This window comes from Brevibacillus sp. (assembly GCF_003521185.1).
GTDB classification, from domain to species: Bacteria; Bacillota; Bacilli; order Brevibacillales; family Brevibacillaceae; genus Brevibacillus; species Brevibacillus parabrevis.
The window spans coordinates 1-55405 of record NZ_DOTK01000045.1; the positions used below are offsets into that span (position 1 = coordinate 1).

Sequence of the window (55405 nt, forward strand, 5' to 3'; positions counted from 1 at the left end):
ATTTGACGTATGTCCGAGTCGCATGTACGCCACCTCGAAAATGAGCTTGCTGAGATTCAAAAACGGAAAAAAAGTGGCAGATTAGGAGGCGAATTTTCGCCTCCTTTTATTGGGAATTAATCCCAAGCGTAACGTTGTTGAAGCCACGGATCGCCATACATGTGGTATCCATTCTTCTCCCAAAATCCCTGCCTGTCCTTCTCCATAAACTCGATGCCGCGCACCCACTTCGCGCTTTTCCAGAAGTAGAGGTGCGGGATGACGAAGCGCAGCGGCCAGCCGTGTTCGGGGGTCAGGTTCTCGCCGTTGTGTTTGTTGGCGAACAGGTTGCCTGCTTTCGTGAAGTCGGCCAAAGGCATGTTCACTGTCCAGCCGTGCTCGGCGTGCAGCATGACGTACTTGGCTTCCGGCTTTATTTTCACGAGCTTCAGCACTTCGTCTACCGGGATGCCCTGCCACTCGTTGTCCAGCTTGCTCCAGCCTGTGACGCAGTGAATGTCGTTCGTCACTTCGCCTGTCGGCAGCGCCATCATTTGTTCGTACGTCAATGTGACTTCTTCCTCGACCAAGCCGAACAGGCGGAAGCTCCACTCGGTGGACAGGTCCGTGTACTCTGGAACATCTCCGTAGTGAAGTACGGGAAAACCCGTCGTCTGCTTCTGGTTCGGGGGGATACGGTCGCGCTTGGTGTCTGTCGATGGATGGATAAACATAGGCCCACTCCTTGCTGTCTTTGTCCGCTTGTCCTGCTTTTTCTTATCATATCCAGCGAAAGCGATAACGTGCAAGAAAAAATGACGGCGAAAGTGCAACTCCTGCAAAGCGTGGGCCAGCGCCGTACCACATACCAAGTAAGCCTCCAGCGCGTTTCCCCCGAAAACCAGCCCGAACCGAACCTGCTCATGCTGCAAAAAGACCCCCGCCATGTGAGAGCGGAGGCCCTTTGCCTTTTCGCAAGGTAGTATCCTGTTGTAGCATCCCGTTGTACCAACCGTTGCAACACGAGTGTTAGCTCAGGTCATAGGGCGCATGACGATTTGACGTCATCCCCGCCTTCCAAAGAGAAGCAAAAAGAAAAAATCTTACTTGCCAACGCGCAGCAGCGCATGGTCTACCTTGATGCACATATCTTGCACGACTTCGATGCCTTCGGCGCGAACTTGGTTTGCCGCCTCTTCATTGGCAATCCCTTGCTGCATCCAGAACACTTTCGGCTTCTGTTGCATTTTCAGGGCGTCTTCTGCGACAGGCAAAATGTCTTCGCTTTTGCGGAAAACGTTGACGATGTCCACAGGCTGATCGATTTCTGCCAGGCTGGAAACGACTTTTTCGCCCAATACCGTTTCCCCGGCAATAACCGGGTTGACCGGAATGATGCGGTAGCCGACATTTTGCATGGCCTGTGCGACCATGTAACTGGTGCGATCCGGTTTGTTGGACAGTCCTACTACAGCGATCGTCTTCGCATCCTCCAACATTTGGCGGCGAACTTCGTTGCTAGGATTTTGGCTCATGTCAATGCACTCCTTTTCGTGTTTAGGATTGGCTGCGGCTTGCTACAAATTCGGCAATCGTGCGCGTCATGACGCCTGTACCGCCAGCTGGCTGCATGTCGCCCGTTGTGGCCGTGTACGCTGTGCCAGCGATGTCCAGGTGTACCCATGGTGTCTCGCCGACGAACTCCTGGAGGAAAACGCCGCCGATGATGCCGTGGCCGTAACGTCCGCCCGAGTTTTTCAGGTCGGCAAAGCGGCTCTTGTTCAGGCTGCGGTACTCCTCGAAGGTCGGGAGCTGCCACAGGCGTTCGCCAGCAACATCCGCTGCTTGCAAAAGCTCATCCATGAGCGCCTTGTCGTTCGTCATTGCCCCGGAGCAGTAATGTCCGAGCGCAACGACGATTCCGCCTGTCAGCGTGGCGGCGTCTACGATGCACGACACTCCTTGGTCTTTTGCATAAGTAATGCAATCGGCCAAAACGAGGCGGCCTTCCGCATCTGTCGTGATGATCTCGACCGTTTTTCCGCTCATGGTCGTGATCACGTCGCCAGGACGGAATGCTGTGCCCGACGGCATGTTTTCCACTGTTCCAATGACCGCGAGCACGTTTACTTCCGGCTTCATTTGGCCCAGCGATTCCAGCGCGCCGATCATGGCAGCCGCGCCGCCCATATCCGACTTCATGTCTTCCATGCCCGCTACCGGCTTGATGGAAATACCGCCCGTGTCAAAAGTAACGCCCTTTCCAACCAGGCCGATAACGTTATCCCACGTTTTTCTTCCCTGATATTTGACGGCTACGACGTACGGTTCCAGCTCGCTGCCTTTTGCGACACTGAGAACTCCGCCCATGCCCAGCTCTTCCAGCTTGGCTTTCTCCAGAACTTCCACGGTCATGCCGTAACGCTCTGCCACAGCGACAGCTGCGTCCTTCAGAGCGCGCGGCGTCAAGTAGTTGGCTGGCTCATTGACGAGCGTACGCGCCAGATTCGTACCGGAAACGAGCGCATTCCCCCGCAGCACGCCAGCCTGTACAGCGCTTACAGCATCGTCCGCTGCCAAGATTCGCACAGTGGCGATTGGCGCAAATTCCCGCTTCGCTTTTTGACGATAGCCTTCATAATTGTATTCTGCCAGACCGAACGCCTCTGTCACTGCCTGGGACAGACGCTCGGCACTCAAATGCCCGGTTGTCGGCAAATCGATTGCGATGTTTTTCGCGTTTCCTTTGGACACGACTGATTTGGCTGCCCGGCCCCATGCGTTGCGTGCAGCGACAAAGTCAAATTTGGCCGGATCGCCCATGCCGACGATGAGCAGCTTTTTCGCGGCAATCCGGTTCAAGCCATGAATGACTGTCAGCTCTTTCGCCTCGCCCGTGATTTCGCCTTCCTGCTGCAAGCCGCTGAGGCTGCCTGCAAAAGCTTCTTCCAGTTCCGGGTACACTTCGGAAAGCTGCTCCCCTTTCCAAAGCGGCACGATCAGCTCATCACATACGTAGCTCACAAGCTGTGAGCGTTTTTCTACGGTTACTTCCATATACTCTTCCCTCTTTCGCTGTGATAGGATACAATTATGGGCACATTTGTGTTTTAACACGATGTGTCTACATGCAAGCGCAAGGATGGAAACGTCATGGCTTTCGCCTCTGCATACGGAATCGCATCGCGATCCGGCAACACAGCCTCGCAGTCCTCTATGTAACGAAGCACTTCCTCTACGTCTAGCCCCCAATGCACGGGTCCGTAGCGGGACAAATACTTCCGCGCATTGCCAAACATCCAGCGAGCGCCTTTCAAGTTGCCGTATTCAAGATGGTACAACCCGACTGACAATTGCAGCATGCCTTGCAAAAATTTGTCGGTCTTGTCCTCCATCCAGATGTCTTCCAGCAGATCGTGGCATTCGTAGAACTCCCCTTCATTGAATTTTTCAATGAACTGCAAATACTGCACGGGATAGCCCATGGATGCACACCTCCGTTTTCCACCTGCTTGATGGCAAAAGCTACCTAGATAAGAAGTGCCTGCGGCTTGCAGGCTGACCCTCTAGCAGGAGCTTTCCTTATGGTACCACAGATTGGCAGCGCTTAAAATCCAAATGAAAACTTCACGGATTAAGACAACGCCCTTCTGTTACAATAATCTAGAGAAGCGCACAGTAGAAAGGAATGGATTTTCCGTGGCGGATATTTTTGAAAACTTCCCCTTATGGGCTGCACTGCTTGCCATAGGAATCGCCCAATTTATCAAAATTCCCCTCCATTTTTTCGCAACGAAAACATGGCAGTGGTCCCTGTTGCTCAGCACAGGCGGCATGCCCAGCTCCCACTCTTCTGCCGTGACAGCTCTGTCGACCGCAGTGGGACTGCGTGAAGGCTTTTCCAGCAACATGTTTGCTATCTCCGCCATTCTTGGCGTGATCGTCATGTTCGACGCTGCGGGCGTTCGCCGGCATGCCGGCATGCAAGCCGTCGTCCTCAACAAGCTGGTGGACGAATTTAACCACCTGTTGGAAGGGATGAAATCGTTAAAAGTTCGCCCGAACCAGGAAAAGGCGAAAAAGCTGAAAGAACTGCTCGGACACCAGCCGATTGAAGTGCTGATTGGCGGATGGCTGGGTATCATGATTGCATTGCTGGTGCAGCCGTTTTTTTAGGATGTTTCCACAGGGGGGAATCACATGCGCATCGTGTCCATCTGTCCGAGCAATACGGAAATCCTCTATTATTTAGGTCTGCATGAGCACGTGGTGGGGCTGGACGATCACTCCGACTGGCCTTTGGAGTGGCAGCACCTGCCGCGCGTCGGTCCCGATCTGACCATTGACATGGAACGGGTGGCTGCACTCCAGCCTGATCTGGTCGTCGCCTCGCTAAGCGTTCCCGGAATGGAAAAAAATGTGGAGGCATTGCAAGCCTTGGGGCTTTCGCATATCGTGCTGAACCCGCAAAGGATTGGCGAAATCGCCGCTGACATCCGACTGGTCGGCGAGGCGACAGGCTTTCACAAGCAAGCGGAACAGCTTGCCGCCCATTTTGACGAAAGAATAGAAAGCATCCGACAACAGACGGCTTCCTGTACGCAGCGTCCCAAGCTGTATTGGGAATGGTGGCCGAACCCGATCTATACGCCCGGACAAACGAACTGGCTGACCGATGTCAGCGAGATAGCCGGTGCTGTCAACGTATTCTCCGACTTCCCGGTCGCCAATGTAAAAGCGACCAGAGAGATGGTGCAAGAGCGCGATCCTGATCATATTTGCGTCGTCTGGTGCGGCATCGAACTGAAGCGCATCAAGCGGGAAACGATCACGAGCCGTCCAGAGTGGAGCCAGATGACAGCTATTCAAAAAGACCAGGTTCACCTGCTGGAGGAAGGGCTTTATTGCCGCCCGTCTCCGCGCATACTCGATGGCCTGGAACAGCTCGTGAAGCTGATTCATACATAAATCACGGCATGAAAAAACGTTCAAAGCACATCGCCTTGAACGTTTTTTTGTCTTCCATTGTCTCGCAGCAAACCTCTAGTTTGCCACTTCAGCCATTGCCGCGATGCCCTTCTGGTTCAGATTGTTGAGAAAGGCTTCTGTCAGCTTCCCTTCCCCGCGTCTTACGATATATACATCGAGTGATTTTTTGCCCCATTGGGTGAACACATCCTGCTTGGTCTCGAAGTACAGGTCGATCTTGTGGCCACGAATGGCACCGCCTTTGTCCGCTACAACCCCGTATCCGTAGCCCGGTATGTACAGGACCGTTCCCAGCGGAAAAATGCGCAGATCGGCTGCAATCGTCGAGTAATCGTCCCGGCGAACCTTTACGCCCGAATACGTAATCCCGTAGGACGGATCAGACGGGTTCTTTCCGGTCGATTCAAACCCGGCATAGTATCCGGTTGCGACGACGCGAACTTTCGGATATTGGTCGAGGAATACATCCGCTTTATCAATGACTTGAGTGAGTGAGCTGGCCGAAACTGTCCGTTTTTTTACGACCCGTTGCCCCTCTTTGGTTTCCTTGATTCCGAATGTGGATGAAAGATTATGGTCTCCTACCACGTTGTAGCCGTATCCGTCGCTTGCAAATGCCGTCAAAACGAGGACGAACAATGCGAGGATACTTACAAACTGCTTCCCATTCATTTCTTGGTAAACCTCCTCTCGGTTCTAGTCATGTCCCGAAGAGGAGGAAACTATACACAAATTTTGGATGATTTCAGAAACATTCTGTATGTTCCCGCTTTGGCAAACGACGAAAAAAAGAAAAACAGGCCCCTGAATCAAGACCTGTTTTCCGCCTGTTAAAACATTCGGTATCCTTTTTTGCGCAGGGTGGCAATCGTCCAGCCGCTGCCCACTGTGCCTGCCATTCCACAGCCGAGAATGATCGCGTCCCAGACACCCGGAACGATTTTTTGATAAACGAGGGCGCCAACGACCACGCCGACCGCGATCACAACCGGAAGCCACGTCGTTTTCAAAATCATGTTTAAAATAAACCCAATGCCAAAACCGAGCACGGTGAACAAAACGATGGAAACCATAAATTGCAATAAGCTCATCGACCGCCAAACCTCCTGCCATCGCCTCCGGCTTTTGCCAAGGCTGGTTGGCAAATCAAGGGAGGACGGGCTATTTTCGCTATTTAGTGTAGCAAAAATGGCAGATACAGGTCAATATGTGCAGCCTTGCGAAGCGCAGACGAAAAGAGCCGCCAGCTCTCTGACGGCTCTTGCTCTATGCAACGGCAAGTATCGGCTATTTGTTTGCGGATGCGGACTCCTGATGAGCGTCTTTTCCTACGCCCTCACAGTTCGGGCAATTTTCCGTGCCACCCAGGAGCAGCTGGAAATACCCTTGACCATTGCAGTACGGGCATTGTTCTTGGTTATGTCTCATGATGAGCTCCCCTTTCTCCATACATGCTCCTTTGTTAATTGCATGTATTTTCAGATTATTTTGATGTATCTAACTATATCAGATCACTGCCTTTTTTCACAACACAGTTTTTCTCCGATATAACAGAAAAAACCGCGATGTAAGCGGAAACATCGCGGCTTAGCTATTTCATTCTCAGCTTTGCTTGAAGATTTTATAGGAAGTGTACTGAAAGACAGGATCAATCTCATAGGATTGCCCTTCCATCCCTTTTTCCCGTTTTGTGTAGTCTGGCAGGATGATTTTCAAGTATGTAGAAGACAGCGGATCTTCCATCAGCTCAGGAATCGGCAAAAATCGGGCTTCGACGATTTCCCCCTCCTGCGGGCGCGGTTCGCCGCTTACATAGTCCATCCAGAACACAACCATGTTGTCGCTGATCGACCCGCGAATGACCCCGGAACGAATACCCGCTACTTGCCGCACGGCTGCTTCAATCCCGGTTTCCTCCAAAACCTCGCGCACGGCTGCCTCGTCTACCGTCTCGCCCTGCTGTACGAATCCGGCCGGAAACGACCACTGCCCTTTCAACCCGCTGTACGCCTTTTTGACGACCAGCGCCTCCTCGCCGCGGATGACGATTCCGCAGGCGCCAAGCCACACTTTCCCTTCCCGCATTCGCTCGCTTCCTTTCGCTTTGTCCTTCCTGACCGTATGTACACGAAACCCCCGGCGTTTCGCTCACCGGGGGTAGCTATTACTCATCATCGTCGTCCAAAAGTCCGTTGTCAATCATGTAGCGCAGATTTTCCCGATCCCTCTCGCGGCCTTTTTCCTTCAGCCGATCGATGGCAGGCAGGATGAGAATATCAATTTCACGCTGGACATGCCAAGCCAGGTCGTGCCGCCCTTGCTCTTCCAAAAAGGCGCCCACTTCCATCATGGCATTGTACCGCTCCATTTCGTCGCGGGTCATAAGCCCTCTGACCTGAATACTCGCGTGGCGCATCGCTTACAGCTTTACCTTTTTCAAGGCGAGGCCGACCCCGCCGATTTTGTACAGATAGCGCAGATCGCTTGCCTTTTTCATCATCGCCGCTGTGCTGCCAAACAGCTTTTTCGAACCGACCTGGCCGATTCCCTCGCCTTTTCCGAGAGAAGCCAGCGTTCCTTGCAGATGAGGGACAAACTTCTGTGGTAGCTCGCCACGGATCAGCGCGGCGAGGTTTTCTCCGAGCGTCTCGCCTTCCTGAACCGCGATTTGCGCTGTCGGAGGGTACGGACGGCCTTCTGCGTTGAAAATCAGGGCGCAATCTCCGACAACGAACACATTTTCATAGCCCGGCGCGCGCAAATATTCATCTACCTTGACGCGGCCGCGCATGACTTCGAAGCCAGCTTTTTCGACGATGCTGTTGCCGCGCACACCTGCTGCCCAGACAACCGTTTTCGACTTGATTTCTTCCCCGGTTGCCAAAAGGACGCCGTCTGGTGTGCACTGCTTGATCGGCGTGCCGATTTTGAACTCGATGCCTTTGCGCTCCAGCACATCCATGGCGTACTGCACCAGCTCGGGATCAAAGCCCGGCAAAGCAGATGGAGCCGCTTCGATGCAATATACTTTGACCAGCTCCGGGTCCACGTCAAACTCCTGGCACAGCTCCGGCAGACGGTCGCCCAGCTCCCCGCAAAACTCGATTCCCGTAAAGCCCGCTCCCCCGACAACGAAAGTCAGGTAGTCCGTACGATGCGGCTCGTTTTTGTATTTGGAAAACATGTACTCGATATGTTCGCGAATATGGCGGACAGCGTTGATGCTGCGAATGCTGAACGCATGCTCTTTCAATCCTTCGATGCCGAACGTCTCCGGTTCGCTGCCCAATCCGATCACGAGATAATCGTAGGTCAGCACTTCGCCGCTATCGAGTGTGACATGTTGCTCCTGCGGATCGATCGCCTGAACCGTTCCTTTGATGAACTGGACTTTGTCCTGGTTCAAGATTCCTTCCAGACTCACCCGCGCATGGTCGGCAGAAGCCGTGCCAGCAGCAGGCTCATGCAGCCAGGTCGTGATGTAGTGATAGTTGTGCTTGTTCACCAGCGTGATTTCCGCTTCGTTGTAATTCAGCTTTTTTTGCAGCTGCAACGTGGTCAGCAAGCCGCCGTATCCCGCTCCAAGAATGAGGATTTTGGGTGCACTCATCGGTATCCCTTCCATTCATTGTTAATGGTAACCAGAGGAAGATTGTGCGAAATTTCACGTAGGCTGTTACCAAGTAAGATGCCCAAGTGAATAAAAAATGACGTATCGGAATAATTGCCTGTTATGTCATATGTTCCAACCTGTGAAAAAAAGCACAAACTTAGAAACAAACAAATGTGACAATTTCTTTACAGTCACCCTCATCTTATCGATTGCCACCATGATTTGCAAGGGTTTTTTGCCTATCGAGGCGTTTTTTTCCCTGCTTTTTTTTCTTTCCTTTGTTGGGTTATAATGGGTGAGGAGTTCGGTTTTTCGAATATTCGGAGGTGCTTTCGATTGAATTTTCTGCAAAAGGACGAGCAAATCTACGACATTACGATCATTGGCGGAGGCCCTGCCGGACTGTTCACTGCATTTTACGGTGGCATGAGGCAGGCAAGTGTGAAAATTATTGAGAGCATGCCCCAGCTTGGCGGGCAACTGTCAGCTCTCTATCCGGAAAAATACATTTACGATGTAGCCGGGTTCCCAAAGATATTGGCTCAAGATTTGATCAATAACCTGAAGGAGCAGCTTTCACGTTTTCAGCAAACCGTTTGTCTGGAAGAAAAAGTGGAAAACGTAGAGAAAAAAGCGGACGACGTTTTTGAAATCACTACGGACAAAGGCGTACACTACGCAAAATCTGTCATCATCACGGCAGGCGTAGGTGCGTTCGAACCCCGCAGACTGGAACACCCAGATGCCGTCAAATACGAAAAATCCAATCTGCACTATTTCGTCACCGACCTGAACTCCTTCAAAGGGCAGCGCGTCGCCGTCATTGGCGGCGGAGATTCCGCACTGGACTGGTCTTTGATGCTCGAACCGATCGCCAAAGAAGTCCATCTCATCCACCGCAGAGACAAGTTCCGTGCGCATGAGCACAGCGTAGAGATGCTCATGTCGTCCAAGGTAAACGTCACGACACCTTATGAAATATCCGCTCTTCACGGAGAAGAAAAAATTGAACGCCTGACTCTGACGAATTGCACCACGAAAGAAGAACTCAACCTGGAAGTCGATGCCGTCATCGTCAACTTCGGCTTCATCTCCTCGCTCGGTCCGATCAAAAACTGGGGATTGGAGCTGGAAAAAGGTTCGATTGTCGTAAACACGCGCATGGAATCGAACATTCCCGGCATTTTTGCGGCGGGAGACATCGCGACTTATCCGGGCAAAGTCAAGCTGATTGCTGTCGGCTTCGGGGAAGCGCCAACGGCCGTCAACAATGCGGTAGGCTACTTCAACCCGGATGCCAAATTGCAGCCAGGGCATTCCTCCAGCATGGACAACTTCAAAGCTTGATTCAACAATCAGCAAGCATTCAATCCTTGTGCCGCTTTTCTTTTGCGGTGCAAGGATTTTTTCGTGACGGCGAAGCTTTCGGGCAGGATGCATAGCGGCTTTCCTTCTGACGCAGAGTAGAGAAAACGACAACCAGCGTTTACGTTTTTGGAGGGAAAACCATGGATTATCTTTGTCCGGTTTGCAATGGGCTCGCTTCTCTCTCGCAAGCTTGCCCACAATGCTACACGCCACTTGCGGATGCAGGCCGTCTGTACGACTTTTACGGCGACTACAGCCCTTACCGGGAGATCGATGACGCCAAATGGGACAACGGCTACCCCGATCGCGAGAAGCACCTGTGCTTGCATACCGGCTGGTGCAGCACTTGCCAGCTGGCACAAACGGTAGCCATTCAAGAATGGACACCCGACATGCTGTAAGCAATCCCGCTATCGCCCACGGCAGAGGCGGGATTTTTTTCTTCCCTTTTTGCAAAAACACGCTATACTATAAGGAATTATTTGTTAAAGGACGGAAAAATCATGTAATCGGTTAAATTGTCGACCCCCTGCACTCGTCTATTGGAACCACTTTTTGAGGGGAGCGTCATTTTATGAATAAATTCATCATGATGGTGGGCATTCCCGGAAGCGGCAAAACCCGCGCAGCCGGGCTGATCGCCAAAAAAGAACGGGCGACACTCGTGTCCACGGATGCCGTTCGGTTAGAGCTGTTCGGGGATGAAGCCAAGCGCCGGAAAAATCCGCTCGTTTTCCACGAGGTTTACACCCGTATCGAGCAAGCGTTGGCTGCAGGAAGCGACGTTGTCTTCGACGCCACCAATGTCGATCGGGACAAGCGGATGAGCGTACTGAAGCGATTCCCGCACGCGACGGCGGAATGCTACTACGTGAGCACTCCGTTTGAAATTTGCCTGCAACGAAATCAGGCGAGAAAACGCAAGCTGGATGAGCTGGTTCTCGCCAAATACCATAAAAACTTGCATATTCCTTTGCACCAGGAAGGCTTTGCCGCCATCCACCTGCTGCATGAGCCTGTGCCGTACCCGATGACTAAAGAGGCGTTTATCGCCCTTTTACAAAGCGAACCCGGCTACGACGAGCTGTTTGCCGCCTTGTCCGGAATCGCTTATTTTCAGCAAATGAAAGATTTTCAGCAAGACAACCCGCACCATCAGCACACGCTGTGCAAGCATACGTACCACGTCCTCGATTACGTCAATACTTTTTACGAAGAGGACGACAAGCTGCTGATGCAAATTGTCGCGCTGTTTCACGACGTGGGAAAATTGTATACAAAAGTTTTCAAGCAAGCCAAAGGCCACAGCAGCTACTACGGGCACGAATACGTGTCGAGCCAGATTGCCGTTCATTTCCTGAAAGAGCTGGGATTTGCCGACGAGCTTGTCTTCCGGGCCGCCGCTCTGATCGAAATGCACATGAAAATTGCCTACGGCGGCGATGAAGGCGCGTCGGAGATTTACCATCTGGTCGGGGCAGACATGCTGACGAAGCTATACTTTTTCAAAGAGGCGGATCACTATGGAAAATAAGTCGACGAGCCACTATCAAAAGTATCCGCGCACCTTTCACCTGCCCTGGTCCCGGAGCAAAACCGACGACGATCGGATTTTGCGAGATACCCGGCATTTTGTTGGAAAAGAAATTGTCGTGACAGAAAAGCTGGACGGAGAAAACACCAGCTTGTACCGCGACTACTTGCACGCCCGTTCGATCGACAGCCGCGACCATCCGTCCCGCCACTGGATCAAAATGCTGCACGGCTCGATTGCCCACCACCTTCCACCCGGCTATCGCATTTGCGGGGAGAACGTGTTTGCCAAGCATTCGATTTTTTATGAGGAGTTGTCGAGCTACTTCTACCTGTTTTCCGTCTGGGATGACCGCAACGTCTGCCTCAGTTGGGACGATACATTGGAATGGGCAGAGCTTCTTGGTTTGCAGACTCCGCCTGTGCTCTATCGCGGCCCATGGGACGAGGAAAAGGTGCGGGCCTGCTATACGCGGCAATCCGTGTTTGGCGGCGAGCAGGAAGGCTATGTCGTCCGGCTCACCGCTTCCTTCGCCTACGCTGACTTCAAATACAGCGCAGCGAAGTTCGTCCGCAAAAATCACGTCCAAACCGATCAGCACTGGATGGCGAAGGCTGTTGAGCCGAATCAGTTAAAAGCGGAGTAACACAGAATAGGCTAACTTGACCGTTCTTGCTCTCGTTTGCTATAAGCAGTCAGTAGCCTGTCATTGTCCTCGCTAAAATGTCTCGCAGCAAAAAGGCGTGTTCGAACCATTGTCCTGGTTCACACGCCTTTGCTCGTTCATCCGCTTATTTCTTCTTCTGCTCCAGCCGCTGGGCCATCGCCGTATTTTTTGCCTTCATCTGCTCCAGCATTTGCGGCAGCACTTGCTTGATTTTCGCCGCATCCCCCGATTCAATCGCGGCTTCAAACGCTTCGTGCGTCGCTTTCATCTTTTCCATCCGGGCTTTTCTGGCTTCGCGATCTTCCTTCATGCCCGGCATGCCCATGTTTTTCTCTCTCCAGTCTTTCAACTGCTGCTCCATTTGCTCACTGGTAATCTCGCCTTTTTTCACCTGCTCATTCAGCTTGCTGACAAGCTGCCTGCGCTCCTCGCGCTTCGCCTTCCATTTCGGGTCTTCCCCCAGAGTCGCAAATTCGTTCATCAGGCGTTCCCGTTCCTTGAACACTCCTTGCCACTCGGCCACACTATCTGGCGTATATTTTTCCGCCAAAAGCAGCATGTACATTTTTTGGTGGGCGCTGCCGTGCATCCCGTGCCGAACCTTGATGTCCACCCGCTCATGATCGCCGTGGCTGTGTGCTGTTCGACTGGCTGTCGTCATCCCTGTCGTTGCGAGAGTTGTTTCCTCTGCCAGTGCAAGACCAGGCAATACCAGTCCCGCTGCGATTGCGGCTACTACCATGCTGTTTGTCCACTTTTTCATGCTGTTCTCTCCTTTTCGCTCGTTTTGCGCCTTCGCCTTGCTTGACTCATGGCGCTCGCCTCAAGGCATCACTCGTTTTTTGGCCTTGTTCGTCGTCATTGTTCCCAGCGGTTGTGGCAAGCTTGTCGGATAAATATGTAAAAATGTGTAATTTCTCAAGCAGGCTGATTACAGCGGCCGGATTCCCGCTCTCTCGAAACCGAACAGCTTCACAAGCCCCATTTGCTCCAAATCTTGCTTCGTTTTTGCCGTACCGTGCTGGTAGATCAACCGATAAATTTCCCGCAAGTTGTCATCGTACTCGTCATTGTCCCGATCCGGCATGTCCGACCAGAGTGTATGCCCGTGCATCCACATCATGAAGTCGCCGTGAATACAGTTGTTGAACAGATCGCGCATCATGCCGACCTCCACGTCTGTTACCTCGATCTCAAAATCATAGGTGGAGGAGCCTTTTTCATCGCGAATTTCCGCAACCGTCGTTCCCGCTTGCATGGTGACGTAGTACGTCTTTCTTTCCAAAGCTGTCATCTCCATTCGTGAAAGCAAGCTTGAAAACTTTTCCTCCTTAATCTGTGCCAAAAGGCGGGAAAACATGTGTCATCGCCCTGTAAAGCAAAGTGGATCGGCAAAATAAAAAACACCCCAACCCGCTAATGCGAGCCAGAGTGTTTGGGTTTGGCATTTATTTGACTACCAGTTTCGCGATCATGTTGCCGTGCTCCGGTCCGCAGATCACGTTGCAGAAAATTTTGTACTCGCCAGCTTTATCCACTTTCAGTGTTTTGCTGCCGTCTTTTTGAATATCGACGTCCAAGCCCTCAATTCCGATTCCATGGAAGCCTTCCGTGGACTTGAAATTGATTGTAAACTCTTCGCCTGCTTTTACTTCATAAACATCTTGGTTGAACTTCCAGTTGCTAGCTTCGATGTTGATTCCATTGCCATCCGTCGCTGCCGCCGGAGCCTCTGTAGAATTGGTGTTTGCCGCTTGCTCCTTGCCGCCGCATGCTGTCATCAGCATCGCCGAAAAAGCAACTGCCGAAACCAACAGAGTCCACTTCTTGTTCACAATGACCCCTTCTTTCTACTTGATTCTACACTTCCATCTTACTGGAAAGTAGCCGTCCAAAATCTGGGAATCTGTGACTGAATCGTGACGAAATTGCTACCAATTATTGAACGGTCTATTATTTCGGACCGTCCTCTTCCGCCGGCAACTCGATTTGGTACACCTTTGTCGGGCGCCCCCGCAGCTTTTCTTGCTTTTTGTACAAAATTTTGGCGACCCCTTTTTCCTCCAGGCGATTCAGGATGCGATTGGCGCTGCGCACCGTAAGTCCGAGGTGATACGCCAGCTCGTCCGCCGTCAGCTCGTTGCTTTCCGTCTTCGCGAGTACCGCCAATATTTTTTGCAACTGCAAGGTAGACAAGTCTGTCTCTTCGCTCAACCGCTGAATGTAGTCGTTGATCTGGTTGCGGTATTGCAAGCATGTTTCCTCGCCCAACGGCCCGATGACCTGGTCGCTGTCTGTTACGACGTACGTGCCAGATGTTTTGCCTGCTGTAGACATGCTGTTCGCTGATTGGGCGTTCATCCTTGCTTTGTACATGCTGTTGCCCACCCCCCAGCCGACGTGGACGGGAAACGGCAACGTCTTTTCCAAATAGGCGAGTAACAGACAGTGCGTGAGGTTGTCCGTCAGCATTTTCAAATCTTTGAATGAACTGATGATCTCAAAGCTGGCAGCCGATTTCTGGATGATGAACGGCACTTTTTTCTCGGCACTGAACTCCAAAAGTGACTTGTGCAGAAGCATTTGCCGCAGCTCCCATTCGTTGAGATTCTCCTTTTGCCCCTCGACATCCCCGATTGTGATATGCCCGATCGCAATCCGGCTCTCCGCCAGCTTGATCGCCGCCAGTTCGGCAGCCATCTGTTCAAACTGCGCTGCGGCCGATTCCGGCGAAGGAAACACATACTGATGCGGCACTCCGTGGTCCGTCAAATCTTGCACGATGTTGCTCATCCGCGTCATGGAAAAGTCGATTTTGCCTGCTTTCCACAAGCGGAGATGCTCATCCAGCACCGCCTCGTAAATCTGGTCGTTCACTTCCACCGGAGACAACGTGTACGGCATGGCGTCTGCCCCGACTACTTCTTTCAATCCGAGGTACTGATTCGCCTCAAAAATAAAGTCGATGTACACTCTGGAAAAATCGAGATCGCGTTTGCGCAGGCTGAGCTGAAACAGCTTTTTGTAAAACTCTTGCTCGCTGATCGAAAGCGTATATGTCGGAATCGGGAAGCTTCCCCATTCTTGCAGCAAATAGGCATACGCAAGCTCTGTCAGGACAAAACCGTCTACTTTTTGCTGATTTTGCCTGTAGATTGTCGGTGTTTCATGCAGACGATGATAGGGCAGCATGACCAGCTCGCAGCTGTCCTGAACCCGCATGGGGACAGATGCCAGTTCTTTTTGCGAGTGCTGGGCAAGGATAGCACCCAAACGGATCATAAAGATTCCCCCTTTACTCTTTTGTCATTATAGGAGATTTGCGCCTCTTTGAAAATATTTTGAAAAGACTTGCAATGTTCAAAACAATGCCGTAAAGTTGTTTTTAGAAATCGTCTTTATAGTGTCCAAAAATAGTTTTTAAAGGAGTGTGCTGCCTTCCGACTTGCTCGCCGATGTTTTTTTTGCACCATTCGCATCCAACCATGAAAACGCTAACAAGGAGGCCTTACGATGAACACAAGCGCAGTAGCGAACAGCAAGAACAAGTACCTGGTCCTCGGACTTCTCTGTCTCGGCTGGATTATCAACTATTTTGACAAGGTTGCCATCAACGTTGCCGTGATCCCGATTTCCCAGGAATTTGGCCTGACCGAAACCCAGGTCGGACTGATTTTGAGCAGCTTTTTTCTGAGCTATGCGATCATGCAGCCGATCGGGGGCAGTCTCGCCGACAAATTCGGCTCGCGAAAAGTCATTCTCGTTTCCGTCGTCGTCTGGTCTCTTTTTACGATCCTCACAGGTACTGCCTGGTCGTTCCTCTCGCTCATCGTCATCCGCTTTCTGTTCGGAATCGGCGAGGGAAGCTATCCTTCCGCCAGCTCTGTTGCGGTAGCGGAAAGCTTTTCGCAGCATGAACGCGCCCGGGCCAAGTCCATCTTGACCTCTGCCACCACCATCGGGTCTGTACTCGCCACGCTTGTAGCCGCCAGCTTGTCCCAACACTTCGGCTGGCAAATCATGTTCGTCATCCTCGGTGTTCTCGGCTTGTTTTTAGCGCTTTTGTACGCCAAATTTTTACACCCAACCAAAGCAGCAGAAAGTATGGCAACAACGAAAAAGGATAAGCTGCCCCTCCGCTCGCTCTTGAAAATCTCCATGCTCTGGAAGCTGATGGCCATATACTTCGGCATCTCCATGGTAACGTGGGGCATGATGTCCTGGATGCCTTCCTACATGGTCAAGGTTCGCCATCTCGATATGGTATCCATGGGGGCATTGGCTGCGATTCCAGCCGTTCTGTCTTTTGTGACGGTTCTCATCACTGGCTGGCTGTTGGACAAACGAATGGTAGGCCGCGAAAAATTATTGATTGTCATCGGTTCTTTCATCGGCATCATAGCGCTTTATCTCTTGTCGAAAGCTCCTACCGTCGCTCTGGTTGTCTTTTATCAGGCCATTGCCAATATCGGTCTCGCCGCAGCTGTTACCACTACGTTGACGATGCCGCTCAAATACATAGACGCGTCTTCTGTCGGTGCCGCTTCCGGCTTGATCTATCTCGGCGGGCAGCTCGCAGGAGTGATCGCGCCGACAGCCATGGGCTTCATGATCCAGCAGTTCAACGGCTCCTATGATGCAGCATTTTGGCTTTTGATCATCGCTGTCGCCATTCCGTTTTTTATCGGGATGACGATTCGCACAGTACCGCCAGCCACGAGCGAACCTGCCAGCTCGGTTCCCGTCGGCAACTAGCGTCAGACTGTACGCGCGGCGCAAGCCAGCATGCAAAAAAAGAATGGAACAATGAGGTGTTATTATGTCCTATCATCAACGCATTTCTGAAATCATCGAGCAAAAAAAGGAATGGTTCACGCATGTGAGCGACCGGATCTGGGAGTTTGCCGAAACACGCTTTGAAGAATTTCGCTCCGCAGAGCTTTTATGCGAGGCATTGGAAAACGAAGGCTTCACAGTAGAAAAAGGCGTGGCGGGAATCGAGACGGCTTTTGTCGGAAGCTACGGGAGCGGTGCTCCGGTGATCGCTATTTTGGGCGAGTACGACGCTCTCTCCGGGCTTAGTCAGGAACGCGGAACAGCCGCCCACACCCCGATCCAGCCAGGCGGAAACGGTCACGGCTGCGGCCACAATTTGCTCGGAACAGGATCGTTGGCTGCCGCAGTCGCCATTCGCCATTATATGGAAGAAAACCAATTGGCAGGGACCGTGCGCTACTACGGTTGTCCGGCAGAAGAGGGCGGCTCCGGCAAAGCGTACATGGCTCGCGAAGGCTTGTTCGACGATGCGGACTACGCGATTTGCTGGCATCCGCAAACGTTTAACACGCTCATGTCGATCAGCAGCCTCGCCAACTATCAGGTGTACTTCAAGTTCAAAGGCAAGGCTGCTCACGCCGCGGCTGCACCGCACCTTGGCCGCAGCGCCCTCGATGCCGCCGAGCTGATGAATATCGGGGTCAACTACTTGCGCGAGCACATCATCCCGGAAGCCCGCGTGCACTATGCGATTACCAACTCGGGAGGCTTTTCGCCAAATGTCGTGCAGGCGGAAGCGGACGTGCTCTATTTGATCCGCGCTCCCCAAACGAAGCAAGTCGAAGAAATTTATCAACGGATCAGAAAGATTGCCCAAGGAGCGGCCATGATGACGGAGACGGCCGTGGACATCATTTTTGACAAAGCATGCTCCAACCTGATTCCGAACCAGACGCTGGAGCGCGTCATGTACGACAATTTCAAACAGTTGGGCACTCCTGCTTTTACCGAGGAAGAGCAGAACTTCGCCCGCCAAATTCGCGAGACGATTCCCGAGTCGGACAAAAGCAGCGATCTGAACATGATTGCCAAAGTCATGGGGGCATCCGGTAAAAAGCTGACAGAGCAGTTGGGCAGCGAGGAGCTTTCCACTGTACTCCTGCCTCTGCTTCCGCAAGCAAGACTCATGTCGGGCTCGACTGATGTGGGCGATGTCAGTTGGATCGTTCCGACTGTCCAATGCTCAACGACGTGCTTTGCGATGGGCACCCAGTTGCATTCGTGGCAAGCCGTAGCCCAAGGCGGCATGTCGATCGGCCACAAAGGAATGCTGCACGCAGGCAAAGTCATGGCCGCAACCGCCATCGACGTCCTGCTTCACCCGGAAAAAATCGCGGAGGCCAAAGCCGAGCTGCGAGAAAAGCTGGACGGCACCTCCTACGTCTGCCCAATCCCGGCCGACATCAAGCCAGCCGCTCGGCGCTAATAGGATAAACCTGCTGTATCGTATAAAAGCCCTTGCTTCGCTCTTTTTTTCAGAGCGGCAAAGGCTTTTTGGGCACAACTGGAACACTCTCCCTCTTCCCTCGTCAAATAAATACCGGGGGTGATTTTCCATGCTGTTTCGCGCCATACCATACTGGCTATTCGCTGTCGCCGTCATCGTTACCTCTTTGCTCAGCCCAAGTCCGGCAGCGGCTTGCAGTTGTGCTCCTGCTCCCGATCCGGTGACAGCGCTGGGGCAATCTGCTGCCGTCTTCAGCGGAAAAGTGCTTCGCGTCGAGGAGCCTGTGAGAATGCCTTTTTCGTCTACCCCGGCAAGAATCGGCTTCGATGTTACGTTTGAAGTGCAGACTGTCTGGAAAGGGGCCTTGCAATCACAGGTGCTCGTCGTCACGAGTGGCTTGGGCGGCGGATGCGGCATTCCTTTTCAGCCGGGAGACGAATACCTTGTCTACGCCTCGTACTGGGAACACAGCGATCTGGAGACAAACATTTGCACCCGCACCACCCTGCTCGCCGATGCGACAGAAGACTTGCAAGCCTTGGGAACCGGAAGCGCTCCGCTCCCTCCGCCCCCTTCGTCTGCAAGCGACTGGACGCTTCCCGCTTTCGCTGGCGCAGTTGCGGTCGTCTTTTGTGTCATCGCCTTGTTCTTTTTCTATCGCCAAAAAAGCAAGCGGAGACGATAGCTGCCCCTCGTCTCCGCTTTGCTTTTTGGTTAGGGAAGGTACTGCTTCGCCCTGTACTTCGACCAGTTGAACGACTGCCAGCTCGACTCTCCGCGCAGTTCCGCCCATTTGTTTTCCAGCTCATACGTCACAACTGCTTTCAACGATTCGTCCGCTTTCAATTCCTGCAAATACGGCACCACATCGTACGAAAGCCTGCCCAAATATTCGACGTCAATATTTCCCGTTGCCCGATAGCGCTCTAGGTTATTTTGGGCGATGATGACGTCCATGTTGATGTAGTTGATAAGCACGTAGCTCGCGAGCGTCACGAGCGCGTAATATTTGAGCAACGAAAAGCTGTCTCGCCAAATTTTCCACAAGGCGATCGCAAACAGGATCAGCAGAAAAATCATGAACAGATGCGCGAGCAAACGGGTATGCGTGTAGCCATAAGCTGCTTCGTACAGCGACAGCCGATAGCACGCCGAAAAGAGCATAAAGCTGGTACAGACCGTAAGCAGCGTGAGCAACACTTGTACAGAGCGATACAACAGCCGATTTTTGCGCGATACGAGATACAGTGTGGCAAGCAAGATGATGAAATTGATGACCGTCACTGTCAGCAGCTCGTTGAAGCCGTTTTTGGCATACTCGGCGTACGTCAGTCCTTCCGGGAGAGCTGCTTTCGCTCCGCTGAACAAATACGAAATCTGGATGTATGTAAAAGCAGCGTACACGGCATCAATAATCGTCAGGATCGTCACCAAAATAATCCCGTCCCAGACGATCTTTTCCTGCTCTTGCGGCTGCGGAAGCTCCACCGTGTCTGCCCGTTTGCCAAACAGGGAGTACATGTAGCCAAACACTACTAGCGTTACAAGTCCGATCACAAACAGGCGAAACATGCCTTCGACTGAATCTACCTCAATCAGCATATCGGGAATTTCATTCAGAAAATGGCCAAACACGCGGTCCGCTTGTGACAACAAGGTCAGCACGACGAGCAAAATCGGCAAGGAGATCAAGAGTCCGGTCATGATTTTTTTCAACACGCCGTAGTTTCGCTGGTTCATCCGGCCTTTGACCGATCCTTTGATCATGATGAACGGCAGCCGTGTATGCTTCGGCGTATAGTAAACCAATATCTCCAACAGCTCTCCCACAAACATGATCTCATGCCATTTCGCTTTATGGCGCCCGGTGAAAAGCATCGTTTGCAGCACAAACAGCATCGGCACCAGCACGAAGTTGAACAAGTGAAAGTAGCCATTGGAAAAGAGCGCAAACGTAAGCGACAACATGCCGATCGGCACACACAGAAGCCAGATGTATTTGTTTTCCCTTGAAAAGCTCAGTCTCTGATGCAGCTTGGCTTGCCATACGAACAACGCATACATTCCTATAAAAAACAGCGGGTACGATACGCCATAATTTTTGCCGTAAAACAGCAAATCGCCAAAACAGCCGATTCCGAAAGCCCCCAGCAGCAACCACTGGTAAGCTTTTTGTTCCTGTGACCGTTCCGCCACGTCCTTCACTCCTTGTGATTTTCCTCTTCTGAAAGGAACAGAGATCGCAGCTATGCGGCAGCTGCTTGTAGTTAGTACGCGCGGGCTTGGTCATTTGTTACAAATGCTGGAAGCAATAAATATTTTACGATAAGAAAACCGCCCCATGGAAGAGGCGGCTTATTGGGCTATCGTACCCGTTAGTAAAGTTCATGCATCACGACTAAACGCCCCTTATTTATTGCCGAGCTGTTCCGCCAAACCGATCAGCAGTCCTTCAACTCCACGAATGTAGCAGAGCCGGTACGAGTCCTTGTACTGAACCACTTCGCCAACGAGCTGAGCACCATGCTTAGTGAGTCTGGATACCATTTCGTCAATGTCTTCAACCGCGAACATGACGCGTAGATAACCGAGGGAATTTACAGGAGCAGTTCGGTGGTCTGATATAGTGGGTGGGGTGAGAAAGCGCGAAAGTTCAAGTCGGCTGTGGCCATCCGGAGTAACCATCATAGCAATCTCTACACACTGCGAACCCAGTCCGGTTACGCGACCAGCCCATTCGCCTTCGACAGTAGCTCGCCCTTCGAGCCTCAAGCCAATCTCCTCGAAAAAAGCGATTGCGTCATCAAGGGATTCTACAACGATGCCAACATTGTCCATTCTTAGCAATTTGTTTTTGTCCATAGTTTTATCTCCTTATGTGTACAGATAAATCACAGTATAGTAAACTACGAAAAATTCTAATATTTTTGTAATTTAACAATTCGGAGTTACGCCATTATCTCCTGCATATTATTTTTAATCATTAAACGAAACTGCCCTTTTCGGAGAACAAGAAATACGTTTCGTCCATTTCCACGGTTCCTTGTACGGCGTTTTAACATAGCCACAAATAAAAAACCCCCTTCGGTTCGTGCATTCGATCCACACGAACCAAAGAGGTTTTCCCCATACAGTCTAGCCCAAATTTAATCGTCACATTTTTCCTCTTTGCCTTTTGCAAGCGCGGTCTTGAAGGACGACCCACAGCCGCAAGAAGCGATGGCATTCGGATTCTCGATGGAAAAGCCGCCGCCCATCATCGATTCCTTGTAATCAATCTCGGTACCTTTAATGTATAGATAGCTGTCCTTGTCGACAACAATCTTCACGCCGTGTTGTTCGAAGGTTTCGTCGCCTTCCTTCATTTCCTGATCCCAGCCCATCCCATACGTAAAGCCGCTGCAACCGCCAGGTCGAACACCTACCCGCAAAAACATCCCGGGCTTGTTTTCTGCCGCCAACATCTCTTTTACTTTCAAGCTGGCTTTTTCTGTCAATGTAATCATGCTTGACTCCCTCCTTTGCAGGCTAACTTTACCCTTTCTATATGTTCAGTATACAAAAGATGCAACCCTTCTCACAAGGTTCCCCTGCACTTCGGGCGGTCATACTGCTGGAAAAAGGCAAACAAAAAAGAAGGGCTCCCCCTCCTTATGCAAAAAAGGCATTGTTCTCGGTTAAATAAAAACGATACGTCTTCTTTCGGCCTACCTTAGACAGATTATGATCTATCTGGTTCAGTTCGTTGTGTAGTTGATCAATTTGCATACTGTATTCTAGGACTTCTGGATGATCCAACCCAACCTCTAACCCCATAATTACCATACGCTGTCGAAGGAGTTCGATTTTTTCGAGCAAAACGTCCCGCATTATGAAGCTCCTCCTAATAGTAGATCAGGCTTTCTTACTATATTTTACAAGAACGGCCATCATTTCGCAAACAAAATTTCCCACATTCCCCCAAAAATGCAACAAAAATATGACGATAAATGTTAGAATTTTACAGCAAACAGTTGGAGAACTTATCTTATTGTTCGTACATACTAACAGGTTTATAATATAGATGCCTTGTTGCCCGAGATTTTCCCTTTTTATTGAGCTTTCTCCACCCCCAAGGAACGTTTCTGATTGGGCATGGCCTGGACGAACAGCTCTTATCCCTTACCACTCGACCTAGAAAGGAAGTGTTTGGAATGGCGCTTGAAACCATTGCCATCCAAGACAAATCGCTCGCCGGAATCGCGGAAAAAGTCATGCACGGCGAACGCCTCACTTTGGAAGACGGCGTTACTCTCTTTAACTCCAACGATCTTTTGACGATCGGACAATTGGCAAATGTCGTCAATTACCGCAAAAACGAAGATAAAGTCTACTTTTTGCAAAACATGTACATCAATCCGACAAACGTTTGCGAAGCTCACTGTAGATTTTGCGGATTCCGTCGTGATGAAGGCGACGAGGGCGCATACACAATGAGCAAAGAAGAATTGCTTCATTATGTTGAAACCCGCTTTCATCCAGGGATTCGTGAATTTCACATCGTGGGCGGCCACAATCAGCACAAGCCGTTTGAATACTATCTCGACAACGTGCGCATCCTGAAGCAAGCTTACCCGGATGTCACCATGAAAGCCTACACAGGTGCAGAGATCGAGTTTTTCTCCCGCATCTCCGGTCTGTCCATTCGCGAAGTTTTGCTCGAACTGAAAAAAGCAGGTCTGGAAACGCTGACTGGCGGCGGCGCCGAAATTTTGACAGAGCGCTACCGGATGAAAATGAGCCCGGAAAAAGCGAGCACAGACATGTACCTGCAAGTTCACCGCACCGCTCATGAGCTTGGCTTCCGGACACATACAACCATGCTGTACGGCTCCATTGAAACTTTGGAGGAGCGCGTCATTCACATGCTGCGCCTCCGCGAGCTGCAAGACGATACAAACGGCTTCATGGTATTCATCCCGCTCGCTGTTCAGCCGATCAAGGCAACTGCCGGCATCAAACGCCGCAACTCTGCCATCGACGACCTGAAAACAATGGCAATCAGCCGCCTCATGCTGGACAATTTCCAGCACATCAAAGCTTACTTCATTAATATCGGTACACAGCTGACGCAACTGTCGCTGACTATGGGTATTTCCGATGCGCACGGCACTTTGATTGAAGAGCGCATCAGCCACTCGGCCGGAGCACTCACCCAGCAAGCCTTGACGGTTGACGAGCTCGTCTGGCTGATCAAAGGCGCTGGCAAACGCGCCCTGGAACGCGATACGTTCTACAACGTCATCAAAGAACACTAAAAACGGCAAGAAGCTGATGCCCGACCGTCGCGTCGTGGGACATCAGCTTCTTTTTTATTTCCGTACACACGCGTTTTTTCGCGGGCTTCAATGAACATCCTAAGAAAACAGCTTATAGAGGAAAGTCTGCATTCAGCAGCTCTTCTTCCTCCCGCAAGTAGTTCTTGATTTTTACAAGCAATTCATCGGCCGACGGAGCTTGCAAAAGCGTTCCGTTTACCAGGGCAAACGGCTCCATGTAGCACTCTCCGCAATAGCCGAGACAGCCGTATTCAAGAACATCGACGTCCAGCTCGGGGTCGTTTTCCAGAGCGTCCACGACAGGCTGTGTGTAGGAAGATACGTTGCTCGCGCAAAATTCTACCAAAGGTTTCATCTATCTTCACCTACCGATTATTCCAACATCGTCACGTACTTTATTGTACCGCGACTTTTGCAAAAATCCAGCGGAGAAAACGGGAAAAAGATTCTGCTTGCATTTTTACGGAAAGAGACTAAAAATAGAATGGGTGCTGTAAAAAACGGACAGAAGAAAGGACTAGACCTTCTATGAAACGACTTGTGATCCTTGGTGGAGGATACGGGGGTCTTCGTATTATCGAGCGAGTCCTGTCCCCTGATTTACCAGACGACGTGTTTATTACCCTCGTAGACCGTATGCCGTTTCACGGCTTGAAAACGGAGTACTACGCTCTGGCAGCAGGTACTACGCCAGAATCTCACTTGCGAGTTAATTTTCCAAACGATCCGCGCCTGACTGTCAAATACGGCGAAGTCAGCGAAGTGGATTTGGACGAGCAGGTCGTCAATTTTGCAAACGGGGACGCCCTCTCGTACGATTGGCTCGTCATCGGATTGGGCTGTGAGGATCGCTACCATGACATACCTGGTGCAGAGCAGTTTACTTGCTCGATCCAATCCATGGGAGCTACCCGCAACACATACATGGCAATCAATAATGTGAATCCATATGGTACGGTTACCGTTGTGGGTGGTGGACTTTCCGGTGTGGAAATGGCAGCAGAACTGCGCGAAAGCCGTCCCGACCTGAACGTGCGCATCATCGACCGCGGCCCAAGCATTTTGAGCCCATTCCCGAAAAAATTGCAGGAATACGCTTCCCAATGGTTTATCGAGCATGAGGTTCAGCTTGTCTCCATGGCTTGTGTAACAGGAATCGAACCGGGAGTGGTGTACAACCACAACCAGCCGGTTCAAAGCGATGTCATCGTGTGGACAGCCGGTATTCAGGCCAATCGCATCATTCGCTCCCTGCCGATTGAGACAGACAACATCGGACGCGCCAAGTTAAATCAGTATCACCAGATTCCTACCCATACAAACGTTTACGTCGTAGGCGACTGTGCGAGCACGATCATTGCGCCGAGCGCCCAGACAGCCGAGATTCAAGGTGACCAAATCGCCATGATGCTGAAAAAAGACATCAAGGGCGAAGAATACCCTGCCTCGCTGCCAGCGCTCAAGCACAAGGGCTTCCTCGGCTCCCTCGGCAAAAAAGAGGGCTTTGCCAGCATGGGGAAAATGTCTCTGGTCGGCCAGATGGCACGCGTCATCAAAAGCGGTCAGCTCTGGATGTACAAAAAACATATGGGATAACATGCAAGCCTGTTGGCCAGTTGGTCAAACAGGTTTTCTTTTTGTGTCATGCATGCTGAAAAGGCGTGAATGTTCAAATGAATGAACGTATCCAAACGATGTGTCCGCCTGATTGGTCAAGAAACATTGATTACGGTGGGTTGTGGGGCTATGATCGAGGATAGGCAGGGGATTTCGGATGCCGTATTCGTGCTGCTTACATAGTCGTCTCCGTCCGCCCAGCCTCTCGCTCCTGCGCCCTTTTCCACTCTTCATGCTTCGCGCACACTTTTTGCCAAATCGCGTCCCGTTCCAGACTGTTGTAATGAACGAGATGCTCGCCAAAGATGTCTCCCAGCAATTCGAGCCACATGGCTTTCGATTCGATCTCCGTCTTGCGGATGCCGTCTTTGTCATGCTTTCGCCAGATGCACCCCCGCAGCTCGTTGGACGCCTGCTCGCTCCGGTTTCGGATGAGAAACAGGTTGATCCACGGAGAATCAGCGGAATGACAGTAATGCTCGTGATTGGGCTGGAATACACGAATGTCCTCGACAACTTCGGGAGCAAAGTCTACTCCGGCAAAATTGGCCTCGGGGTCGTGATCCAGACGCCATCCCCCAGCCGCAACACTCGACGGCAGGAGCTTGTGGGTGTACGGAGTTTGCTCATAGACGCCAAAGCGCATCGGCAACGGTTCCACAGGCATGTCTCCGAGGCCGACATCGACCAGCCAGTTTTCCTCTTCTCCCGCATCATTTGTGAGTTGGACAGTCAAACCGAGGTGGAACGAGTTGACCCGCGGCGATTCTCCCAGCGGCTGAACACCTGCCCGATGCATGGAAACTTTATATCCCAACGAACGAAGCAACGCAGCAAACGCCCCGTTTAGATGAAAGCAATAACCGCTCCGGCCTGCTATCACCATCTGGACGGTTTCACGCGGATCGATAGTGGTTGGCTTTCCCGCAAAAATATCGAGCGTCTGCCAGGGCAGCTTGTGTACATGCGCTTTTTGCAATTCAAACAAGTACGATTTGGTCGGAGCTGAAATATCCGCTATGCCCAGACGTTTTACATACGCTTTTTGTTCTTCTCTCGTCAATATCATCGGTCATCCTCCGCTCCAGCTTTCTTCCTCCCTTTTTTGTTGAAGGGAATCCTCCCTCAATTTATACTAGAACTGCCCCTGCAAAAAGAGACAGTTTCGAAGTATTTTTTAAAGACAGATGCGAAAGGAGCTTGTCGTCAGATGCTTTCTCTTTCCATCAACAGTCACGCTCCCGAGCCACAGTACATACAGGTGTACACGCAAATACGCGACCAGATTAAAAACGGCGATTTGCCGTACGGCTCCCGCTTGCCTTCGATCCGATCGCTTCAGCAGCATATGCACATCAGTAAAACGACGGTCGAAACCGCCTACCAGATGCTGGTGACAGAAGGCTATGTGATCAGCAGGCCCCGCTCCGGTCTGTATGTAGCCAGTCCGTTCCAGTTAGAGCCGCCCCAGACACAAACGAGACAGATGGTTGACCAAAAAGACCTGTCATCGCTGCCTTTCGCGCCCGGAGTTGCTTCCGCCCTGATCGATTTTCGCCCTTCAGCCATTCATGAACAGACCTTCCCTTTTCGCCTTTGGCGAAAGATGCTGCACCATGCGCTGGATCATGCCCAACACAAAATTTGCAGTTATGGCGATCCACAGGGCGAGCTTTCGTTTCGTACCGTTCTCGCGTCCTATTTGCGCCATTCAAGAGGGGTTCGCTGCATCCCTGAACAAATTGTCGTAAGCTCCGGGATTCAATACAGCATCGCCATTTTGATCAAGCTCCTGCAAGGTGTGAATCATATCGCGTTTGAGGAGCCTGGCTATGCCCCTGTTCGCGACCATTTTTTGCAAAGCGGCTATCGGGTCACACCGATCGGCGTCGATGAAAAAGGGATCTCTCTGGACGAAGTCGCTCGTTCCCAGGCACAAGTCGTCTATATTACCCCTTCTCATCAATTTCCCACGGGGAGCATCATCCCGTACCCGGAGCGGGAACGTTTGCTGCAATGGGCGCGCACCAGCGAAGCCTTCATCATCGAGGATGACTACGACGGCGAATTTCGCTATGTCGGCAAGCCTATCCCTTCCCTGCAAGGGCTGGATCACGCCGGAAGGGTCGTCTATCTGGGCACTTTTTCCAAAGTATTCTCTCCTGCGCTTCGCATGAGCTACATGGTGCTGCCCGCTGAGCTTGCCCGCAAACTTCCAAGCATTCAATATTTGTATCAGGGGCCTTCAAGGATCGATCAATGGGCCATGCAAGCTTTCATGGAACAAGGCCACTGGTACCGTCATATTCGCCGGATCAGGCGTACATATGCAAAAGCGCATCATCGGTTCATCGAGCTGCTTCACGCTCATTTGGGCGAGCTCGTCACCATTTCCGGCCACAATGCAGGTCTGCATGTCCAGTTGACGGTGAAAACGCGCGAGCCAGCTTCGTCTCTTGTAAAACGGGCAGCGGAAAACGGTGTGCAGGTGTACGATGTCAGCGAGCTGTGGATGACTCCGCCTGCGTCAGAGTATCCGCGTATTTATATGGGGTTTGCCGGGATGGATGAGAGCAAAATGGAGGAGGGCATCAAACGGTTGAGCCAGGCGTGGAAAGGAATCAGCGAGCTGTCCCGCTAGGCGCAAAGCCTCCGGAACAGCTCGTTTTCAGCGTTTTACAAAACAAAAAACAAAAAGCGCAACACTTCCATGTAGTCGTCCGCCGCAAATTCGACGGTCTTGGCGCCCGTCTGCTTGGCTCCTGGATAAAAAGAGCCGCGATAAGCCAAATAATGCTCGCGGAAAGCGATCTCGACATGAAACGTTTCCGGCAGTTGCACCTTGTATTTGGACAAGTCATCGGCAAGTACAGCTTGAACCTGTTCCTTGATTTGTCGCAAAGCGACATTCGGATGAATCGAGATAGCCGCGTTGCCGATGCCTTCATTGACGGGAACGGTCTTGATGTGCGGGTTGATCGTCTGCGCTTCTTCGCAAATCATTTTGTCTCCGGTGACCAGCAACGCAGGCACACCCATGGAAGCGGCAATGTAGACGTTGATCAGCAGCTCGCTGGCGATTTCTCCGTTGATTTTGACATACTCGTTTTGCATGTTCATGGTATGCGCCAGCGGGTTGCCGTTCGCCCCCGCCGCCGCGTGGTAGCCGATAAACAAAACGCCGTCGAAGCTCTCGTCCAGCCCTGCCATCATCGAATACGGATCGCGCGTCCAGCCCCGCAAAATTTTCACCTGCTCAGGCAGTTTGGACGGATCGAGGTTGCGCGCTGTGCTGTGCGCGTCTTTTACGAGAATGTCCGTTGCCCCCGCCGCAATCGCCGCTTCACAGGCTGCATTCACTTCTTTCGTCATCTGTTCGGTAAAGTATTTGGAAAACGAGCTTTCGATGTCGGCTTCCGTCCAGTTGACGATGCCTGCTACTCCTTCCAAATCCGCGCTGATAAACAGTTTCATGCCGATACCTCCTTTTGTTTGTGGACAAGCGATGCTTGAATAAACGCAGAAAACAGCTTCAGAAACATCGGGTGTCGTTTGGTCATGCATTCCGGGTGCCATTGAACCCCCAGCAAAAACCGCTCTTCCGTGCTTTCGAGCGCCTCCACGATCCCATCCTCGGAAAATGCCGTCGCGACCAGGTTTTTTCCCAGTTGTTTGACCGATTGGTGATGGAAAGAATTGGTGAAAATTCGCTCTTCTCCAAAGATATCATACAGTTGCGTATGTTTGCTGATTTGAATGGAATGGTACAGTTCATCGGAGGCTGTTTGCGTCGGCGAGTGCCCCAAAGCGCCGGGAATTTGGCTGTAGATGTCCTGATAGAGACTGCCTCCCAGCGCGACATTGATCAGTTGAATGCCCCGGCATATCCCGAAAATCGGCACGTTTTTCTCATACGCCTTGCGAAAAAGCGAGAGTTCGTATTCGTCGCGGATCGAGGACATCGAGTGCAGCTCTTTCAGCGGATTTTCGCCAAAATAGTACGGCGCGATATCGTTGCCGCCCGTGAACAAAATGCCGTCTACCAAGTCTATGTACTCGCTGTAATCTGTCTTGTCCTCTACGATCGGAATCGTGATCGGCACGCCTCCCGCAGCGTAAATCGAGTCGACGTAGTTTCGGCTTACCGTACTGTACTTCGACTGTTCGGACAAAAATGTGGTCAAACCGATAATCGGCTTCATCTTCATGGCTCCCTCTTGAGGCAGGGCCGACAAGCTTCCACTTACCGGCCCTTTCCCCGTTGAAATGTTATTCTACATGCGCATATTCAAAAATGGTGTGGCCGATGTAGTTTTTCAGCACGCCTTTGACATTCGGCTTCGCCAGGAACTGATCTTCAAAGAAGCGAATCGGCATCAGCGGCATTTCGTCGGCCAAGATTTTTTCCGCCTTCGCGAAGTTTTCCATCCGTTTTGCCTGATCGGAGATTTTGCGGTTTTCTTCCAGCAAACGGTCGTATTCGGCGCTGTTCCATCTCAGGTCGTCGGCTGTATTCACGCCTTCAAAGATGTCGAGGTTCGTCATCGGGTCCGGGTAGTCTCCTGTCCAACCGTCAGAAGCGATGTGGAAATTGCCGTTTTCAATCTCGTCCCAATACACTTTCGATTCAAACGTCTGGATGTTGACATCTACTCCCAAATTTTGCTTCCACATGCTTTGCAGCGCTTGGGCGATGTCTTTGTCCGACTGGCTCGCCATGACGATCATCGTAATTTCCGGGATGCCTTGCCCGTTCGGATACCCTGCTTCGGCGAGCAGTTTTTTCGCCTCGTCGACGTTTTCGCTGAATACGTTGCCGACGACATCGCGGTATTCCTTGTCTTTTTGCACCCCATCCGGGATTCCGTACGGCACCATGCCGAAAGCAGGCTTCTCTACAGACTGCACAATATTTTTGATGATCTGGTCGCGATTGATCGAGATGCTGAATGCTTTGCGGACTTTCGCGTCATCAAACGGCTTTTTGGATGCGTTGAAATCAAAATATTGCATGCCGATCCGGGGAACAGAGAAAAAATCAGGCGTGCTTTGATACTGCTTCATGCCTTCCGGGCTGATGTTGTCGGACACGTGAATCTCGCCGTTCGTATAGGCGGCAAGCTCTGCTTCGGTGGACTCGATGAACACGATTTCCAGCGTATCCAGCTTCACTTTATCCGCTTCGAGGTAGTTCGGATTTTTCTTCAGGACGTATTTTTCTTTCGGGCGAAGCTCTGTCAGCATGAACGGTCCTGTCGTCAAATACGTCTCGGGCGATTTGGTCCAGCCTTCTTTTTCCACTACGTCCTGACGCACCGGGTAGTAGGCGGTAACGCACAACAGCTCCAGGAAGTACGGAGTCGGATTTTCCAGCGTTACTTCCAGCGTGCTTTCATCGACTGCCTTGACGCCGACATCTTCTGCTTTCGCTTGCTTTTCGTTGTACGCCTTGCCGTTTTTGATGTAGTACAAGTAAAAAGCCGCGCCGGAAGCGACGTCCGGATTGAGCACACGCTTCCAGGAATACTCGAAGTCTTGGGCGGTTACGGGCTTTCCGTCAGACCATTTGGCATTTTTGTCGATTTTAAAAGTGTACTTGGTGCCTGTCGCATCCAGCTCATACCCTTCGGCAAGTGACGGCACGGGCTTTTTTCCGGATTCATCGATTTTATAAAGACCGCGGAACAAGTTTTGCAACACGATGGACGAGCGCGCGTACACGTTCAGCGTCGGGTCCATCTCCTCCGGTTCTTTGCTCAAGGCATAAATGATTTTTTGCTCGGCAGCAGGCTTCTCGCCCTCCGCTTTCGGCGCGGTCTGCTGTCCTTGATTCTCTCCCTGCGGTGCCGTGCCTGAGCTGCTACATCCGGCTGTGACTGATGTGATCGCAAGTAGCGCCGCCAAAACGATGCCCAACCTCTTTTTCATACTCGTCCCCCCATTTTTTGCATTTATATGAGCCGTCCGAAAACACGGCATTCATATCTCGCTGGTGAAAAGCGAAAAGATGGCGAAAAGACTGTCAATCGAGCAAATGGCAAGCAACGAGGTGGCCGTTGCCGCTGTCTTTTAAAGCAGGCTTCTCTTCTGCGCAGCGGTGCAGCGCATGTGGACAACGTGTCCGAAACGCACAGCCGCTCGGTGGATTCAGCGGGCTGGGCACATCACCCTGGAGGTGGATGCGCTCGCTCCCTTCTGCCGTGTCCGGGTCGGCAATCGGTACCGCAGACAACAACGCCCGCGTGTACGGATGCTGCATGTTCGTGTACAAATCGTGCACGCTCGCGTATTCGACCAGGCTCCCCAGGTACATGACGCCGACTTTGTGGGAAATGTGCCGAACCATCGACAAGTCGTGGGAGACGAACAAGTACGTCAGCCCGAATCGTTCCTGCAACTCTTCCAGCATGTTGACGACCTGCGCCTGAATCGAGACGTCCAGGGCAGAGATTGGCTCGTCGCAAATAATGAACTCCGGCTCGACAGCCAGGGCGCGAGCGATCCCGATCCGCTGACGCTGGCCCCCGGAAAATTCATGCGGATACCGATTGAGGTGATCCGCTTTCAATCCGACCAGCTCGATCAGCTCCTTGACCCGATCCACTCGGTCCTTTCCGCGATAAATGTTATGTACCGCCAGCGGATCTCCGATAATCTGCGCGATCGTCATGCGCGGGTCGAGCGAAGCGTACGGGTCTTGGAAAATCATTTGCATTTTTTTGCGGTAGGGCAACATTTCTTTATGCGTGAGCCGGGTGATTGGTTGGCCGTCGAAAATGATCTCGCCAGCAGTTGGCTCGTACAGCTTCAACAGTGTTCTGCCGATCGTCGATTTGCCGCACCCGGATTCTCCGACCAGTCCGAATGTCTCCCCTCTGAAAATCGTAAAGCTGACGTCGTCTACTGCCTTGAGCAGCGTAGAGCTGCGGCCGAGGAAGCTCTTTTGCACCTCGAAATGCTTTTTCAAATTCCGCACTTCTACCAGCGCCGAAGCGGGCTTTGCCATTAGCCGATCACCTCCCGCATATGGTTGGCCGCTTTTGGATGCATCAGCCAACAGGCGGCCTGGTGGGTTTCAGACAGCGCGACGGACTGCGGCGGCTGCTTTTCGCAAACCTTCATCGCGTACGGACAGCGCGACGTGAAGGCACATCCGGCAGGCGGGCGGAGCAAATCGGGCGGGCTGCCCGGGATGGAGATGAGCTTTTTCTTTTCCCCTTCCGTAAACTGCGGGATGGAACGCAACAGCCCCCACGTATACGGATGGCGCGGTTTGTAAAAAATTTCGCGAGTCGTTCCTTGCTCAACAATCGTGCCGCCGTACATGACGATGATCCGGTTGCACATGTTGGCAATTACACCGAGATCGTGCGTAATCATCACAATCGAGACGTTCAGCTTGTCTTTCAAGTCGCGCATCAGATCGAGGATTTGCGCCTGAATCGTCACATCGAGCGCGGTCGTCGGCTCGTCGGCAATCAGCAGCTTGGGCGAACAGGACAGGGCGATGGCAATCATGACGCGCTGCCGCATGCCGCCGGAAAATTCGTGCGGATACTGCTTCAATCGCTTTTCGGGACTGGGGATTTCCACCATGCGCAAAATCTCGATCGCTCTTTGCCGCGCTGCTTCCTTCGACAGCTTTTGGTGAATGCGCAGCGGCTCGATGATTTGCTCGCCGACGGTAAACAGCGGATTCAGCGACGTCATCGGGTCTTGAAAAATCATGCCAATGTCGCGCCCGAGCATTTTGCGCATCGCTTTTTGACTCGTATTGACCATCTGCGCGCCGTCAAACAAGATGTTGTCCGCTGTCAATGTGGCGTTGTCCGGCAGCAGCTTCAAAAGGGAGAGCATCGACACGCTTTTGCCCGAACCGGATTCCCCCACGATGCCGATAGACTCGCCTTTTTCCACATGAAAGGAAATCCCGCGGACGGCTTGCACCTGTCCTGCGTCGATGTGAAATGTCGTTTTCAAGTTCTCTACCTGGAGCAATTTCACGTTATCACCCGCCTTTATTTCTTTAGCCTTGGGTCCAGCGCATCGCGCAAGCCGTCGCCGATGAAGTTCAGCGCGAACATCGTAATGCTGATCGCGAGTGCCGGGAACAGCATCTGATACGGCTGGGTAAACAAAGTCGGAATCGCATCGTTGACGAGCGTGCCCCAGCTTGCCATCGGCACCTGAATCCCGATCCCCAAAAAGCTGAGAAACGCTTCCGTGAAGATCGCCGACGGCACGAGAAACGTAACGGTCACGATAATCGGGCCCATGCTGTTCGGAATCAGATGCTTGAACAAAATGCGCATGTTGGACGAGCCGGTAGCCCGCGCCGCCAGCACAAACTCCTGATGCTTGAGCGTGATAACTTGGGAGCGAACCATCCGCGCCGTCCCGATCCAGTACGTCAGCGACATCGCAATCAGGATGCTCTCGATCGTATTGCCGAGGAACATCATCAGCAAAATAATGTACAGCAGCTCGGGCACGCCGATCATGATGTCGACAATCCGCATCATCACCATGTCGACCTTGCCGCCGAGATAGCCGGAGATTCCGCCGTAAATAACGCCGATTACGAGATTGATCGCCGCAGCGGCTACCCCGATCGTCAGGCTGATTTGCGCACCGTACAGGGCACGCACGAAAATGTCCCGCCCGAATTTGTCCGTTCCGAACCAATGCTCCGCAGACGGCCCCTGATTTTGATTGGCAATATCCTGTCCATCGTACGTGTACGCGGAAAACAGCGGGCCGACGATCGCCGCAACGGCAATGACCACAATCGTGCACAAACCGATCATCGCCAGCGGGTCTTTCCGAAAACGGCTCCACGCGTCTTGCCAGTACGATTTGCTCGGACGCGAGATCGTCTCGCTTTGCATCGTGCCAGCGTCCAGTCTGGCGAAATCCTCATCGGGAATATCCGCCCACTCCTGCTCCCTGTCTCCGCGCAGATTGGCCCCCTCGCTCCCCTTCCAGGCGTAATTCATGTTCGTCATCACCTACTCCTCGATTTTTACCCGCCGGTCGATAATCGCGTACAAAACGTCCACGATAAAGTTTGCCACGATGATGAAAAGCCCGAGAAAGACGGTCAGCCCCAAAATAACCGAGTAATCCCGGTCGCTGATGCCCGTCACGAAGTCCCTGCCGATGCCCGGGATGGAAAACACGCGCTCCACGATGAAGCTCCCCGTTAACAAGGCGGCGACCAGCGGCCCCAAATACGTGACGATCGGGATAATCGCGTTTTTCAGTGCGTGCTTGAAAATGACGCGGTATTCCGGGACGCCTTTGGCCCGCGCTGTCAAAATGTAGTCCTGGCGCATCACTTCCAGCATGCTGGAACGCATCAACCTGGCGATATAAGCGATCGGGCCAAAGGCAAGACCGATGACAGGCAAAATGTAATGCTTCCAGCTCGATAATCCGTAAGTAGGCAAAAGCTTCAGGACAACGGCGAACAGAAACAGCATCAGCACGGTAATGACGAAATTCGGAATGGAGATGCCGACTGTGGCAAAGATCATCGATGCCCAATCCGCCCATTTTCCGCGCTTGATCGCTGACGTAATGCCAAGCAGCATCCCGACGATGAGCGCTACGACGATCGCCACCAGCCCGACTTTTGCCGAGACAGGGAAGCCGCGTGAGATCAATTCATTCACCGTCACATCGGACTGCTTGAAGGAAAAGCCGAGATCGCCCTGGGCAATGCTTTTCAAGTAATTCACGTACTGGACGCTCAGTGGTTCATTCAAGCCGAATTTTTCCTCCATCTTTTCCATGACGCTTTTGGGCACTTTCCGTTCCTCCGCCGGGCTGAAAGGCCCTCCCGGCACGGCGTGCATCAGAAAAAACGTGATCGTGATGAGGACAAACATCGTCAATATGCTCGCAAAAAACCGCTTCACGATATAGCCAGCCATCTCAAACCTCCTTTTAAACGTCTTTCGGGTCGTGCCGCACTTTTACTTCCAGAGACAGCTTGTGCAAATCAATACGATAAATCGGCCTCGGCCTGCCCCGCTGACTCATCGATTCCGTGCCGATGACTTCGGCTATGCCTTTTTCCTTCATCTTCTGCACCATCCTCGCTGCATTGCGCTCCCCCGTGTTCATCCCGACGCTAATTTCCCGTGTCGTCACCTCGTTTTTCTGGATGAGCTGGAGCCAGGAAAACAGCTTGCGAATCGACGTCGAGACAAAATCGCCCCGTTCTTCGCCGATGAGGGAATAATCGAGCGTGTTGCGCGTGCCGAGCGGACCGAGCACCTTCATCTGGTCGTCGATGAGATAGGCGCTGTTGCCCGGGTTGCGAAAAGCAAATTCGACGGCGCGATTGGCATTGTACAAAGCCCGCTCGACTGTCTCGCCCATGCCGATGCCCAAGTTCATCGTTCCCAGCTCTCCGCTGCTGTTTTTCAGGACGGGAAAGCTGGAAAAGTCTTTGGTCACTTTTTCCACGATCCCCCGCGTGGTATACAGCGTGTACTGCCCCGGATCGGCGCTCGTCATCGACGCAAACAGCCGTTTGCTGAACTCCGTCACTTTCTTTTGATATTTGTCGAGCGCATCGCCAAGCTGTTCGCCCTCGGCAGGCTCGATCCGAAATTGCAGCACCGTAATTTGCGCCAGCTGCTTTTTCTGATCCCGCGCCAGCCACAGTGCCTTATTGATCGTGTCGCGAATGAGCTGCTTCGTGCTTTTGATGAAAAAGACCGGGACATGCTCGCCCTTCAACCGCTCGTAGACGGAGTGAATGCTGGTGGCAACGACTTGCGCCTTGCCCTCTTGCCATAGCGTCAGATGATGCTCGTACAGCTCCTCCGAATTTTGGAAGCCGTCCATGTTTTTCGAGAACCAATGCACTCCTTTCGCTTCAATCTCGTCAAAAAACTCTTGCAAGTGCTTGGCTGGAATACCGTCAAAGCTGATGGTCGGGAAAAAGTGATAGTGGCGATAAATCTGGAAGATCGCTCTGTACAGATCAGTTCCTTCGAAGGGGATGAAAATCGAGCACGAATGGGGCGGGATCAGGTCTTGGGAGAGAAGGAACGGCACATCGCCGCTGAAAAAGTAGACATCGTAAACTTCCATGCATTCCTGGAGCAGCTCCCGCACACTCTTTTCCGAATCGTAAATGAGCCTGATCGGTTCGATATGCGGAAACTCCGCGAGCACGGTGCAAATATCTTCGACTAGCAACCTGGGACCAATGACAGCGAATGTTAGGTTCAATTAATCACCTTCTACTTGTTCTTTAATTAGTCTGCTATTCGTAAAGAGAAAAGGATTTGGCAATAAAACCCAATTTAACGAGCGGTCAAACAGTGACTTTTCGACATTTTTCGTTCTGTAATATGTCTGTAATTCGATTTAAATTAATATTATTTACAAAAATCAGAATTGTCAATCTATATTGGGTATCATTTTTTTGTTGGGAGGAGGGGGATGGGTATAAGGAATTGCTATAGAAGAAAGTCGAGGGAGCACCCCTGCCTAGGGCGTCGCTCGCCTATTTGCCCACACAAAAAAAGCTTATTCTCACACGCTCATTGCGCTGGAATAAGCTCTTATCCGCTTTGCTGTTCCTTTTATGGTGCGCTTTTTAAATTACACTGTTTTTACCGTTCGCTGTTGCCTAACGGAAATTCCCCCTCACAACTTCTGCACCCGCAGCACAGGCACCTTTTTCTGCTCATATGTGCCTTCCAGTATCTTCTCGTGAATCACATTCAGCTTGAGCAGGCTGGCGATTTTCCCGGTGTCCGCCCGCGACATGAGCCGCCAAAGAGACGGGTCGGGCAAAGAGTTGTACAGGCGATCGTCGCTGTAGTCTCGCCGCTCCTGGTAGCTGATCACCAGCTTGAAGTCACCTTCCTCGGCGCTTCCGGCTTCCGCGTAAGCGTCGAGCAGCTTGCTTCGCAGCGCGCCAAGCTCATCCTCTACCTGCTTCTGGATTTCTTTCAATTCATAAAAGCGGGCGATTAGCTGTTCCATCGGCTCGTCCTCCTTGATTTGGGCTCTTCCAAAGAAGGATATGTGCGACCGCTGGACGATAGAACACCAACACCTCTTGGCCGGGAAAAAGCAGCGAGGGGCCGCCCCAAAAAGACGAACAAAAAAGCCCAAAACCCGAACCACAGTTTCCCTACGTTTTGTCAGTTTTGTCACACGAAAAAAGGAGCGTCTCCTGGTCGGAAAATCGACTTTGGAGACACCCCCTCTGTTGTGGCATAGGCAAGGCAAGTATGTTATTTGCCGATCATTGTGTTGATCGCTTCGCCTGGATGCTTGATCAGGAAGGTAGAGTATTCCACTTCCCAAGGGTTCCATTTGCCCTCGCCCTGATAGCCCCATACGGAGTTGATGCGGGACACGGTATCTGTGTTGTTCATGCCCACGATTCGCTGTTCCCCTACAAGTTCAAACGTTCCGTTTCCATCCATGTCGACTGGCGTAAGCGAGCCGAACGGATACGAATAGACGTTTACATCGTCGCCGTTTGCCTGCACTTTGCCTGCTTTGTCGTACAGCTTCGCTGCGACATATACGTCCTGATTCGCACTCACGTCAATGGTCAGAGGCTTGTCCAGCTTGGAGCCTTTGCCCTCTACTTTAAAGCCATCCACGAATTTGCCTTCGTAGTGGATACCATCGTTTTCCTTTTCGCCAAAAATGACAGCGGGCTTGTTGTTTGCGAAAGTGGCAATGACGTGGCTGTAAATGCCACCACTGCCGCCCGTTGCGGTTTTTACAAACGCATCTGCTACGTGATCTCCGGTAAAGTCTACGAGAGTCAGTTCGCCTTCGTAGCCGCCCAGTTCCTTGAGGTCTGTTGTACTGTACGCTTTCGATTTGCCATCTTGTACGACGATGTTCATGTTGGAAGCGTAGATGTCGTCTGCCTTTTCTTTTTGTCCAACCAGAAATACTTTATCTTCAACCTTGTCGCCGTTCACATCGGCGGACTTTACATCGATGACGTACGTGTTTTTGTCGAGCTTCAAGTCTGCTGCCGCTGCGAACAGCTTGCCTTTTTCCGAATCAGCGTGCGCCACTTTCGTTCCTGCCATATTCAAACCTGCAACTCCTACTACTCCTGCCAATACGAGGAATGCAGCGGGCTTCATCCATTTTTTATTCATTGTTTTTTCCTCCCAAGTTGTTCTTGTCTTCATGTACAACTATAGGACGAAGCCCATCTTAATTCGTTACAAACGGTTTACGAATCAAAAACAAAGAGGTAAAAACTTTCTGTGCAGGGGCGGGCAACCAGTTGCAGAAAGTGCGCCGCTTTCTCGCGCTGTTCCCTTCCCCGCAGGCAAAAAAGCGCCTGTGCCACGGCTTACTTGACGTTGTCGAGCACGCTTTTCACATTCGCAGCCGAGTCTTGGCGAATGCTCAGATTATAGTGCGCTCGCACCGCCTGATACACAGCGTTCAAGTTTTGGCTGCTCTTGTTTTTGCGGTAGGCGGCGACCTGCTTGGCGAATATCGGATGGTGGATCACGTCCCGGCTCCAGTCCCAGACGCGCGGCTTCAGCGCATCTTTGCGCGCTTGCTCAAGCAACTGCGGGAAGCGCTGAATGAAATGCTGGGCGATTTTTCTGCTGGCATTTTGGTATTCGTTCGTCTGTTCAATCGAGTAGTTCTCTGCTCCCTCTGCAAAAGGCTTGCCGTTGACCGAGATGATCTCTCGCGGCTGCACAGGCGCCATTCCGGGCAGCAGCTTCACTTGATAGTACGCCCAGCCGCTTGCTGTCTTTTTCCCTGGCAAAATCAGCTGAACAAACTGAAAGACACGGTCATAGGCATACGTCTCCGGGAAATTTTTCTCTCCTGGTTCCAGATCGAGCGGTGACTGCGGGAACACAAATCCTTTGCTGTCTACGGGAAAACCTGGCAGCCCACTCTCCACCGCCCAGCGCACGGCTTCATTCTCCGAGTCTTTCAGGTCAATGCCTCCGTGGTAAGGACGCACATCTTTGAATGCACGATAAAACACCGTCGCGACAAATTCCCTTGTCGCAATCCCGTCATCGATTTCCTCCGGTTTGACATACCCGGCATGGATGAGTGGCTGTATTCGGGCGTTCAGCTCCAGCTCGGCACGCGCCTTCCTCGCCTGTAGCCCTTCAGGGGAATAGCCATCCAAAGTATCGATTTGCCGATCCAGTTCAGCAAGTTTCCCGCTCGCTGGATACGCAGGCGGAAAAATCCCGATCATTTGATAAAAGTTCCACAGGAAGCCTTTTTTGGATGTGACAAACTTTCGGTTGTCGTCAAACTCCAATTTGTAATGGTCGAGATTCCCCGTCGAGTCAACCAAATACTGTTTGATCGGATACTCCCGCACTGTCGCAGGCGTCTGCGGGTTCGCGAGCGAAACCATCTGCACATTCAAAAACAAATACTTCTCTGGATTAGCCGGGAGCTTGTATGTGATTTTATAACCAGGAGCAGCCGCTGCGGCTATGTCCAGAGCGGGTGACACAACTGGCACAGCCGAGAGACAAAGCGTACACGTCAGCAGGCTAAAAACAAGCTGTTTTCCTTGCATAGTCAAAATCATCCTTTTTTCATGTCATACCAATATGGACGCGGAAGGAAATGGAAAGTAACATATCAACATAAAAAAAACCGACCAGATGCTTCTCATCTGATCGGCTTGTATCCAACTGGTCGAGCTTTTGGCGATAGCTTATTCGCTCTCAGTCTGGACAGCTACCGGGGCAACCCCCATGCTTTCCAGCTTTTCGTAAATATCTTTCAGCTTAGGATTTCCCTCGCCGACAATTTCCCCGGAAATTACGACAAGCGGATACCATAAATCTTCCTCAATGATGCGTGTCGCCCAGCTTTTGTCATCGTCTGTCTGCGGCTGTTGAAAGTCGCTGTACACGATGCGGATGCTGTCGCTTCCGTATTTGCGAGAAAGGGCAGCCTGCAACCATTCTGCTGTCTCTTTGGCAGATGGCAAATTGACGCAGCTTGCGCAAAGCTGTTCGGTTCCGAATACCTTGATTTCCACACTCATCTCATCCGCCTCCTCGCGAGTCCGTCCGTAGCTGAGTTGCATTCGTTATGCGATTTAGGACAGAGCCTGATCCAGATCTTCAATCAGGTCTTGCACATCTTCGATTCCCACGGAAATGCGAACCAGTCCATCTGTGATGCCCAACTCGGCGCGGCGTTCTGCCGGGATGGAAGCATGCGTCATACGAGCAGGCACGCTGATCAGGCTTTCTACTGCCCCGAGCGATTCTGCCAATGTGTAATACTTCACTTTCGCCAAAACTTCATCGGCACGCTCTGCGCTGCCAACGTCGAAGGAGATCATGCCGCCAAAGCCGCGAGCCTGTTTTTGGATCAGCTCATGACCGGAGTGATTGGACAAGCCAGGGTAGATGACACGCTTGATGTCGCTGCGCTCAGACAGCCATTTTGCTATCGTGCGGGCGTTGTGCTCATGCTCTTCCATGCGGATTCCGAGCGTTTTCATCCCGCGCAGAAGCAGCCAGGAATCTTGTGGGCCGAGGACGCCGCCAATCGCATTTTGCACGAAATGCAGGTCTTCGCCAAGCTGCGCATCTTTTGCAACGACCAGACCAGCGACCACATCGCTATGTCCGCCCAAATACTTCGTTGCGCTGTGGAACACGATGTCTGCGCCCAGATCGAGCGGATTTTGCCAGTATGGAGTCATGAACGTGTTGTCGACTACGAGCAGCACGCCTTTTGCTTTGGCGATGTCTGCCAGCGCACGGATGTCGCTTACTTTGAGCAATGGGTTGGTCGGCGTTTCCATGATGATCGCCTTTGTTTCCGGGCGAATGGCTGCCTCTACCGCTTCCAGGTTGCTCGTGTCGACGTAGCTTGCTTCCAGGCCCATGCGGGAAAATACGCGAGTTACGACGCGATATGTACCGCCGTACACATCGTCACCCACTACAAGATGATCGCCTTTGCTGAACAAAGACAAAATCGTGGACAAAGCCGCCATCCCGGAGCCAAAAGCAAAGCCGCGCGCTCCGCCTTCGATCTCGGCAATGTACGTTTCCAGCGCGTGGCGCGTCGGGTTGCCTGTGCGGGAGTACTCGAAGCCTTTGTGCACGCCAATCGCTTCCTGTTTGTACGTGCTCACTTGGTAAATCGGAACGGAAACCGCTCCTGTATGTGGATCTCCATCGATACCGCCGTGGATCAGACGAGTTTTAATGCGCATCTTAGATTCCTCCCTGGTAGATTTTTTTGCTCAGATAGCGTTCGCTGCCATCGGCAAACAGCGTGACGATGTTGGTGCCCGGCGCTGCTTCTTTCGCTTCGCGCAAAGCTGCTGCCATCGCTGCTCCGGCAGAGCTTCCGACGAGCAAGCCTTCTTTGGCTGCGAGCTGCTTGACCAGATCAAATGCTTCCACATCGAGAATCGTGTGAATCGCATTAAAATAGCTGGTGTCCATGAATGGCGGCAAAAATTCCATGCCGATCCCTTCCGTTTTGTGCGGACCGGATTCTCCCCCGTTCAAAATCGAACCTTCTGGCTCCACGATGACGGTTTTGACGTTCGGGTTTTGCTCCTTCAGGTAGCGGGCAGCCCCCATGAACGTACCACCAGACCCGGCGCCTGCAACGAACACGTCTACTTGTCCGTCCATCTGGCTCCAGATTTCAGGGCCTGTCGTCTTGTAGTGGGCGTCAGGGTTTGCCGGGTTAGCGAACTGCTGCGGCACGAATGAGCCAGGAATCGATGCTGCCAGCTCTTGTGCTTTGGCAATCGCTCCCTTGATCCCCAGTTCAGTCGGGGTATTTACAACCTCGGCTCCCAGTGCGCGCATCAACTCTTGCTTTTCCTCGGAAAATTTGGCTGGTACGCAAAAAATGACTTTATAGCCGGTTCCTACAGCGGCCAGTGCTACGCCAATCCCTGTATTCCCTGCTGTCGGTTCGATAATGGTGCCGCCTGGCTTCAGCTGGCCGCTCTCTTCAGCGGCGCGAATCAATTCCATGCCCAGTCTGTCTTTTACGCTGCCACCTGGGTTAAAGTATTCCAGTTTGGCGAACAAGCGCACTCCTTCTGGAAGCTCAAACTGTGTAATTTCGACGATTGGTGTATTGCCAATCAGTTCCTTCACATTGCGAAATACGTTCACGAAGATCTGACTCCTTATGTTGAAGTACTTGCTTTTTCATTATAACATGCTGCTATTGCAAAAAGTCCATGCCAGCCCACTTTGATTATACTTCTCCCAGGAAAGTGTCGACAGGGCATGTAAGCCATGGATTTATCACCGGCGTACGATTATAATAAAGGAGAGGTTGGAAAGGAGTGAATCGACCATGGATATGATGGATCAAGTACAAGAAGTTCTCGATAAACTGCGCCCTTACCTGCAACGTGACGGTGGTGACGTACAACTCGTTGACGTAGAAGAAGGCATCGTAAAGCTGCGCCTGATGGGTGCATGCGGCAGCTGCCCTTCGTCCACCATTACCCTGAAAGCAGGGATTGAACGTGCACTGGTGGAAGAAATCCCAGGCATCAAGGAAGTTCAACAAGTATTCTAATCCAGGCGCACAGCCATGAAAGCAGCTACCCGCTTACGCGTAGCTGCTTTTTTCATTTTCCCAAGATCGATGCCTTGCCACTTTGCCCCGTTTTCGCCATGCCTCTTTCCAAAAAGGCGATGACCCGCTCTGCGTACTCGTCGGGAATCAAAGCAAAGCTGCGTACGTGCCCGGCGTGCGGCACCAGCCAAATTTGCGAATCCTCGTCTTCTGCCAGAGCGTGCAGCCGCTTGCTGTTTTCCGCAGGCACCGTATGATCTCCCGTGCCATGAATGAACAGGATCGGCTTTTTCGCTTGGCGAACGATCTCAAAAGGCTTGACATGACGCGGATTCGCCCTGAGAAAAACCGGACTCAGCGTCAAAATCAACCAGTTGAAAGGAAAGCGCGGGAGGCCCGTCCATTGCGGCAAATTTTCTTCCAAATACTCGCTGAGCGAATAAAAGGGAGAGTCCGCCACCACAGCCGCAATCCTCGCATCTCTTCCCCCGACGAGCAAAGAAGTCGCCGCCCCCATGGAGAAACCGACGAGTCCAATGGTTTGTTCGGGATGCTTCGCCGCCACAAAATCAATCGCGCCGAGCAAGTCATGCTGCTCGCGCAAACCGATTGTGGTCAAAGCCGGAGTTGACTCCCCGCTGTTGCGAAAATCGAACATCAACACATCGTAGCCCGCCTGAACGAGCTTGCTTGCGAGCGCCAGAGCGGGAAGGTGCGGCTCTTGCCTGTTTTGGCTGTAGCCATGGGCAAAAATCAGCGTCCGGCCATTCGGCGTGCGCCCGTTTCGGGCAGCGGAATGATACCAGCCCGAGAGCGAAATATTCGTCTCCCGACTGGGAAAAACAACCGCTTCCGCCGCTTCCAGCCCGAAGTCCTCCGGGTTCATGTCAATCGGTTTGCGCACCGGATGCGTCAAGCGCCACGTCACATGCAAAGCGACGGCGGAAGCGGCCAGAATCCCCAGCAGCAAAAGGCTCGCCACGATGATCAACACGGTACTCATAAAGCGGTCAACGGCTCCTTTCCACTCAGTACAGCGACAATATTGGCGGCGGCCAGCGACGCCATCTCATTGCGCGTCTGGATCGTGGCACTGCCAATGTGCGGGAGCGCCACCACATTTTTCAGCGCCAAAAGCGGATGATCGAGCGGAACTGGCTCCTGGGCAAATACGTCCAGCCCCGCCGCCCAAATCTGTCCAGTGGTCAAAGCATGATGCAAAGCGGCTTCATCGACGGTTCCGCCACGGGAAACGTTCACGAAGACCGCCGATTTTTTCATCAGGGAAAATTCATGCGCTCCCATCAGGTGCTTCGTTTCCGCTGTCAGCGGCGTCAGTAGCACGACGTAATCCGCTTCCTGAAGCAATTCCTCCAGCCCAACCAGCCGCGCTCCCGTCTTGGCCTCCGCCTCTTCCTTGCGATTGCGGTTATGGTACAAAATGCGCATGTTGAACCCGGCTGCTCGCTGTGCGACCGCTTCCCCGATTCTCCCCATGCCGATAATGCCAAGCGTAGCTCCGTACACGCTTTGTCCCGCCATCAAGTACGGGCTCCATGACGTCCATTCGCCTGCGAGCAAAAAGCGGTTGGCTTCCGTCACTCTCCGGCCAGTCGCAAGCAGCAGGGCGAATGCCAGGTCTGCGGTCGCTTCCGTCAAAACATCTGGCGTATTGGTCACCGCGATCCCGCGTCTTTTGCAGGCAGGCACATCGATATTGTCATAGCCCACAGCCATATTCGCGACGACTCGCAGCTTTTTGGCACGAGCCAAAAGCTCCTCGTCCACCCGTTCCGTCAGCATGGTCAGCACCGCATCGGCGTGCTCGATCTCTTCGAGCAGCTTTTCGCGCGGCACAGGAGTGTCCTCCTCCCATTGCTTCACATCGGCTACCGTCTCCAGCATGGCTATGACTTCATTGGTCAGTTTCCTCGTGACGAATACTTGTGGCTTGCTCATTGTTTTGCCTCCACAGCCAATCGATTTGTGGAATGGTGACGCCATAATGATCTGCGACCAGACGGGGATAGCGCCGGAGTCCTTCTTCCATTTTCGCAAGCTCGTCTTCCAGTTGGGATTGCCAGCCTTCCGCGTTTACTTCCTGCCGCTCCTCCAGCGGAAGCTCCTTGTACGACTCCACGAGCTTCAAAAAACGGCCAGGGTAGAGCATGAGGGCGTAAATGACGGCGTACTCTCCTGTCAGCAACGGAGCAACACTGTTGTAGCCGTCCAAAAAGTGAATCACGGCTTCGTCGTCCCAACCGTTGCGCTTCGTTTCGGCTTTCAGCCATTGCCCAAGATCGCGAGCCCGCATGTCGAGAACCCAGTTCCATTCTCCCGCCATCAGGCGTACATCCTTCTCATTCCATAGCATATACCCTTGATCAAAATTTTGGTAGGCTACTTTTCCAAGTCCTGCCGTTTCTTTCACGACTTTGTCGTAGCCCGCTTCCAGCAAGTATTGCACAGATATTTCCCCAAGCTGATGCACGTACGTGTAGCAAGTCAAAAGCAGCTCATCCATCGGCGTCAGCTCGGCATCGGACTCATCCAGTTCATCGCGGTACTCGTTGTAATGCCGCAATTTCCGTCTCCACGTACTCGGCCAGTTTCCAAGCGAGCTGTACGGGATGAACAGTTTTTCGCCGGAAAAATTTTTCGTCGCCTGATGGAACTGCGCCAACGACTGTCCGCTGGCGTAAAACGAATTTTCCGGAACCGACTCGCGCACTCCCCGATACAAGTAGTATAGCTGTTCATCCTCGACAAAATGGGGCTGCCCGCCCGTCGTCTTGACCAGCTTGAGCATCCGAATGTCTTTTTGCTGCTCCAGATGCTTGCGCACTTTCTCGATGAATTTGCTTTTGTATCGATACCCTGCCGGCGCTTCAAACATGTAATACAAGCCCTGGTCGGTTTCGAGCACTTTGCTGGCGCCCGTCACCCGATAATTTTGCAGTTGGAATCCATACTGCTCCTGAAGCAGTTCTTTTTCCTCCATACAGGTCAGCCTCCTTGCACACCTTCTCTAGGCGCATTGTATGTCGCCAAGCCGGGATAGGTGCCTATCTGGCTGCAGATACTAGGAGCACCCATGTTTGCCAGAAAAGGAGGAATACCGATGGTCGAACACCCGCTGAACAGCGAAAGCTGCCTGGAGGCGGTCATTGAGCTTTTGACGAAACGCGGCGTTTCCCTCGACGACATCGCCGAGATTGTCTTTTTCCTGCAAGAACAATACGTCCCTGATCTGACGATGCAGCTGTGTCTGGAGAGCGTGCAGGCCGTTCTGAACAAGCGCGAGGTGCAAAATGCCTTGCTGACTGGCATTCAGCTGGACATGCTCGCCGAACAAAAACAGCTGCTGCCCCCGCTCCAGTCGATTATTGAAGCGGACGAGCCTTTGTATGGCGTAGATGAAGTGCTGGCGCTCGCCATCGTGAATTTGTACGGCAGCATCGGCTTTACCAACTTCGGCTATGTCGACAAGCTTAAACACGGCAAGCTCGCCCAGCTCAACGACAAAAGCTTCGGCGTCCACACGTTTTTGGACGACCTCGTAGGAGCGGTAGCCGCAGCAGCGTCGAGCCGGATTGCCCATCGCCAAAAGCAGCAGGAAGAGTGTCTAGAGCGAGATTCGTAGCTGCCATTCCGGCAAATCGCTGGCGACATACGTCGGCTTTGCCGTATGGCTGGCGGCTTCCTCACGCGTAGAGTAGCCAGTCAAAACGAGCAGGCTGTCCAACCCGCTGTTTGCTCCGGCTTCAATATCGGTAAACAGGTTATCGCCGACAATTAACGTCTCGGAAGCTTTTGTCCCGAGCACTTCCAGCGCATAGCGCACGATGATGGACTCCGGTTTGCCAATCACAATCGGTTTGGTGGCGGATGCAACGGAAACAGCCGCTACCAACGAGCCGTTCCCCGGGAATAGCCCCGCGTCAGTAGGCAAAGCAGCGTCGGCATTGGTTGCGATAAAAGTGGCTCCTGAACGGATCGCGCGCGCAGCCACTGCGAGCTTTTCGTAGGTAAAGGCACGGTCGATTCCGACAATGACGTAGTCCGGATCAGCTTCGGTCAGGCGATAGCCTGCTGCTTCCAGTTGTGTCAGCAAGCCTTCCTCCCCGATCGCGTATACGTTTGCCCCGGCGGGCGCCTGCTCTTGTAAATACTGGACAGTCGCCATGCTTGTCGTGTAAACGTCACGGGCAGCCGCCTCGATTCCCATCCCCGTCAACCGATCCGCCACTCGCTCAGCCGATGTCGAAGAGTTGTTGGTTAAAAACAGGTACGGAATCTGCTTGTCCTGCAAATAGCGGACAAACTCGCCAGCCCCTGGGATCACTTCATGACCGCGGTAAATCGTTCCGTCCAAATCGAGCAAATAGCCTTTGTATGGTTTCATGTCTGATCTCCTCCACCCTGTTGTACCCATTTACCATACCCGCTTTTTCATCGTTTGACGAGTCGGCTGTATGTTTTTTCAACAGCAAAAAACCACCCTCGCACGCAATCGTACAAAAGTGGTCATCACTGACACTGTATTTACGCTTTTTTGATTTCAAACACGCACTTGTCTCCGCCTTTTGCCATGCAGGAGGTTTGCTCCACATCGGCGTTCAGCACGCGGCGGAACAAGGAAAGCTCACAGGTACAAGCCTGGTTGAACTCGCGCGCGACTTGGGCGATCGGACAGTTGAACTCCTGAATGCGGTACGTGTTGCCGTCGGCGTCCGCTTCCCATTCCACCATGTAGCCTTTTTCGTTTTGCAGCTCCGCCAGCTTCGCTACGCGGTCCTTCAACTCCCCTTGCACTTGGGAGCGATACGATTCCTCCAGGCGATTTTCGCGGCGGCGAAACAGCATCTCGACTTTGCCCATTCCGTCGATGTCTTTCAAATCTTGCAGGAAGTCCAGTGTCAAATGAGAATAATTGCGCGGAAACAGCTCATCTGCTTCCTGCGACAAGGAATATACATTCGTCGGTCGTCCCATTGCTTGTCTTACAAGCGTGGACTTGATCAGATTGTCTCTCTCCAAAGTGTTCAGATGGCGTCTGACCGCCATTTCAGTAATGCCAAGCTCGACGGCCATGTCGCTGACAGAGAGTGAGCCTTTTACCTTGAGCATGTGCAGGATTTGGTCACGAGTGGACGTCCCCTCGTTTGTCATACGTATCACCGTCCTTTCTACTTATTGTAGCGGATCGGCACGCTTTAGTAAACAAACGAAAGTGTTTTGTATAAAAAATCCGCTTCTCCATTTTCTAGAACAATTCTTTCTGCAAAAAAGCGCGAACTTGCGGGTCAAACTGGCGCATCGCTGCGACTGCCTCTTCTGCCAGCGCAAACATTTCTCCAGCCGGAACGCTTGTGTAGTCAATCACCAGATGCTTGCGGAAATCAACGACGCGCGTCAAGACGACCGCTTGCTCATCTGTAATGACTTGTTCGTCACGCAAAATTTCCACGATGTCGCTATAGCTGCCAGGGTCACGCATGATAAAGCCGTCGATCAACGCATTCCCTACATCGACAATTCCTTCGATGGACAAGTGCAGGGCTCGCTCCATCGCTGCAACAGCCACTTCATCCGCCAAAACCGCCTCGGCTCCTCGTTCCCTGAGCTTGTCCAGCAGATCAAGCATGAGAGACATATATGCTAAAACTTGGTCAATTCGCTTTGTATTCACGTCGTACATAAGATTCTCCTTATTTTCGCTTTTTGGCTTTTCGTTTCGCATAATAGGTAGTAAACACAAATGTCAGCACCAGGACGAGAAGGACCAATTCCCCTTCCTGCAAATAGGAATTGCTCACGGCTTTCACCTCTTTTCCTCCAACAGTATACCAAATTTGTCCCTGCTGTCACGAATCAGCTTGTACTTTGTGTTACAATGATGGGGTGAATTTTGCCGGCATAAAGGGAGGAACACAACTGTGGAACGCGAACTGGCATTGGAAATCGTGCGGGTGACGGAAATGGCTGCCCTCGCCTCGTCTCACTGGATGGGTCGGGGAAAGAAAAATGAAGCGGACGGAGCGGCGACAAGCGCCATGCGCGCCATGTTCGACACCATCAACATGCGGGGAACCGTCGTGATTGGCGAAGGAGAGCTGGATGAAGCGCCGATGCTGTACATTGGCGAAAAACTCGGTCACCCCGAAGCTGGCGGCCCGGAGGTTGATGTCGCTGTCGACCCGCTGGAAGGAACCACGATCGTCGCCAAAGGCCACAACAATGCCATGTCGGTCATCGCGATCGGTGACCGCGGAACGCTGCTTCATGCCCCTGACATGTACATGATGAAAATGGCTGTGGGCAAACGGGCTGCGGGACAAATCAACTTGCTTGATCCCGTGGATAAAATGATTGAAGTGGTAGCGAAAGCGAACAACAAGCGCGTTTCCGACGTGACTGTGATCGTTCAGGAACGGGAGCGGCACCAGCACATCATCGACACGGTGCGGGAAAAAGGCGCGCGCGTCAAGCTGTTCGGCGATGGCGATGTAGGCGCAGCGATTGCCGCCTGTCTGCCACATACAGGGATCGACCTGTTTCTCGGAATCGGCGGAGCACCGGAAGGCGTCATTAGCGCGGCGGCGATCAAATGCCTCGGCGGAGACATGCAGGCGATGCTCAAGCCGCAAAATAACGGGGAACGCGAACGCTGTATCAAGATGGGCCTGACCAATCCGGAGCAGTTGTTGACCTTGAACGATATGGTAAAAGGAGACGACGCCATTTTTGCCGCCACAGGCGTATCGGACGGCGAGCTGCTTCAAGGAGTTCGCTACCTGGGCGACGATATGGTGGAGACGCATTCCATCGTCATGCGCGCCCAAACGAAAACGATCCGTTTTGTCCGCGCTTTGCACAATATCGAACACAAACCAAATCTGTTATGGAAGTAGAGGAGCGTATTTATGGTGAATGACCTGTTTTTCTTGTACGACGAACCGGAGGACACGAAAACCCGCTTCGTCAGCTTTATGGGCGAAGCTACCCGATTCGATCTGGCTATCACGACGACAAACCGTTTTTACGGCAAAAAAATCGTCATCAACATCCAAAACGGCCGCTCTGCCATTATCGGGCACGACGATCTCGAAGAAGAAGGCTACCTCGAATTTGCCTTCAATCTGAACGAGCGGGAAGCTGAAGAGCTGAAAACTTTTTTGGAGACTGTCGTTTAATTCCGCTTTTTGGGCCTATCCCGCTCTTGACACAAGAGCCCGGGGATAGGCTTTTTTGCTGCCCATTTCCATCGGGACAACGCTCCTTGCAGGCGGATGTCTCGTATACTGCTACTGCACATACAGACACTGAGAGGAGTGCAGTCGCAATATGCAACCGTATCAAGCTGACGAAAACCAGTTGCAGGGCCATCAGGCGGACGAACAATATCAGATGATTCCGGAAGACCAGGCGCATCCCGTCTTCTTTCGCCGAAGAAGAGACGAAGGAATTGGCCCTGTGATCATTCCGCTTCCTTATAGCTACTATCCGCCTTATTACTATCCATACCCGTATCCATACTCCTATCCGTACTACCCGTACCCGTATCAGCCCTTTCCGTTTTACGGCGGCGGCTTTTGATGAAGCAAGATTTATGTACAGCAAAACAGCCCCTAGTCCCGGGGCTGTTTGCTTTTGTCTTTCTATGTGTCACGCTTGGGCGTGTTCTGACCAGTCGGAACTTTGTCGCGCTCCCGGTTGGGACGCATCTGGTTCGGACGTTTTTCCCGCGAGGAAGAGTCCTTGCCGTTTTTGTCCTGCTTTTCTTTGTGGAACTTGGGCTTGTCTGACCGATCGTTGCGACCAGCACCGGAACGGTCGTGGGAAGCTCCGTTATTGTTTCGCTCCTGGCGATCCTGCTTGTTTTGCCGGGGGTTAAAACGACGTCGGTCCTTGCGTTCGACAATGACAGCCGAACTTTCTCCCCTTGGCGCGTCATGGCGAATATCGAGAATCGTGTCCGGATTATCGTCGTTGCCTTCGTGCTCTCCACCGCTATGTCCAATGGCATCCTTCACTTTGCGCAAGACGAAGTACGGGCAGCCAAAGTTGCAAAACTCGTGCAGGTACTCATCCAAAGCGGCGATCCTCTGCTCGAACGGTACTTTGCGATTGGCATCTGTATAAAATCCCCGCAGACGAAGCTGTCCGTAGCCCCAGTCCCCTACGATGTAATCGTATTTATCGAGGATATCGCTGTAACGCTCCCTGAATGCTTCCGGATTCCAGCCGTCGCGATTTTCTTCCATGACTTCATAAGTACCGGCTTGCGTGCGAATCAAGTCCGCTTCCTCCTTACACTTGTTTACTTTTGTACATCTTACCATATTTCAAACAGCAAGAGATAAAATTCCCACGAAAACTGCACCTGCCCCCTGGACATTCTATCGTGTAGGGGGTGTTACCATTGAAAAAGACATGGTTGTATCCTGCGATTGCAGGCATTGCTCTCTTGGCTTCCGCTTGCGCAAACAACGCTGCGCCGAACTACACGCATCCGAATCAGGCTGCTCCTCACGTAACGAATGTTGACGGGCTGCATGTCCGCAACTACGACGGTGTGCGCTCCGCAAACTTTGACGGACTGCACGTGCGTAACGGGGTCGGTCTGAACAACGCGCCTGGCGTCGATAATGGCTTGCATCCGAACGGGACGTATCCACGGGCGAACGTCAACAATTACAACGCCTACACAAGTGGCATGCGACCGTACAACGCCTTTACCGACCACAACGACGGAGCGTTGGGCACGCCGAATGGAATGAATCATTCCATTTATCAAAAGCGGGCCTGGAATCGTGCAGGAGCTGGCATCATGCAAACCGGCATGCCGAAAATGGGCTACGTCCAGACGAACCGGGCCAGCATGAAGACCGCTGGCGCCCAAAACGTCTATGTAGACCGTGATGCGCTGGCGCAAGCAGTCGGCAACGTCACAACGAGCTGCCCCGGCGTTCAGCAATCTACTGTCCTGGTGACGGATGAAGAAATCTTCGTCGGCCTGAACACGCAGGGAGCTGATGCCCGCACCGCCAAAAACCAGGCGAAAATGAATGCGCAGTCGATTTCACCACGTTACTACAAAGTATACGTAACGGACAATCCGAACGACATTCAGGAAATCGCCCGTGTCGCCAGCCGCTCAAGCAATCTGCATACGGCGCGTAACGAAGACGCAGCCAGCATCGATACGCTGATCAAGCGAATGGGCGGCATGACGGATCGCGAGCAAGGAACCAGCACAAAAGCGCAAACGAACGCGCATGCAACCCACAAAGCTAACATGGGTACAACCAGTCGCTAGTGCGAATCTCCCCTGTACGTAAAAAGAACCCCTTTTGCCGCGACTCGTCTCGCTTGCAGGAGGGGTTCTTCCCTGTTATTGCGCCTGTGGCATTGCTGTTTCCTTGGCGATGGTTTCCTTCGCTGCATTGGCCTGTTCGTGGGCATGGTAAGAGCTGCGTACGAGCGGCCCTGCTTCGACGTGGCTGAAGCCCCGCTTCATGCCCTCTTCCTTCAGGCGGGCAAATTCATCCGGATGGTAATAGTGCTCTACCTTCAGGTGCTTTTTCGTCGGTTGCAGGTACTGACCGATTGTCATGATGTTGACATCTGCGGAACGCAAATCGTCCATTGTCTCGATCACTTCTTCGAGCGTCTCGCCTACACCGATCATCAGGCTGGACTTCGTTGGAATGTTTGGCTGAAATTCCTTCGCCTTTTTCAACAGTTCCAAAGTCCGGTCGTACTTGGCGCGCGCCCGCACGCGATCGGACAGGCGGCGAACAGCCTCAATATTGTGGTTCAGCACGTCTGGCTTCGCGTCCATGACGAGCTTCAATGCATCCCAGTTTCCTTGGAAATCGGGAATCAATACTTCCACAGAGGCAAACGGCAGACGACGGCGAATCGCCCGGATCGTCTCTGCGAAAATTTGTGCGCCTCCGTCTTTCAGGTCGTCGCGGGCAACAGAAGTCACGACAACATGTCGCAAACGCATCTGCTCGGCTGCTTCTGCCACGCGTTCCGGTTCGGCCACATCAAGCTCCGTCGGCAATCCGGTTTTTACTGCGCAAAACCGACAGGCACGGGTACATATATCACCCAAAATCATGAACGTAGCTGTTCCGCTGGCCCAGCATTCATGAATGTTGGGGCATTTGGCTTCTTCGCAAACAGTATGTAGCGTCTTGCTGCGCATCGTTTGCTTCAACTCTTTGAAGCTGGCGAGTTCTGGTCCTGAAACAAGGTTGATCTTGAGCCACTCCGGCTTGCGTTGCGTCATAGGGCCCACTCCTCATGTATCTTGGTACGAGACATAATCAATCTCCATTATAGAGGTTGGATATACAAGGGGCAACCTCTTTCACAATTGAGGTAACAATTACCCGATCCGATGCACTTTATGCCGAGCCCCTCCGGACAGCAACGATTCCAGCATGCGCCGCTCGCGCTCGTGGCAAGTAAACAAAAACACTTGCTGCTCCGCTGCCAGCTCGGCAACGTACGCCAATGTTCTTCGCAACCGCTCGTCGTCATAGTGGACAAAATGGTCGTCCAAAAACAGCGGCAACGGTTCCGTCCGCTTGCTCACATGATGCAGCAGAGCCAGCCTTTGCGCCAAATAAAGCTGGTCGGCGGTTCCCGTGGAGCATTGCTCCTGGCTGACAATTTGCTTGCGGGATGGCTCCAGCAGGCGTACGGCAAAGCCTTCGCCCGGATCGAGCCTCACGTCGCAATAAGCCCCCGCTGTAATTTGGCTCATCACCTCGGAAGCAATCCGGTTTACATCCGGCGTGACGTCCCGCTTCCACTCCCCTTGTGCTTCCAAAAGAGTATCCCGCGCCAGTTGCAGCGCATCTCTGCGTTGCTGCAGTTGGCGCAGCCCCTGCACGGCTTGCTCGTATTCGTCTCTGGCACTCGCTACGGATTCGCTTTCATGCGCATTCATTTCGCCATGCGCCCTCGCCGTTTTTTCCCGCAGCTCCTGCAACTCGGCTTCGATGTGCGCTAACTGCGCCAGACAGTCGCTCCCCGCTTCCTCGCACTGTCGCTTTTCCCGTTTTAAAATCGCACGCAGCGCCTCGCCCCAGCTTTCCGCAAGCAGTTCCTCCCGCCTTGTTTTGGCCAGATCGTTCTCCAGCGCAACAGTCCGCTGCTCCTGCACGCTTCGTTGTAGCTCTTCCCTTTTTGCCAGAAAAGTATCCCAATCCGAAACGCCATAACGCCCCACCAGCTTCGCCAACTCGGCGTCCAAGGCGGCGATCTCCTGTTGCAACTGCTCTCCCTCCAGCGCTTGCTGGCTGTCGATGGCTGCGGCGGGACTGCTGCTGTTTGCGCCCCCTTTTGCCCGTAGCACAACTACGCCGAGCGCGGCCAAAAGCAAAGCCAGACCAATGGCACTGCCTCCAAGGACAGGATGCTCCGTCGCCAAACCGACTGCACCCAAGCTGGCAAACACCCCGGCGACACCCCACAGACGCAGGACGCCTTTCCTCCGCTTCGCCTGGTTCCCTTGCCTTTGCGCGCGTCCTTGCCCTTGTCCCTGCCCCCGGCTGCGCGTTCCCGTGGACAAGGCGAGAACCGCCAGCTCGGCGAGTCCCAAATGCCGCTGCTCCCGCTGTTTGCGAAGCGCAACCCCTCGCTCGTAATCGGCCGCAAGCTCATTCAGCGCTTGGTCGGGCATCGCTTCTGGCGCGGCGGCAGTTCGCGGTTCGCCCCACTTTTCCACTTCTTTGCGCGCCTGATGGTGCAGTTGCCGCTCTTCTTCGCTGCCAGCAGACTGCTCCCACCAGTCCCACTCTTGCCTGTCGACTGCGGTAAAGCTTCGCTGCCAGCGCTCCTGCAAAAGCTGTTCCTGCTCCTGCCACTTTTGCATGCGCGCCTGCAACCTGACTCGCCGCTGCTCCAGCCCTTGGCGTTCCTCCTCCCAGCCGCGGATCGATTGCGCAAGTTGGGTAATCATGCGCCAGGCGGCTTCGGCATCAGCCAGCTCCTGTTCTTTGCGGGCGACCCGCGATGCAGCCTTGCCCATTTGCGTATTTTCCGCCCGCTCCTTTTTGCCGATGCTCGTCAAGTCGCGATCCAACTCCGCCAAAATCGTGTGGACAAGCGGGCTTGCCTCCTGCACATCCGCAAACGAAGGCAACAGATGCTCGGCAGCCTCCAAAGGCTCCCGTCTGATCCAGGTCAAATCGGTGAACAAGCTGCGGGTAAGCCCCAGATGCTTTTCGAGAAAGTTCCGTTCCTTGCGGCGATCCTCCAGGTAGATGTCTGTCAGCTCCGTCCATTCCGGGTCGAGAAAAAGCCGCGCCTGTTCCCGCTCTTTCAAAAGCGTCCGGTGCAAGCGGTACGTCTTGCCCCCGAGCTGGTACGTAATGATCGTTTCATACTCTCCCTGATGCCAGGGGCGGTATTTTTCGTATTCAGGCAAATACCTTGC

Annotated in this window: 62 protein-coding genes (1 of these 62 cut by a window edge); 18 read left to right on the forward strand and 44 right to left on the reverse strand. The window is 52.6% G+C overall.

The features are described from left to right. Positions 1-116 precede the first annotated feature (116 nt). From DEP07_RS13240 to DEP07_RS13255, 4 genes are all read right to left on the reverse strand, one after another. The gene (locus DEP07_RS13240; protein WP_287102595.1) at positions 117-713 is read right to left on the reverse strand and encodes a sulfite oxidase-like oxidoreductase; all 597 of its coding nucleotides are present in this window, start codon (positions 711-713) and stop codon (positions 117-119) included. 369 nt (positions 714-1082) lie between these two features. Then, positions 1083-1514 (reverse strand): CoA-binding protein, encoded by a 432-nt coding sequence (locus DEP07_RS13245; RefSeq protein ID WP_173597515.1) that lies wholly within the window; start codon positions 1512-1514, stop codon positions 1083-1085. A 22-nt stretch (positions 1515-1536) separates the two neighbouring features. Then, positions 1537-3036 (reverse strand): leucyl aminopeptidase, encoded by a 1500-nt coding sequence (locus tag DEP07_RS13250; protein WP_287102596.1) that lies wholly within the window; start codon positions 3034-3036, stop codon positions 1537-1539. 53 nt (positions 3037-3089) lie between these two features. Then, positions 3090-3464 carry a DUF309 domain-containing protein gene (locus DEP07_RS13255; protein WP_122964542.1) on the reverse strand — a complete coding sequence of 125 codons (375 nt, stop codon included), beginning with the start codon at positions 3462-3464 and terminating at the stop codon, positions 3090-3092. Between the two features lie 214 nt (positions 3465-3678). On the opposite strand from DEP07_RS13255, the gene DEP07_RS13260 reads away from it, so the two are divergent. Next, positions 3679-4155: a divergent PAP2 family protein gene (locus DEP07_RS13260; RefSeq protein WP_063227419.1), complete on the forward strand. Its 477-nt coding sequence runs from the start codon at positions 3679-3681 to the stop codon at positions 4153-4155. Positions 4156-4179: 24 nt separating this feature from the next. Next, positions 4180-4947: a cobalamin-binding protein gene (locus DEP07_RS13265; protein ID WP_122964541.1), complete on the forward strand. Its 768-nt coding sequence runs from the start codon at positions 4180-4182 to the stop codon at positions 4945-4947. Positions 4948-5022: 75 nt separating this feature from the next. Here DEP07_RS13265 and DEP07_RS13270 read toward each other — a convergent pair whose 3' ends face one another. The 6 genes from DEP07_RS13270 to DEP07_RS13295 all read right to left on the reverse strand — a co-directional run bounded on the left by DEP07_RS13270 (position 5023) and on the right by DEP07_RS13295 (position 8578). Then, the gene (locus tag DEP07_RS13270; protein ID WP_122964540.1) at positions 5023-5640 is read right to left on the reverse strand and encodes a 3D domain-containing protein; all 618 of its coding nucleotides are present in this window, start codon (positions 5638-5640) and stop codon (positions 5023-5025) included. A gap of 158 nt (positions 5641-5798) precedes the next feature. Next, positions 5799-6059 carry a YuiB family protein gene (locus tag DEP07_RS13275; RefSeq protein ID WP_063227416.1) on the reverse strand — a complete coding sequence of 87 codons (261 nt, stop codon included), beginning with the start codon at positions 6057-6059 and terminating at the stop codon, positions 5799-5801. 196 nt (positions 6060-6255) lie between these two features. Further along, positions 6256-6417 carry a YuiA family protein gene (locus tag DEP07_RS13280; protein ID WP_167470299.1) on the reverse strand — a complete coding sequence of 54 codons (162 nt, stop codon included), beginning with the start codon at positions 6415-6417 and terminating at the stop codon, positions 6256-6258. Positions 6418-6570: 153 nt separating this feature from the next. Then, entirely contained in the window at positions 6571-7053 is a 483-nt protein-coding gene (locus DEP07_RS13285; protein ID WP_274874315.1) for an NUDIX domain-containing protein, read from the reverse strand. Positions 7054-7132: 79 nt separating this feature from the next. Continuing rightward, positions 7133-7384 carry a hypothetical protein gene (locus DEP07_RS13290; RefSeq protein WP_122964538.1) on the reverse strand — a complete coding sequence of 84 codons (252 nt, stop codon included), beginning with the start codon at positions 7382-7384 and terminating at the stop codon, positions 7133-7135. 3 nt (positions 7385-7387) lie between these two features. Next, entirely contained in the window at positions 7388-8578 is a 1191-nt protein-coding gene (locus tag DEP07_RS13295; protein WP_173597513.1) for an NAD(P)/FAD-dependent oxidoreductase, read from the reverse strand. Between the two features lie 339 nt (positions 8579-8917). Between DEP07_RS13295 and DEP07_RS13300 the strand changes: the two genes are divergently transcribed. The 4 genes from DEP07_RS13300 to DEP07_RS13315 all read left to right on the forward strand — a co-directional run bounded on the left by DEP07_RS13300 (position 8918) and on the right by DEP07_RS13315 (position 12129). After that, positions 8918-9928 carry an NAD(P)/FAD-dependent oxidoreductase gene (locus DEP07_RS13300; RefSeq protein ID WP_122964535.1) on the forward strand — a complete coding sequence of 337 codons (1011 nt, stop codon included), beginning with the start codon at positions 8918-8920 and terminating at the stop codon, positions 9926-9928. 161 nt (positions 9929-10089) lie between these two features. After that, positions 10090-10350 carry a hypothetical protein gene (locus DEP07_RS13305; protein WP_167470298.1) on the forward strand — a complete coding sequence of 87 codons (261 nt, stop codon included), beginning with the start codon at positions 10090-10092 and terminating at the stop codon, positions 10348-10350. Between the two features lie 173 nt (positions 10351-10523). Continuing rightward, positions 10524-11483, forward strand: coding sequence for an AAA family ATPase (locus DEP07_RS13310; protein ID WP_122964534.1), 960 nt, complete (start codon positions 10524-10526; stop codon positions 11481-11483). Next, positions 11473-12129 carry an RNA ligase family protein gene (locus DEP07_RS13315; RefSeq protein WP_122964533.1) on the forward strand — a complete coding sequence of 219 codons (657 nt, stop codon included), beginning with the start codon at positions 11473-11475 and terminating at the stop codon, positions 12127-12129. The genes DEP07_RS13310 and DEP07_RS13315 overlap by 11 nt, the downstream gene beginning before the upstream one ends. Positions 12130-12274: 145 nt before the next feature. Here the strand turns inward: DEP07_RS13315 and DEP07_RS13320 are convergent, their stop codons facing one another. The 4 genes from DEP07_RS13320 to DEP07_RS13335 form a co-directional block, all read right to left on the reverse strand. After that, positions 12275-12913: a hypothetical protein gene (locus tag DEP07_RS13320; protein WP_287102597.1), complete on the reverse strand. Its 639-nt coding sequence runs from the start codon at positions 12911-12913 to the stop codon at positions 12275-12277. 168 nt (positions 12914-13081) lie between these two features. After that, entirely contained in the window at positions 13082-13462 is a 381-nt protein-coding gene (locus DEP07_RS13325) for a hypothetical protein (protein WP_244226804.1), read from the reverse strand. A 136-nt stretch (positions 13463-13598) separates the two neighbouring features. Beyond that, a complete protein-coding gene (locus DEP07_RS13330; protein WP_063227407.1) occupies positions 13599-13985 on the reverse strand; it encodes a cupredoxin domain-containing protein in 387 nt (128 codons plus the stop codon). A gap of 118 nt (positions 13986-14103) precedes the next feature. Further along, on the reverse strand, positions 14104-15432 hold the full coding sequence (locus tag DEP07_RS13335) for an HTH domain-containing protein (RefSeq protein WP_122964531.1): 1329 nt from the start codon (positions 15430-15432) through the stop codon (positions 14104-14106). A gap of 231 nt (positions 15433-15663) precedes the next feature. On the opposite strand from DEP07_RS13335, the gene DEP07_RS13340 reads away from it, so the two are divergent. The 3 genes from DEP07_RS13340 to DEP07_RS13350 all read left to right on the forward strand — a co-directional run bounded on the left by DEP07_RS13340 (position 15664) and on the right by DEP07_RS13350 (position 19118). After that, on the forward strand, positions 15664-16905 hold the full coding sequence (locus tag DEP07_RS13340; RefSeq protein WP_173597510.1) for an MFS transporter: 1242 nt from the start codon (positions 15664-15666) through the stop codon (positions 16903-16905). Positions 16906-16969: 64 nt separating this feature from the next. Continuing rightward, positions 16970-18412 carry a M20 family metallopeptidase gene (locus DEP07_RS13345; RefSeq protein WP_280648556.1) on the forward strand — a complete coding sequence of 481 codons (1443 nt, stop codon included), beginning with the start codon at positions 16970-16972 and terminating at the stop codon, positions 18410-18412. Between the two features lie 130 nt (positions 18413-18542). Next, a complete protein-coding gene (locus DEP07_RS13350; RefSeq protein WP_173597509.1) occupies positions 18543-19118 on the forward strand; it encodes a hypothetical protein in 576 nt (191 codons plus the stop codon). Between the two features lie 29 nt (positions 19119-19147). On the opposite strand, the gene DEP07_RS13355 is transcribed toward DEP07_RS13350, so the two are convergent. From DEP07_RS13355 to DEP07_RS13370, 4 genes are all read right to left on the reverse strand, one after another. Then, positions 19148-20629, reverse strand: coding sequence for a DUF4153 domain-containing protein (locus DEP07_RS13355; protein ID WP_287102598.1), 1482 nt, complete (start codon positions 20627-20629; stop codon positions 19148-19150). Between the two features lie 213 nt (positions 20630-20842). Then, positions 20843-21295 (reverse strand): VOC family protein, encoded by a 453-nt coding sequence (locus tag DEP07_RS13360; RefSeq protein ID WP_173597507.1) that lies wholly within the window; start codon positions 21293-21295, stop codon positions 20843-20845. Positions 21296-21579: 284 nt separating this feature from the next. Next, the gene (gene erpA / locus DEP07_RS13365) at positions 21580-21939 is read right to left on the reverse strand and encodes an iron-sulfur cluster insertion protein ErpA (RefSeq protein WP_063227403.1); all 360 of its coding nucleotides are present in this window, start codon (positions 21937-21939) and stop codon (positions 21580-21582) included. 145 nt (positions 21940-22084) lie between these two features. Further along, a complete protein-coding gene (locus tag DEP07_RS13370; RefSeq protein ID WP_063227402.1) occupies positions 22085-22303 on the reverse strand; it encodes an aspartyl-phosphate phosphatase Spo0E family protein in 219 nt (72 codons plus the stop codon). 323 nt (positions 22304-22626) lie between these two features. Here DEP07_RS13370 and mqnE point away from each other — a divergent pair, with 323 nt between their 5' ends. Next, the gene (gene mqnE / locus DEP07_RS13375; RefSeq protein WP_173596761.1) at positions 22627-23730 is read left to right on the forward strand and encodes an aminofutalosine synthase MqnE; all 1104 of its coding nucleotides are present in this window, start codon (positions 22627-22629) and stop codon (positions 23728-23730) included. A gap of 112 nt (positions 23731-23842) precedes the next feature. Here the strand turns inward: mqnE and DEP07_RS13380 are convergent, their stop codons facing one another. Then, the gene (locus tag DEP07_RS13380; RefSeq protein ID WP_173596760.1) at positions 23843-24106 is read right to left on the reverse strand and encodes a DUF1450 domain-containing protein; all 264 of its coding nucleotides are present in this window, start codon (positions 24104-24106) and stop codon (positions 23843-23845) included. A gap of 173 nt (positions 24107-24279) precedes the next feature. Here DEP07_RS13380 and DEP07_RS13385 point away from each other — a divergent pair, with 173 nt between their 5' ends. Beyond that, positions 24280-25347: an NAD(P)/FAD-dependent oxidoreductase gene (locus DEP07_RS13385; protein WP_122964523.1), complete on the forward strand. Its 1068-nt coding sequence runs from the start codon at positions 24280-24282 to the stop codon at positions 25345-25347. 196 nt (positions 25348-25543) lie between these two features. Here DEP07_RS13385 and DEP07_RS13390 read toward each other — a convergent pair whose 3' ends face one another. Continuing rightward, a complete protein-coding gene (locus DEP07_RS13390) occupies positions 25544-26437 on the reverse strand; it encodes an arylamine N-acetyltransferase family protein (RefSeq protein WP_287102599.1) in 894 nt (297 codons plus the stop codon). Positions 26438-26578: 141 nt separating this feature from the next. Here DEP07_RS13390 and pdxR point away from each other — a divergent pair, with 141 nt between their 5' ends. Beyond that, positions 26579-28009, forward strand: a complete 1431-nt coding sequence (gene pdxR, locus DEP07_RS13395; protein WP_242774481.1) for a MocR-like pyridoxine biosynthesis transcription factor PdxR — start codon at positions 26579-26581, stop codon at positions 28007-28009. Between the two features lie 35 nt (positions 28010-28044). On the opposite strand, the gene DEP07_RS13400 is transcribed toward pdxR, so the two are convergent. The 14 genes from DEP07_RS13400 to cysK form a co-directional block, all read right to left on the reverse strand. Continuing rightward, positions 28045-28842, reverse strand: a complete 798-nt coding sequence (locus DEP07_RS13400) for a M55 family metallopeptidase (protein ID WP_173596757.1) — start codon at positions 28840-28842, stop codon at positions 28045-28047. Beyond that, entirely contained in the window at positions 28839-29576 is a 738-nt protein-coding gene (locus DEP07_RS13405; protein ID WP_217022251.1) for a gamma-glutamyl-gamma-aminobutyrate hydrolase family protein, read from the reverse strand. Before DEP07_RS13405 ends, DEP07_RS13400 begins: the two co-directional genes overlap by 4 nt. Before the next feature lie 61 nt (positions 29577-29637). Next, positions 29638-31296: a peptide ABC transporter substrate-binding protein gene (locus tag DEP07_RS13410; protein WP_173599624.1), complete on the reverse strand. Its 1659-nt coding sequence runs from the start codon at positions 31294-31296 to the stop codon at positions 29638-29640. Positions 31297-31390: 94 nt separating this feature from the next. Beyond that, on the reverse strand, positions 31391-32374 hold the full coding sequence (locus DEP07_RS13415; RefSeq protein WP_063227392.1) for an ABC transporter ATP-binding protein: 984 nt from the start codon (positions 32372-32374) through the stop codon (positions 31391-31393). Beyond that, entirely contained in the window at positions 32374-33372 is a 999-nt protein-coding gene (locus DEP07_RS13420) for an ABC transporter ATP-binding protein (protein ID WP_122964517.1), read from the reverse strand. Before DEP07_RS13420 ends, DEP07_RS13415 begins: the two co-directional genes overlap by 1 nt. Positions 33373-33386: 14 nt before the next feature. Continuing rightward, positions 33387-34256 (reverse strand): ABC transporter permease, encoded by an 870-nt coding sequence (locus tag DEP07_RS13425; protein WP_122964744.1) that lies wholly within the window; start codon positions 34254-34256, stop codon positions 33387-33389. A 120-nt stretch (positions 34257-34376) separates the two neighbouring features. Beyond that, positions 34377-35303, reverse strand: a complete 927-nt coding sequence (locus tag DEP07_RS13430; protein WP_122964516.1) for an ABC transporter permease — start codon at positions 35301-35303, stop codon at positions 34377-34379. Between the two features lie 13 nt (positions 35304-35316). Next, positions 35317-36615 carry a hypothetical protein gene (locus tag DEP07_RS13435; protein WP_141254219.1) on the reverse strand — a complete coding sequence of 433 codons (1299 nt, stop codon included), beginning with the start codon at positions 36613-36615 and terminating at the stop codon, positions 35317-35319. A 420-nt stretch (positions 36616-37035) separates the two neighbouring features. Further along, complete coding sequence (locus DEP07_RS13440; protein ID WP_122964514.1) at positions 37036-37377, reverse strand: hypothetical protein; 342 nt, start codon at positions 37375-37377, stop codon at positions 37036-37038. Positions 37378-37631: 254 nt separating this feature from the next. Continuing rightward, positions 37632-38525, reverse strand: a complete 894-nt coding sequence (locus tag DEP07_RS13445) for a hypothetical protein (protein WP_287102600.1) — start codon at positions 38523-38525, stop codon at positions 37632-37634. Between the two features lie 200 nt (positions 38526-38725). Beyond that, positions 38726-39940 (reverse strand): hypothetical protein, encoded by a 1215-nt coding sequence (locus DEP07_RS13450; protein ID WP_287102601.1) that lies wholly within the window; start codon positions 39938-39940, stop codon positions 38726-38728. Positions 39941-40081: 141 nt separating this feature from the next. Then, positions 40082-40417 carry a YuzD family protein gene (locus DEP07_RS13455; RefSeq protein WP_063227385.1) on the reverse strand — a complete coding sequence of 112 codons (336 nt, stop codon included), beginning with the start codon at positions 40415-40417 and terminating at the stop codon, positions 40082-40084. Between the two features lie 54 nt (positions 40418-40471). Next, complete coding sequence (locus tag DEP07_RS13460) at positions 40472-41605, reverse strand: bifunctional cystathionine gamma-lyase/homocysteine desulfhydrase (protein WP_063227384.1); 1134 nt, start codon at positions 41603-41605, stop codon at positions 40472-40474. A gap of 1 nt (position 41606) precedes the next feature. Beyond that, positions 41607-42530 carry a cysteine synthase A gene (cysK, locus tag DEP07_RS13465; RefSeq protein WP_063227383.1) on the reverse strand — a complete coding sequence of 308 codons (924 nt, stop codon included), beginning with the start codon at positions 42528-42530 and terminating at the stop codon, positions 41607-41609. Between the two features lie 193 nt (positions 42531-42723). On the opposite strand from cysK, the gene DEP07_RS13470 reads away from it, so the two are divergent. Further along, on the forward strand, positions 42724-42945 hold the full coding sequence (locus DEP07_RS13470; protein WP_122964743.1) for a NifU family protein: 222 nt from the start codon (positions 42724-42726) through the stop codon (positions 42943-42945). A gap of 52 nt (positions 42946-42997) precedes the next feature. On the opposite strand, the gene DEP07_RS13475 is transcribed toward DEP07_RS13470, so the two are convergent. Genes DEP07_RS13475 through DEP07_RS13485 form a run of 3 tightly spaced genes read right to left on the reverse strand, consistent with a single transcriptional unit; the run spans position 42998 to position 45946 of the window. Continuing rightward, positions 42998-43948 (reverse strand): alpha/beta hydrolase, encoded by a 951-nt coding sequence (locus DEP07_RS13475; protein WP_217022246.1) that lies wholly within the window; start codon positions 43946-43948, stop codon positions 42998-43000. Further along, the gene (locus tag DEP07_RS13480; protein WP_287102602.1) at positions 43945-44904 is read right to left on the reverse strand and encodes a 2-hydroxyacid dehydrogenase; all 960 of its coding nucleotides are present in this window, start codon (positions 44902-44904) and stop codon (positions 43945-43947) included. Before DEP07_RS13480 ends, DEP07_RS13475 begins: the two co-directional genes overlap by 4 nt. Continuing rightward, complete coding sequence (locus tag DEP07_RS13485) at positions 44861-45946, reverse strand: hypothetical protein (RefSeq protein ID WP_274874328.1); 1086 nt, start codon at positions 45944-45946, stop codon at positions 44861-44863. Before DEP07_RS13485 ends, DEP07_RS13480 begins: the two co-directional genes overlap by 44 nt. Before the next feature lie 120 nt (positions 45947-46066). Here DEP07_RS13485 and DEP07_RS13490 point away from each other — a divergent pair, with 120 nt between their 5' ends. Then, complete coding sequence (locus DEP07_RS13490) at positions 46067-46588, forward strand: phosphatidylglycerophosphatase A family protein (protein ID WP_122964508.1); 522 nt, start codon at positions 46067-46069, stop codon at positions 46586-46588. On the opposite strand, the gene DEP07_RS13495 is transcribed toward DEP07_RS13490, so the two are convergent. The 4 genes from DEP07_RS13495 to DEP07_RS13510 all read right to left on the reverse strand — a co-directional run bounded on the left by DEP07_RS13495 (position 46571) and on the right by DEP07_RS13510 (position 48773). Beyond that, a complete protein-coding gene (locus DEP07_RS13495; protein WP_280648562.1) occupies positions 46571-47350 on the reverse strand; it encodes a TIGR01457 family HAD-type hydrolase in 780 nt (259 codons plus the stop codon). The two genes, DEP07_RS13490 and DEP07_RS13495, sit on opposite strands and share 18 nt — an antisense overlap. 140 nt (positions 47351-47490) lie before the next feature. Continuing rightward, a complete protein-coding gene (locus tag DEP07_RS13500; RefSeq protein WP_122964506.1) occupies positions 47491-48117 on the reverse strand; it encodes a helix-turn-helix transcriptional regulator in 627 nt (208 codons plus the stop codon). A gap of 94 nt (positions 48118-48211) precedes the next feature. After that, positions 48212-48646 carry a DUF86 domain-containing protein gene (locus DEP07_RS13505; protein ID WP_122964505.1) on the reverse strand — a complete coding sequence of 145 codons (435 nt, stop codon included), beginning with the start codon at positions 48644-48646 and terminating at the stop codon, positions 48212-48214. Positions 48647-48656: 10 nt separating this feature from the next. After that, complete coding sequence (locus tag DEP07_RS13510) at positions 48657-48773, reverse strand: hypothetical protein (protein WP_007777847.1); 117 nt, start codon at positions 48771-48773, stop codon at positions 48657-48659. A 111-nt stretch (positions 48774-48884) separates the two neighbouring features. Between DEP07_RS13510 and glpX the strand changes: the two genes are divergently transcribed. From glpX to DEP07_RS13525, 3 genes are all read left to right on the forward strand, one after another. Continuing rightward, positions 48885-49859, forward strand: a complete 975-nt coding sequence (glpX, locus tag DEP07_RS13515; RefSeq protein WP_122964504.1) for a class II fructose-bisphosphatase — start codon at positions 48885-48887, stop codon at positions 49857-49859. A gap of 12 nt (positions 49860-49871) precedes the next feature. Beyond that, positions 49872-50141, forward strand: coding sequence for a DUF3055 domain-containing protein (locus DEP07_RS13520; protein ID WP_122964503.1), 270 nt, complete (start codon positions 49872-49874; stop codon positions 50139-50141). 151 nt (positions 50142-50292) lie between these two features. Beyond that, positions 50293-50544, forward strand: coding sequence for a hypothetical protein (locus DEP07_RS13525; protein ID WP_122964502.1), 252 nt, complete (start codon positions 50293-50295; stop codon positions 50542-50544). A gap of 62 nt (positions 50545-50606) precedes the next feature. On the opposite strand, the gene DEP07_RS13530 is transcribed toward DEP07_RS13525, so the two are convergent. Further along, positions 50607-51245 carry a YutD family protein gene (locus DEP07_RS13530; RefSeq protein WP_274874329.1) on the reverse strand — a complete coding sequence of 213 codons (639 nt, stop codon included), beginning with the start codon at positions 51243-51245 and terminating at the stop codon, positions 50607-50609. Positions 51246-51361: 116 nt separating this feature from the next. Here DEP07_RS13530 and DEP07_RS13535 point away from each other — a divergent pair, with 116 nt between their 5' ends. Further along, positions 51362-52267 (forward strand): YhcN/YlaJ family sporulation lipoprotein, encoded by a 906-nt coding sequence (locus tag DEP07_RS13535; protein ID WP_274874330.1) that lies wholly within the window; start codon positions 51362-51364, stop codon positions 52265-52267. Between the two features lie 75 nt (positions 52268-52342). Here DEP07_RS13535 and lipA read toward each other — a convergent pair whose 3' ends face one another. Next, positions 52343-53248: a lipoyl synthase gene (gene lipA / locus DEP07_RS13540; protein WP_122964499.1), complete on the reverse strand. Its 906-nt coding sequence runs from the start codon at positions 53246-53248 to the stop codon at positions 52343-52345. A gap of 99 nt (positions 53249-53347) precedes the next feature. Next, on the reverse strand, positions 53348-55405 hold the 3' portion of the coding sequence (locus tag DEP07_RS13545) for an ATP-binding protein (RefSeq protein ID WP_287102603.1). Its footprint extends 171 nt past the window's final position; only the last 2058 of its 2229 coding nucleotides appear in the window; its start codon lies off the right edge, out of view; it ends in the stop codon at positions 53348-53350.

Coding starts and splice junctions, on each gene's coding strand:
- DEP07_RS13490 (WP_122964508.1), top strand. CDS start 46,067: ATGGTCGAACACCCGCTGAACAGCGAAAGCTGCCTGGAGGCGGTCATT.
- pdxR (WP_242774481.1), top strand. CDS start 26,579: ATGCTTTCTCTTTCCATCAACAGTCACGCTCCCGAGCCACAGTACATA.
- DEP07_RS13415 (WP_063227392.1), bottom strand. CDS start 32,374: ATGGCAAAGCCCGCTTCGGCGCTGGTAGAAGTGCGGAATTTGAAAAAG.
- DEP07_RS13505 (WP_122964505.1), bottom strand. CDS start 48,646: ATGTACGACGTGAATACAAAGCGAATTGACCAAGTTTTAGCATATATG.
- DEP07_RS13285 (WP_274874315.1), bottom strand. CDS start 7,053: ATGCGGGAAGGGAAAGTGTGGCTTGGCGCCTGCGGAATCGTCATCCGC.
- DEP07_RS13370 (WP_063227402.1), bottom strand. CDS start 22,303: ATGCGGGACGTTTTGCTCGAAAAAATCGAACTCCTTCGACAGCGTATG.
- DEP07_RS13470 (WP_122964743.1), top strand. CDS start 42,724: ATGATGGATCAAGTACAAGAAGTTCTCGATAAACTGCGCCCTTACCTG.
- DEP07_RS13240 (WP_287102595.1), bottom strand. CDS start 713: ATGTTTATCCATCCATCGACAGACACCAAGCGCGACCGTATCCCCCCG.
- DEP07_RS13445 (WP_287102600.1), bottom strand. CDS start 38,525: ATGAATAAAAAATGGATGAAGCCCGCTGCATTCCTCGTATTGGCAGGA.
- DEP07_RS13250 (WP_287102596.1), bottom strand. CDS start 3,036: ATGGAAGTAACCGTAGAAAAACGCTCACAGCTTGTGAGCTACGTATGT.
- DEP07_RS13430 (WP_122964516.1), bottom strand. CDS start 35,303: ATGGCTGGCTATATCGTGAAGCGGTTTTTTGCGAGCATATTGACGATG.
- DEP07_RS13520 (WP_122964503.1), top strand. CDS start 49,872: ATGGTGAATGACCTGTTTTTCTTGTACGACGAACCGGAGGACACGAAA.
- DEP07_RS13440 (WP_122964514.1), bottom strand. CDS start 37,377: ATGGAACAGCTAATCGCCCGCTTTTATGAATTGAAAGAAATCCAGAAG.
- DEP07_RS13295 (WP_173597513.1), bottom strand. CDS start 8,578: ATGAGTGCACCCAAAATCCTCATTCTTGGAGCGGGATACGGCGGCTTG.
- DEP07_RS13405 (WP_217022251.1), bottom strand. CDS start 29,576: ATGAAGATGAAGCCGATTATCGGTTTGACCACATTTTTGTCCGAACAG.
- DEP07_RS13460 (WP_063227384.1), bottom strand. CDS start 41,605: ATGCGCATTAAAACTCGTCTGATCCACGGCGGTATCGATGGAGATCCA.
- DEP07_RS13345 (WP_280648556.1), top strand. CDS start 16,970: ATGTCCTATCATCAACGCATTTCTGAAATCATCGAGCAAAAAAAGGAA.
- DEP07_RS13380 (WP_173596760.1), bottom strand. CDS start 24,106: ATGAAACCTTTGGTAGAATTTTGCGCGAGCAACGTATCTTCCTACACA.
- DEP07_RS13485 (WP_274874328.1), bottom strand. CDS start 45,946: ATGGAGGAAAAAGAACTGCTTCAGGAGCAGTATGGATTCCAACTGCAA.
- DEP07_RS13455 (WP_063227385.1), bottom strand. CDS start 40,417: ATGAGTGTGGAAATCAAGGTATTCGGAACCGAACAGCTTTGCGCAAGC.
- DEP07_RS13320 (WP_287102597.1), bottom strand. CDS start 12,913: ATGAAAAAGTGGACAAACAGCATGGTAGTAGCCGCAATCGCAGCGGGA.
- DEP07_RS13450 (WP_287102601.1), bottom strand. CDS start 39,940: ATGCAAGGAAAACAGCTTGTTTTTAGCCTGCTGACGTGTACGCTTTGT.
- DEP07_RS13360 (WP_173597507.1), bottom strand. CDS start 21,295: ATGGACAAAAACAAATTGCTAAGAATGGACAATGTTGGCATCGTTGTA.
- mqnE (WP_173596761.1), top strand. CDS start 22,627: ATGGCGCTTGAAACCATTGCCATCCAAGACAAATCGCTCGCCGGAATC.
- DEP07_RS13265 (WP_122964541.1), top strand. CDS start 4,180: ATGCGCATCGTGTCCATCTGTCCGAGCAATACGGAAATCCTCTATTAT.
- DEP07_RS13305 (WP_167470298.1), top strand. CDS start 10,090: ATGGATTATCTTTGTCCGGTTTGCAATGGGCTCGCTTCTCTCTCGCAA.
- erpA (WP_063227403.1), bottom strand. CDS start 21,939: ATGATTACATTGACAGAAAAAGCCAGCTTGAAAGTAAAAGAGATGTTG.
- DEP07_RS13335 (WP_122964531.1), bottom strand. CDS start 15,432: ATGATCCGTTTGGGTGCTATCCTTGCCCAGCACTCGCAAAAAGAACTG.
- DEP07_RS13480 (WP_287102602.1), bottom strand. CDS start 44,904: ATGAGCAAGCCACAAGTATTCGTCACGAGGAAACTGACCAATGAAGTC.
- DEP07_RS13310 (WP_122964534.1), top strand. CDS start 10,524: ATGAATAAATTCATCATGATGGTGGGCATTCCCGGAAGCGGCAAAACC.
- DEP07_RS13385 (WP_122964523.1), top strand. CDS start 24,280: ATGAAACGACTTGTGATCCTTGGTGGAGGATACGGGGGTCTTCGTATT.
- DEP07_RS13275 (WP_063227416.1), bottom strand. CDS start 6,059: ATGAGCTTATTGCAATTTATGGTTTCCATCGTTTTGTTCACCGTGCTC.
- DEP07_RS13255 (WP_122964542.1), bottom strand. CDS start 3,464: ATGGGCTATCCCGTGCAGTATTTGCAGTTCATTGAAAAATTCAATGAA.
- DEP07_RS13270 (WP_122964540.1), bottom strand. CDS start 5,640: ATGAATGGGAAGCAGTTTGTAAGTATCCTCGCATTGTTCGTCCTCGTT.
- DEP07_RS13525 (WP_122964502.1), top strand. CDS start 50,293: ATGCAACCGTATCAAGCTGACGAAAACCAGTTGCAGGGCCATCAGGCG.
- DEP07_RS13290 (WP_122964538.1), bottom strand. CDS start 7,384: ATGCGCCACGCGAGTATTCAGGTCAGAGGGCTTATGACCCGCGACGAA.
- DEP07_RS13280 (WP_167470299.1), bottom strand. CDS start 6,417: ATGGAGAAAGGGGAGCTCATCATGAGACATAACCAAGAACAATGCCCG.
- lipA (WP_122964499.1), bottom strand. CDS start 53,248: ATGACGCAACGCAAGCCGGAGTGGCTCAAGATCAACCTTGTTTCAGGA.
- DEP07_RS13475 (WP_217022246.1), bottom strand. CDS start 43,948: ATGAGTACCGTGTTGATCATCGTGGCGAGCCTTTTGCTGCTGGGGATT.
- DEP07_RS13425 (WP_122964744.1), bottom strand. CDS start 34,256: ATGCAAAGCGAGACGATCTCGCGTCCGAGCAAATCGTACTGGCAAGAC.
- DEP07_RS13390 (WP_287102599.1), bottom strand. CDS start 26,437: ATGATATTGACGAGAGAAGAACAAAAAGCGTATGTAAAACGTCTGGGC.
- DEP07_RS13495 (WP_280648562.1), bottom strand. CDS start 47,350: ATGAAACCATACAAAGGCTATTTGCTCGATTTGGACGGAACGATTTAC.
- DEP07_RS13500 (WP_122964506.1), bottom strand. CDS start 48,117: ATGACAAACGAGGGGACGTCCACTCGTGACCAAATCCTGCACATGCTC.
- DEP07_RS13350 (WP_173597509.1), top strand. CDS start 18,543: ATGCTGTTTCGCGCCATACCATACTGGCTATTCGCTGTCGCCGTCATC.
- DEP07_RS13400 (WP_173596757.1), bottom strand. CDS start 28,842: ATGAAACTGTTTATCAGCGCGGATTTGGAAGGAGTAGCAGGCATCGTC.
- DEP07_RS13315 (WP_122964533.1), top strand. CDS start 11,473: ATGGAAAATAAGTCGACGAGCCACTATCAAAAGTATCCGCGCACCTTT.
- DEP07_RS13410 (WP_173599624.1), bottom strand. CDS start 31,296: ATGAAAAAGAGGTTGGGCATCGTTTTGGCGGCGCTACTTGCGATCACA.
- DEP07_RS13245 (WP_173597515.1), bottom strand. CDS start 1,514: ATGAGCCAAAATCCTAGCAACGAAGTTCGCCGCCAAATGTTGGAGGAT.
- DEP07_RS13340 (WP_173597510.1), top strand. CDS start 15,664: ATGAACACAAGCGCAGTAGCGAACAGCAAGAACAAGTACCTGGTCCTC.